At 42.5% G+C, this 57,671-nt stretch carries 43 protein-coding genes and 1 tRNA gene (3 of these 44 running past the window's edge); 22 read left to right on the top strand and 22 right to left on the bottom strand.

Annotated features, from left to right (window positions below; genetic code table 11):
* The 4 genes in view from GO009_RS12750 to GO009_RS12735 are tightly spaced (at most 19 nt apart) and all read left to right on the top strand, a layout consistent with a single transcriptional unit that may run on beyond the window.
* A protein-coding gene (locus GO009_RS12750) for a heavy metal translocating P-type ATPase (RefSeq protein ID WP_163626628.1) crosses the window boundary here: on the top strand, positions 1-1,226 show its final stretch. 1,273 nt of this gene lie to the left of the window's left edge; only the last 1,226 of its 2,499 coding nucleotides appear in the window; its start codon lies off the left edge, out of view; the stop codon is at positions 1,224-1,226.
* A gap of 7 nt (positions 1,227-1,233) precedes the next feature.
* The gene (locus GO009_RS12745; protein ID WP_163626627.1) at positions 1,234-1,941 is read left to right on the top strand and encodes a hypothetical protein; all 708 of its coding nucleotides are present in this window, start codon (positions 1,234-1,236) and stop codon (positions 1,939-1,941) included.
* A gap of 19 nt (positions 1,942-1,960) precedes the next feature.
* Positions 1,961-2,440, top strand: coding sequence for a DUF305 domain-containing protein (locus GO009_RS12740; protein WP_163626626.1), 480 nt, complete (start codon positions 1,961-1,963; stop codon positions 2,438-2,440).
* Between the two features lie 6 nt (positions 2,441-2,446).
* The gene (locus tag GO009_RS12735; RefSeq protein WP_163626625.1) at positions 2,447-4,198 is read left to right on the top strand and encodes an efflux RND transporter periplasmic adaptor subunit; all 1,752 of its coding nucleotides are present in this window, start codon (positions 2,447-2,449) and stop codon (positions 4,196-4,198) included.
* Positions 4,199-4,478: 280 nt separating this feature from the next.
* Here the strand turns inward: GO009_RS12735 and groL are convergent, their stop codons facing one another.
* From groL to miaB, 8 genes are all read right to left on the bottom strand, one after another.
* Positions 4,479-6,113, bottom strand: coding sequence for a chaperonin GroEL (groL, locus tag GO009_RS12730; protein ID WP_163626624.1), 1,635 nt, complete (start codon positions 6,111-6,113; stop codon positions 4,479-4,481).
* A gap of 101 nt (positions 6,114-6,214) precedes the next feature.
* The gene (groES, locus tag GO009_RS12725; RefSeq protein ID WP_163626623.1) at positions 6,215-6,493 is read right to left on the bottom strand and encodes a co-chaperone GroES; all 279 of its coding nucleotides are present in this window, start codon (positions 6,491-6,493) and stop codon (positions 6,215-6,217) included.
* A gap of 146 nt (positions 6,494-6,639) precedes the next feature.
* Positions 6,640-7,002: a preprotein translocase subunit SecG gene (secG, locus tag GO009_RS12720; RefSeq protein WP_163626622.1), complete on the bottom strand. Its 363-nt coding sequence runs from the start codon at positions 7,000-7,002 to the stop codon at positions 6,640-6,642.
* Positions 6,999-7,916, bottom strand: a complete 918-nt coding sequence (locus GO009_RS12715) for a hypothetical protein (RefSeq protein ID WP_163626621.1) — start codon at positions 7,914-7,916, stop codon at positions 6,999-7,001. The genes secG and GO009_RS12715 overlap by 4 nt, the downstream gene beginning before the upstream one ends.
* Positions 7,917-7,922: 6 nt before the next feature.
* Complete coding sequence (locus GO009_RS12710; protein WP_163626654.1) at positions 7,923-8,441, bottom strand: LptE family protein; 519 nt, start codon at positions 8,439-8,441, stop codon at positions 7,923-7,925.
* Between the two features lie 27 nt (positions 8,442-8,468).
* Positions 8,469-9,749 (bottom strand): sigma-54-dependent Fis family transcriptional regulator, encoded by a 1,281-nt coding sequence (locus GO009_RS12705; protein WP_163626620.1) that lies wholly within the window; start codon positions 9,747-9,749, stop codon positions 8,469-8,471.
* A 14-nt stretch (positions 9,750-9,763) separates the two neighbouring features.
* Positions 9,764-10,588: a KilA-N domain-containing protein gene (locus GO009_RS12700; RefSeq protein WP_163626619.1), complete on the bottom strand. Its 825-nt coding sequence runs from the start codon at positions 10,586-10,588 to the stop codon at positions 9,764-9,766.
* Between the two features lie 9 nt (positions 10,589-10,597).
* Positions 10,598-12,052, bottom strand: coding sequence for a tRNA (N6-isopentenyl adenosine(37)-C2)-methylthiotransferase MiaB (gene miaB, locus GO009_RS12695; protein ID WP_203532454.1), 1,455 nt, complete (start codon positions 12,050-12,052; stop codon positions 10,598-10,600).
* Between the two features lie 133 nt (positions 12,053-12,185).
* Between miaB and GO009_RS12690 the strand changes: the two genes are divergently transcribed.
* From GO009_RS12690 to GO009_RS12650, 9 genes are all read left to right on the top strand, one after another.
* A complete protein-coding gene (locus GO009_RS12690; protein ID WP_163626618.1) occupies positions 12,186-12,914 on the top strand; it encodes a hypothetical protein in 729 nt (242 codons plus the stop codon).
* Positions 12,915-12,980: 66 nt separating this feature from the next.
* Complete coding sequence (locus GO009_RS12685) at positions 12,981-14,228, top strand: LVIVD repeat-containing protein (protein WP_163626617.1); 1,248 nt, start codon at positions 12,981-12,983, stop codon at positions 14,226-14,228.
* 118 nt (positions 14,229-14,346) lie between these two features.
* Positions 14,347-16,833, top strand: a complete 2,487-nt coding sequence (gene topA, locus GO009_RS12680; RefSeq protein ID WP_163626616.1) for a type I DNA topoisomerase — start codon at positions 14,347-14,349, stop codon at positions 16,831-16,833.
* Between the two features lies 1 nt (position 16,834).
* Positions 16,835-17,992: a formimidoylglutamase gene (locus GO009_RS12675; RefSeq protein WP_163626615.1), complete on the top strand. Its 1,158-nt coding sequence runs from the start codon at positions 16,835-16,837 to the stop codon at positions 17,990-17,992.
* Positions 17,993-18,114: 122 nt separating this feature from the next.
* A complete protein-coding gene (gldK, locus tag GO009_RS12670; RefSeq protein WP_163626614.1) occupies positions 18,115-19,494 on the top strand; it encodes a gliding motility lipoprotein GldK in 1,380 nt (459 codons plus the stop codon).
* A 91-nt stretch (positions 19,495-19,585) separates the two neighbouring features.
* A complete protein-coding gene (gene gldL, locus GO009_RS12665; RefSeq protein WP_163626613.1) occupies positions 19,586-20,242 on the top strand; it encodes a gliding motility protein GldL in 657 nt (218 codons plus the stop codon).
* A 69-nt stretch (positions 20,243-20,311) separates the two neighbouring features.
* Positions 20,312-21,880: a gliding motility protein GldM gene (gldM, locus tag GO009_RS12660; RefSeq protein WP_163626612.1), complete on the top strand. Its 1,569-nt coding sequence runs from the start codon at positions 20,312-20,314 to the stop codon at positions 21,878-21,880.
* A 26-nt stretch (positions 21,881-21,906) separates the two neighbouring features.
* Positions 21,907-22,809 carry a gliding motility protein GldN gene (gene gldN / locus GO009_RS12655; protein ID WP_163626611.1) on the top strand — a complete coding sequence of 301 codons (903 nt, stop codon included), beginning with the start codon at positions 21,907-21,909 and terminating at the stop codon, positions 22,807-22,809.
* Between the two features lie 121 nt (positions 22,810-22,930).
* Complete coding sequence (locus tag GO009_RS12650; protein ID WP_163626610.1) at positions 22,931-23,986, top strand: FAD-binding oxidoreductase; 1,056 nt, start codon at positions 22,931-22,933, stop codon at positions 23,984-23,986.
* On the opposite strand, the gene GO009_RS12645 is transcribed toward GO009_RS12650, so the two are convergent.
* Complete coding sequence (locus GO009_RS12645; RefSeq protein ID WP_163626609.1) at positions 23,983-24,384, bottom strand: DUF983 domain-containing protein; 402 nt, start codon at positions 24,382-24,384, stop codon at positions 23,983-23,985. The two genes, GO009_RS12650 and GO009_RS12645, sit on opposite strands and share 4 nt — an antisense overlap.
* A gap of 66 nt (positions 24,385-24,450) precedes the next feature.
* On the opposite strand from GO009_RS12645, the gene GO009_RS12640 reads away from it, so the two are divergent.
* The 6 genes from GO009_RS12640 (at position 24,451) to GO009_RS12615 (ending at position 33,473) form a co-directional block, all read left to right on the top strand.
* Positions 24,451-26,364, top strand: coding sequence for an ABC-F family ATP-binding cassette domain-containing protein (locus GO009_RS12640; protein WP_163626608.1), 1,914 nt, complete (start codon positions 24,451-24,453; stop codon positions 26,362-26,364).
* Positions 26,365-26,499: 135 nt separating this feature from the next.
* Positions 26,500-27,387, top strand: a complete 888-nt coding sequence (locus GO009_RS12635; protein ID WP_163626607.1) for a hypothetical protein — start codon at positions 26,500-26,502, stop codon at positions 27,385-27,387.
* 148 nt (positions 27,388-27,535) lie between these two features.
* A complete protein-coding gene (locus GO009_RS12630) occupies positions 27,536-28,657 on the top strand; it encodes an efflux RND transporter periplasmic adaptor subunit (protein ID WP_163626606.1) in 1,122 nt (373 codons plus the stop codon).
* An 11-nt stretch (positions 28,658-28,668) separates the two neighbouring features.
* Entirely contained in the window at positions 28,669-31,962 is a 3,294-nt protein-coding gene (locus GO009_RS12625; RefSeq protein WP_163626605.1) for an efflux RND transporter permease subunit, read from the top strand.
* Complete coding sequence (locus GO009_RS12620) at positions 31,962-33,287, top strand: TolC family protein (RefSeq protein ID WP_163626604.1); 1,326 nt, start codon at positions 31,962-31,964, stop codon at positions 33,285-33,287. The genes GO009_RS12625 and GO009_RS12620 overlap by 1 nt, the downstream gene beginning before the upstream one ends.
* A 3-nt stretch (positions 33,288-33,290) precedes the next feature.
* A complete protein-coding gene (locus tag GO009_RS12615; protein ID WP_163626603.1) occupies positions 33,291-33,473 on the top strand; it encodes a CPXCG motif-containing cysteine-rich protein in 183 nt (60 codons plus the stop codon).
* A 41-nt stretch (positions 33,474-33,514) separates the two neighbouring features.
* Here GO009_RS12615 and GO009_RS12610 read toward each other — a convergent pair whose 3' ends face one another.
* The 8 genes from GO009_RS12610 to GO009_RS12575 all read right to left on the bottom strand — a co-directional run bounded on the left by GO009_RS12610 (position 33,515) and on the right by GO009_RS12575 (position 44,507).
* Positions 33,515-34,342: a family 16 glycosylhydrolase gene (locus tag GO009_RS12610; RefSeq protein ID WP_239057461.1), complete on the bottom strand. Its 828-nt coding sequence runs from the start codon at positions 34,340-34,342 to the stop codon at positions 33,515-33,517.
* Positions 34,343-34,433: 91 nt separating this feature from the next.
* The gene (locus GO009_RS12605; protein WP_239057460.1) at positions 34,434-35,651 is read right to left on the bottom strand and encodes an MFS transporter; all 1,218 of its coding nucleotides are present in this window, start codon (positions 35,649-35,651) and stop codon (positions 34,434-34,436) included.
* Between the two features lie 341 nt (positions 35,652-35,992).
* The gene (locus GO009_RS12600) at positions 35,993-36,793 is read right to left on the bottom strand and encodes a hypothetical protein (protein ID WP_163626601.1); all 801 of its coding nucleotides are present in this window, start codon (positions 36,791-36,793) and stop codon (positions 35,993-35,995) included.
* 23 nt (positions 36,794-36,816) lie between these two features.
* The gene (locus GO009_RS12595; RefSeq protein ID WP_163626600.1) at positions 36,817-38,532 is read right to left on the bottom strand and encodes a SusD/RagB family nutrient-binding outer membrane lipoprotein; all 1,716 of its coding nucleotides are present in this window, start codon (positions 38,530-38,532) and stop codon (positions 36,817-36,819) included.
* A 30-nt stretch (positions 38,533-38,562) separates the two neighbouring features.
* Positions 38,563-41,805 carry a SusC/RagA family TonB-linked outer membrane protein gene (locus tag GO009_RS12590; protein WP_163626599.1) on the bottom strand — a complete coding sequence of 1,081 codons (3,243 nt, stop codon included), beginning with the start codon at positions 41,803-41,805 and terminating at the stop codon, positions 38,563-38,565.
* Between the two features lie 372 nt (positions 41,806-42,177).
* Positions 42,178-42,657, bottom strand: a complete 480-nt coding sequence (locus tag GO009_RS12585) for an AraC family transcriptional regulator (protein WP_163626598.1) — start codon at positions 42,655-42,657, stop codon at positions 42,178-42,180.
* Between the two features lie 75 nt (positions 42,658-42,732).
* Complete coding sequence (locus GO009_RS12580) at positions 42,733-44,253, bottom strand: helix-turn-helix domain-containing protein (protein WP_163626597.1); 1,521 nt, start codon at positions 44,251-44,253, stop codon at positions 42,733-42,735.
* Between the two features lie 181 nt (positions 44,254-44,434).
* Positions 44,435-44,507: transfer RNA gene (locus GO009_RS12575), tRNA-Met, on the bottom strand.
* A gap of 220 nt (positions 44,508-44,727) precedes the next feature.
* On the opposite strand from GO009_RS12575, the gene GO009_RS12570 reads away from it, so the two are divergent.
* Positions 44,728-46,092, top strand: coding sequence for a sodium:alanine symporter family protein (locus tag GO009_RS12570; protein ID WP_163626596.1), 1,365 nt, complete (start codon positions 44,728-44,730; stop codon positions 46,090-46,092).
* A complete protein-coding gene (era, locus tag GO009_RS12565) occupies positions 46,082-46,963 on the top strand; it encodes a GTPase Era (RefSeq protein WP_163626652.1) in 882 nt (293 codons plus the stop codon). The genes GO009_RS12570 and era overlap by 11 nt, the downstream gene beginning before the upstream one ends.
* Here era and GO009_RS12560 read toward each other — a convergent pair.
* Positions 46,960-47,475, bottom strand: coding sequence for a GTP-binding protein (locus GO009_RS12560; RefSeq protein WP_163626595.1), 516 nt, complete (start codon positions 47,473-47,475; stop codon positions 46,960-46,962). The genes era and GO009_RS12560 overlap by 4 nt on opposite strands.
* Positions 47,476-47,551: 76 nt before the next feature.
* Between GO009_RS12560 and der the strand changes: the two genes are divergently transcribed.
* The gene (der, locus tag GO009_RS12555) at positions 47,552-48,853 is read left to right on the top strand and encodes a ribosome biogenesis GTPase Der (RefSeq protein WP_163626594.1); all 1,302 of its coding nucleotides are present in this window, start codon (positions 47,552-47,554) and stop codon (positions 48,851-48,853) included.
* Here the strand turns inward: der and pbpC are convergent, their stop codons facing one another.
* Positions 48,854-51,277, bottom strand: coding sequence for a penicillin-binding protein 1C (gene pbpC, locus GO009_RS12550; protein ID WP_239057459.1), 2,424 nt, complete (start codon positions 51,275-51,277; stop codon positions 48,854-48,856).
* A complete protein-coding gene (locus tag GO009_RS12545; protein WP_163626592.1) occupies positions 51,237-56,798 on the bottom strand; it encodes an alpha-2-macroglobulin in 5,562 nt (1,853 codons plus the stop codon). Before GO009_RS12545 ends, pbpC begins: the two co-directional genes overlap by 41 nt.
* A gap of 99 nt (positions 56,799-56,897) precedes the next feature.
* Positions 56,898-57,671, bottom strand: the 3' portion of a protein-coding gene (locus GO009_RS12540) for a YgcG family protein (RefSeq protein ID WP_163626591.1). 15 nt of this gene lie beyond the right edge of the window; 774 of the gene's 789 nt are visible here — the last part of the coding sequence; its start codon lies beyond the right edge, outside the window; it ends in the stop codon at positions 56,898-56,900.
* A protein-coding gene (locus tag GO009_RS12535; protein ID WP_163626590.1) for a TPM domain-containing protein crosses the window boundary here: on the bottom strand, positions 57,667-57,671 show its end. The gene runs 433 nt beyond the window's last position; the window shows 5 of its 438 coding nt (coding positions 434-438); its start codon lies off the right edge, out of view; the stop codon is at positions 57,667-57,669. The genes GO009_RS12540 and GO009_RS12535 overlap by 20 nt, the downstream gene beginning before the upstream one ends.

The raw sequence follows: 57,671 nt of genomic DNA, 5'->3' as shown, positions 1-57,671 counted from the left end.
AGAATTTAGCCGACAAAGTATCCGCCTATTTTGTGCCAGCAGTTGTCATTATTTCTATTTTGACATTCGCAGTTTGGGCGATATGGGGTCCACAGCCAACCTATGTTTACGCTTTGATCAATGCGATTGCCGTATTGATTATTGCTTGTCCATGTGCACTCGGGCTCGCCACACCCATGTCCGTAATGGTAGGGGTGGGAAAAGGTGCCCAAAATGGGGTGTTGATCAAAAATGCCGAAGCCTTGGAGAAAATGGCCGATGTGGACACCCTGATCATTGATAAAACAGGAACCATTACCGAAGGCAAGCCTACTTTTGATCATTTAGAGGTGTTTTCAGATGAATATTCAGAAGAAAAATTGCTGCAATATCTAGTGTCGGTAAATGCCAATAGCGAACACCCTTTGGCACAAGCCACGGTAAAATATGGTAAAGAGAAAGGTGTCAAAATTCTGAAAACAGAATCTTTCAATGCTGTGACGGGTATGGGTGTTGAAGGCAAGATCAAGGATTCTAAAATTCTTTTGGGGAACATCAAATTGATGGAAAAAGCCAATGTTGACATCTCTGATGATATGAGAGAGAAAGTCAAAAAAGCACAAGAGAAAGGTAAAACGGTTTCTTATTTGGCCATTGATGGTAAATGTCACGGTTTTGTGGCCATTGGTGATAAAATCAAGGATACAAGTGCCAAGGCCATCAAAGCAATTCAGGATAAGGGGATAAAGGTGATCATGCTTACGGGAGACAATGCCACCACCGCAAAAGCAGTAGCTGGCGAATTACATTTGGATGATTTTAAGGCCGAAACCTTGCCCGAGGATAAAATGAAGGAAGTGGAACAGCTTCAAAACAACGGCAAAGTGGTCGCCATGGCCGGGGATGGAATCAACGATGCCCCTGCATTGGCCAAAAGCGATTTGGGTATTGCCATGGGTACGGGCACCGATGTGGCCATTGAAAGTGCCATGATCACTTTAGTGAAAGGTGACCTGCACGGCATTGTAAAAGCAAGGAACCTTAGTGAGGCCGTGATGAAAAACATAAAACAGAACCTATTTTTTGCATTGATATACAACACCATTGGTGTGCCAGTGGCAGCAGGTGTGCTCTATCCCTTTTTCGGGATTTTGCTTTCGCCCATGATCGCGGCCCTGGCCATGAGCTTTAGCTCGGTGTCGGTTATAGCCAATGCATTACGATTACGAACTAAATCAATCGACTAAGAACGAAATGGTAAAACGAACAACAGCGGTTAAAATTAGAAAGGCCCATAGGTATTTGGGAATATTTTTGGGCATTCAATTCATCATGTGGACAGCCAGTGGATTATATTTTAGCTGGACCGATATTGATGAAATCCATGGAGATCATTATAGAAACATGGATTATGAGCCAGCGTCCTTTGATGGGCTCATCGGGTTGTCGCAAATTGATATACCCGCTAAAATAAGTTCGTTGAGCCTAAAGGAAATTGCAGGCAAACCTTACTATTGGATCAATAATGAATATTTGGTGGATGCCGAAAGCGGTAGCCTTAAAAAAGGGATTTCAGAACAAGAAGCTCTAGCTGTTGCTGGGCGTCAAATGTCATCGGATTTAAAAGTCAGAGGAGTTGAGGTAATCGACAAGACCGATAAGCATCACGAGTATCGGGAAAGGAAATTGCCCGCTTATGTGATTTCATATGATTCGCCCGAAAACATTAAGGCCTATGTCTCGGTGGCCGATGGATCGTTTCAAACTGTGAGGCACCGGAACTGGCGTTGGTTCGACTTTTTGTGGATGACCCACACCATGGATTACGAAAGTCGTGATGATTTTAATACCACTTTGCTTCGGGTATTTTCCCTTTTGGGGCTGATTACCGTGTTGAGCGGTTTCCTGTTATGGTACATCAGCTCGCCCACAGTTCGAAAACTAAAAAAAAGGAAACAATAAACACTAAAATTTTAAGATCATGGAAAACCCAAAGCACTCAAAAAAAGGAAATTACAAAACCTTCTTTATTATGTTAGCCTGCTCTTTCGTGACAATGTACATCACAATGTACCTCAACACCTATAAATTCGACCACGTATGGTTCAGTTTAACGCGATTCTATATGGTCTGTTTGGGAATAGCAACAATGGCAGTCATAATGTGGTTCTTTATGCGCAAAATGTACACCGACAAGAAAAAGAATATGGCCATATTGTTAGGAAGTTTGGTCTTGTTTTTTGGATCCCTATTCCTTGTACGCGACCAAAAATCTACGGTAGGCGACGTATTATGGATGAAGGCAATGATACCGCACCATTCCATCGCCATATTGACCAGTGAACGTGCAGACATCAAAGACCCCGAGGTAAAGGAGCTGGCAGAGGAAATCATTGAGGCTCAGCGTAGAGAGATTGTTGAAATGAAAAAAATGATCGAACGATTACAGAACAAAAAATAATTGCTTATGAATAAGAATATTATATATATCGCCATTGCAGTCCTGGTGGGAATGCTTGGTGGTTGGCTGATTTTTAGTGGCTCTTCGGAAGCGTCAATGCCCAGCAAAGATGCTTCGGATATGTCAAACGGCCACGACCATTCCACTAAAGACGAAAGCGAAATGTGGACCTGTTCCATGCACCCGCAGATCATGCAACCGGAACCAGGTTCCTGTCCTATATGCGGAATGGATTTGATTCCGGCAGATAATGCAGGGGAAGGCCTTATGGCCAACCAGATTAAAATGACGGAGAATGCCATGGTATTGGCCGGTGTGGAAACCGTAATGGTCGGTTCTGGGGCCGATAGCGGAGACCATGTTAAAGTTTCGGGAAAAGTGGCGATCAACCAAGAGTCGGATGCGGTGCAATCTGCCTATTTTGATGGCAGGATAGAACGAATTTATGTCAATTTTGAAGGCGAAGCGGTGCGAAAAGGCCAAAAGATGGCCACGATTTATGCCCCAGCCTTGGTTTCGGCCCAACAGGAATTGTTGACCGCTGCCAATTTGAAGGAATCCCAACCTCAGTTGTACAAAGCGGTCCGTAATAAATTAAAACTGTGGAAGTTGTCCGATGCCCAAATCAACGAAATCGAAAGCTCAGGTCAAGTACTGGAAAACTTTCCGGTATATGCCAATGTAGGTGGTGTGATTTCCGAGATCATGGTGGAAGAAGGGGATTACATCAAAACAGGTTCACCTTTGGTGAAAGTAGTCAATTTGAATTCCGTTTGGGCCATTTTTGATGCTTATGAAAACCAATTAAGGCTGTTTAAGGAAGGTCAGACACTGGAGGTTACCACCAAATCCTATCCCAACCAGACATTCCCGGCAAAAGTTTCCTTTGTAGCTCCTACACTGAACAAGGACACAAGAACATTGGAGGTACGTGCAGAACTTGACAACAAAAAGGGATTGCTAAAACCGGGTATGTTTGTACAGGCTGAGGTTGAAATTTCAGGTAGTCAAGATGAAGCATTGACAATACCCGAGAGTGCAGTTTTATGGACAGGAAAGCGTTCTTTGGTCTATGTGCAACCAAATACAAGCAATACCGTTTTTGAAATGCGGGAAGTGGAACTCGGAAATTTGATGAATGGCAGCTATGTCGTCAATGCTGGGTTAACGTCTGGTGATTTGGTCGTGGCCAAGGGAACTTTTACGGTAGATGCAGCGGCGCAGTTACAGGGTAAAAAATCCATGATGAATCAAGAGGGAGAGGAAATGCAAATGGGTCATGGTGGACATACTAAAATGGGAAGTACCATGAAAATGGAATTCTCTAAAGAAGCAGAAACAAAGTTCAGTGAACTTTTAGAGGTTTATCTTAATTTGAAAGATGCCTTGGTTGCATCAGATCAGGAGAAAACGCAAACATTGGCAAAAAGTGCCGTGGGTATGGCATCAAACATTTCTGGGCTACAGATGGACGATATGGGTAAAAGCCACATCTCACAATTGGAGAAACAATTAAACGAATTGGCCACCAAAACTAGCTTAGAAGGTCAGCGCGAAGTATTTGTCCCGTTTTCCGAGAACATGATTCAAATTGGTCAACAAATGCAAGGTTTAGATTCAAAACTCTATGTGCAACATTGCCCTATGGCCAATAACGACAAGGGTGCCAATTGGCTTAGTTTGGAGGAAGAAATCCGAAATCCCTACTATGGAGATGCCATGCTCACCTGCGGTAGCGTGGTAGGTACAATCGACTGATTTTTATTTTAGTTAATGTTTAGCCAAATAAAATCTACGGATTCAAATCTGAAATACATTTACTTCGGTTTTTAAATTATTGACCGATGAAACAAGCAAAGTCAAACGGAAAGTCATCTCCTGCAAAAGCTGTAAAGCCCGTTGCCAAGAAGACTGCCCAAGCTACTGGTAAGAAGAAGTAACTTGGTTTTAGGTTCTTACGAAGAACCGTTCAACTAGATAAAAAGAAAACGCCCCGATGCAAATCGGGGCGTTCCTATTTTTAATCCGAACGGGATGATTACATCATACCTGGCATTCCGCCACCGCCTCCCATTGGAGGCATTGCAGGGGCATCTTCCTTAATATCGGTCAATGCACACTCGGTGGTCAAAATCATTCCAGAAACGGATGCTGCGTTCTCCAAAGCAATACGGGTTACTTTTTTAGGATCAATGATACCAGCTTTAAGCATATCCACATATTGGTCGGACTTGGCATCGTAACCGAAGTCTTTTTTACCTTCAAGTACTTTGGCGATAACCACGGAACCTTCGCCACCGGCATTCTCTACGATGGTACGCAAAGGAGCTTCAATGGCTTTGGCCACAATTTGTACACCTGTAGTTTCATCCAAGGAGTCGGTTGCCAATTTCTCAAGCACTTTTTTAGCTCTTACCAAGGCAACACCACCACCGGCAACAATACCTTCTTCCACAGCGGCACGGGTTGCGTGCAAGGCATCATCCACACGGTCTTTTTTCTCTTTCATTTCCACTTCGGAAGCGGCGCCCACATAAAGTACGGCAACACCACCGGCCAATTTGGCCAAACGCTCCTGAAGTTTTTCTTTGTCGTAATCCGATGTTGTAGTCTCAATTTGAGCTTTAATCTGGTTTACTCTCGCTTTGATGTCATCTGCATTTCCACTACCGTTTACAATTGTAGTATTGTCTTTGTCAATGGTTACAGTTTCAGCAGTGCCCAACATATCCAAAGAGGCATTTTCCAAAGAGAAACCTCTTTCTTCAGAGATTACGGTACCACCTGTCAAGATAGCGATGTCTTCCAACATGGCTTTTCTTCTGTCACCAAAACCTGGAGCTTTTACAGCGGCAATCTTAAGGCCACCTCTCAATTTGTTCACTACCAATGTAGCAAGGGCTTGGCCTTCTACGTCTTCAGCAATGATTAAAAGTGGTCTACCGGACTGGGCAACTGGCTCAAGGATAGGAAGAATTTCCTGAAGGTTTGAGATTTTCTTGTCGAAAAGAAGAATATAAGGGTTCTCCAAATCGGCGATCATTTTATCGGTATCGGTCACGAAGTATGGAGAAAGGTATCCTCTGTCAAATTGCATACCTTCAACTACATCAACGTAAGTATCCGTACCTTTTGCTTCTTCAACAGTGATTACACCTTCTTTACCTACTTTAGTGAAAGCAGTGGCGATAAGGTCACCAATAGCTTCATCGTTGTTTGCGGAGATGGATGCTACTTGTTTAATTTTATCGGAGTTGTCACCTACCTCTTTGGTTTGTTTTTCCAAGTCGGCCACCAAAGCTTCAACGGCTTTGTCTATACCGCGTTTCAAATCCATAGGATTTGCACCTGCGGCAACATTTTTAAGCCCTTCCTTAACAATAGCCTGGGCCAATACGGTTGCGGTAGTGGTACCGTCACCCGCTTGGTCGTTGGTTTTGGAAGCTACTTCCTTTACCATTTGTGCGCCCATATCCTCAAGGGCGTCTTCCAATTCAATTTCTTTTGCAACGGATACACCATCTTTGGTTACTTGTGGTGCTCCAAAGGACTTGCTGATGATAACGTTTCTACCTTTTGGGCCCAAGGTTACTTTAACGGCTTCGGCCAATTTGTCAACGCCTCTTTTCAGTCCGTCACGTGCATCTATATCAAACTTAATGTCTTTTGCCATTTGTTTTTTCGTTTTGTCATTCCTGTGAAGACAGGAATCTTTTGGTTATACTTCTAAGTTTTTTCTGATGGATTCCCGCTTTTGCGGGAATGACATGTTGGTTACACTATTGCCAAAATATCGCTTTCGCGCATCATCAAATAGTCGGTACCATCGAACTTAAGCTCGGTGCCGGCATATTTTCCATAAAGAACGGTATCACCCTCTTTAACGGTAACTTTTTCGTCCTTGGTTCCAGGGCCAACGGCGACAACAGTTCCTTTTTGTGGTTTTTCCTTAGCGGTGTCCGGAATGATGATACCGGAGGCAGTTTTGGTCTCGGCCTGTAGAGGCTCAATCAAAACCCTGTCTGCCAATGGTTTGATATTTACTTTAGCCATATTTTTAATTTTTAGGTGTTTGTTTTAAAAATTCTTGATTCTAAAGGACAGAAATTGTGCCAATGCACAAAAACTGACATTATGGAAAACAAAAATGCCAGCTTGTCATTTCAAGCTGGCATTTTTCTATGCTTTGTCACTCTGTATTATCCAATAGTGTCTACTGGACTTGTGGTTTCGGCTGGTGGAAGTTGTTCTGGTACTTCCTCAGGAACCGTTTCTGGCATTTCCGTATCGTCGCCTTGAAGTAGTTTGGAATCTGCTTGGCTATAATTTCCTTTTAAGGAAACATTGGAAAGCAAAATCAAAACAATCAATAATGTGGCAAGGGTCCAAGTACTTTTATCCAAAAAGTCCCCCGTCTTCTTTACACCACCAACAACTTGGTTGCCGCTTCCTCCAAAGGATGAGGACAATCCACCTCCTTTAGGATTTTGGACCATAATGACCAAGACCAACAAAAGGCACACGATAATTATCAGTACCAAAAAAATTGAAAACGTGCTCATTTCTTATCTTTTTCTTGTTGCAGTTTCTTCACTGCCTGAATTTGATCTGCAAAGAAACCACTTTTTTCTGGATATTTCAAACTCAATATTTTAAACGCTTGAATGGCTTTTTTATACTTTTTCTGTTCAAGATAAACCTTGGCCAAGGTCTCTGTCATCAACTCGTTTTGGTTGATTTTGGTTGACTCTTTTATATTGACTTTTGGGTTGTTTTCCTTTGGAACTATTTTGGGGTTGTTCTCGATAAACTTATCCAGGAGTTCAAATTTCTTTTTACGCTCCAGTTCGTCCATCACATTTTTTTCCTGATGGTCTACATTGTTCTCCTTTTCTTCTGATGGTTCTTCCGAGGTTGAGGTCAATTGAAGCCATTCGGTAAAGGAGTGTTTTTCCTTTTTGGTGAACGGGATGGGTTTGCCCAAATTTAAATCAGTATTCGGTTCCTTTTTGGTTTCCTCAACTTTTTCAGCTTGCTTTTCAGGGGTTTTTGATTTGAAAAGTTCTGGATTCAGAATTTGCTCTGCGTCGTTTAAATTTTGGGGCAGGGCAGGTTCGTTGGATTCCGAAAGCATACTCGCCGCATTTGGATTGGGCCGTATTTCCTCCGAAACGGCTTCTTGGTCCTCCAGTTTTGATCCCCTGCCGGCAATGGCATCTGCAATATTGTTCTGGATGAATTCTTTTGAAGTGATATAATCAAAAAGTACATCCCTGTCCGCTGTGTGGGCGGCGGTTACTTTTAAAGCACTATTGTATTTGTAGCTATCCAGATTTTTAAGTCCCTTTAAATGCAAGGCACGAGCAGCCTGAAAATAAGGGTATTCCTCAATAATGCCTTCCAACTCCCTAGTTTGTTTGGGAGATAGGATGGCATTCGAATTTTGAAGAATATGTATAAAATCTGAAACGTTCATATACTATTACCAATTTCCCAAGGATGCATTAAAAATATCCTGGGTAAGTCGTTCAAAAATTTCTTCATGGGCCGCTGCTTGTACTGATGGTAACGGAGCTGCGGCATCAAAATCGTAAAAAAAGGAAAACCTCTTTTCAAAATCGGCATCTTCCTTAGTTGTGTTGTAAAACCGAACATTCACGCTCATGGTCAATCGGTTCTGTGCAGTACGCTGGTCGGCCGTGGCCGTCATGGGCACAACCTTATATTCCACGATTTCCCCTTCGTATAATAAATCGCCATTACTTCCGGTTAGGGATAGGCTGGTAAGATTATTGATCATGTCTTGCAGCGCCAAGGTAAAATCCCTGCCTAATCCCGGTACAATAACTGAACCGGGTGTTTGATCCGCGTAATTCTGGAAAAAATTTACTTGGAAACTTTCCGCAGTTCCAATATCGGCACCGGAGAAGTTATAGGCTCCGCAACTCTGTAAAAAAAGGACGAGTCCAAGCAATCCAACCTTTACACTATGTTTTTTCATCATTGTTTTCAGACTTTTTGATCTTGATTATAGATCGTACTGCTTTATTTTTCTGTAGAGCGTTCTTTCCGAAATACCAAGCTCGGCAGCTGCGGCCTTACGTTTTCCCTTGTTTCGCTCCAAGGATTTTTTGATCAGCTCGATTTCTTTTTCTTGTAAAGATAGGGTTTCTTCCTCTTCAATTTCTTCAGCAAAATGATACTTGTCCTCAGGAGGTTGTTGCGATGGGACGGGTGCCGTTGGTTCCAAAACGGGCTCGGGCAAATGCAATAGCTCAGCAGGGGTCTCTTCGTGTTCTATATCTTCTTCCTGCCCTTCATTGCCATATATTTTACGGATCAATCCCTCATTTTCTCGTTGTACTTTGTTGGAATCATCGTCCTTAAGAAGTTCCAGGGTCAATTTTTTAAGATCGTTCAGATCGCTCTTCATGTCAAAGAGGACTTTGTACAGGATTTCGCGTTCGTTACTAAAGTCCCCTTCTTTTTTGGCTTGTTCCACAACGGCTGGCAAATTGGAACCGCTCGAATCGGGCAAGTAACTTTTAAAGGTTGCGGCCGAAATGTTTCGGTCTTCTTCCAGTACGGAAATTTGTTCTGCAATGTTCCGTAATTGGCGAATGTTTCCGGGCCAACGATATTTTAAAAGAAGATTTATGGCATCATCTTCCAGTCGGATCGTGGGCATTTTATACTTCTGTCCAAAATCGGATGCAAATTTTCGGAACAATAAATGGATGTCTTCCCGTCTGTCACGAAGCGGTGGCAGATTGATTTCAACCGTACTCAATCTATAATAGAGGTCTTCCCTGAATTTTTCCTTCTTTATGGCCTCGAACATATTGATGTTGGTCGCTGCCACAATCCTAACATCGGTTTTTTGTACCTGTGAAGACCCCACTTTAAGAAACTCGCCATTTTCCAAGACCCGAAGCAATCGAACTTGGGTGGTCAATGGAAGTTCGCCAACCTCGTCTAAAAATATGGTGCCACCATCGGCTACCTCAAAATAACCACTACGGGTCTGGGTGGCTCCGGTAAAGGCACCTTTTTCATGCCCGAAGAGTTCACTGTCAATAGTTCCCTCGGGGATGGCACCGCAGTTAACCGCAATGTACTTGGCGTGCTTGCGATGGGAAAGCGAGTGAATGATCTTGGGAATGGATTCCTTTCCCACACCGCTTTCACCTGTTACCAATACCGAAATATCGGTCGGAGCTACTTGTATGGCCTTTTCTATGGCGCGGTTGAGTTTCACATCGTTCCCGATGATCTCGAACCGTTGTTTTATGCTTTGGACTGATTCCATAGGGTTAAGTGAACTTATCTTAATTTTTTGATAGTGGTATTTTCAGTTAAGGATTTCATTTGGGTAATTGCAACTTTATTGAGTTGGATCAGTCTTTCGCTCTGAGGAAGGTTTTGCTCAATAAGTAAAGCGTTAATACTTTCGATGTTGCTTAAAACGACCAATTGTTCCAAAGTGGCAAAATCTCGTATATTTCCTTTTTTGTTAGGGTTTTCTTGTCTCCATTCCTTTGCAGTTGTTCCAAAAAGAGCGGTATTGAGTAAATCGGCCTCAGTGGCATATACAAAATTGGCTTGCTTCTTGGTAATTTCTTTTGGAACCAGGTTTTCCTTTATTGCATCTGTGTGGATTTGATAATTGATTTTGGAAATGGCCCGCTGTAGGTCCCATTCTAATTTTAGGCGATTGTTTTCATCATCTTTCAAGCGTTGAAATTCTTTGATGACATAGAGCTTAAACTCTATGGAAATCCAAGAAGCAAATTCCAAAGCTATATCTTTATGGGCAAAGGTACCGCCATACCTTCCGGCCTTTGAAACAATGCCAATTGCATTCGTGTTTTCAATCCAACGTTTTGGGGTCATTACAAAACTGTTAAGCCCTGCTTGCTTTTTAAACCCGTCGAATTCGACGGGTTTAAAATTGGGGTTATAAATACTTTCCCAAAAGCCCAAAAGCTCAATCGTATTTCGATTCCTCATCCAGTTTTTAATAATGTCGTCGGTATGATGGGGGTCTTTGTGCCGGGCGATATCGGTTAGGGAAATAAAATCGTTATTGTTTTGCTCGTACAATACAATATCAATTCCCTTAACGTTTATTTTTTTGCTTTTCGGCATGTTTTTCACTTAGCTTAAACCTACTGCCTCACCGATAAGGGTAGCGGAGGTACATTCGTTGATTTTGACGTTGACAAAATCCCCTACTTTATAATTTTCCTTTGGAAAAACCACAACGGTATTCTGGGAGTTTCGTCCCATCCAGTGGGCGTCCGATTTTTTGGAAGTTCCCTCGATGAGCACTTCCTCGATCTTGCCCAAATGCTCTTGCGTGCGATAATGGCTATGCTTTTGCTGCAGTTCGATGATCTCCGTAAGACGTCTTTTTTTGATGGTCTCGGGAATATCGTCCTCCATTTTACGTTCGGCCAAAGTTCCGGGTCTTTCGGAATAAGCGAACATAAAACCAAAATCGTACTTCACGTATTCCATCAAACTCAAGGTGTCCTGATGGTCTTCTTCCGTTTCCGTAGGGAACCCGGTTATCATATCTTGACTGATGGCGCAATCAGGGATTATTTTTTTGATGTTATCAATCAATTCAAAATACTCCTCACGAGTGTGCAGACGGTTCATGGCTTTTAGAATACGGTTGCTTCCACTTTGCACGGGCAAGTGAATGTACTTGCAGATATTTCTGTATTTTGCCATGGTCTCGATCACGTCCAAAGTCATATCCTGTGGGTTGGATGTGGAAAAACGGATACGCATCTTTGGCTGTGCCTGTGCCACAAGTTCCAACAACCCTGCAAAGTTTACGGAAGTGGCTTTTTGCATGTCCGTAGCCTTGTCGAAATCCTTTTTCAATCCACCACCATACCAAAGGTAGCTGTCCACATTCTGGCCCAAAAGGGTAATTTCCTTGAATCCTCTTTCCCAAAGGTCGTTCACTTCCTCTAAAATGGATTGTGGGTCACGACTACGTTCCCTTCCTCTGGTAAAAGGCACTACACAGAACGTGCACATGTTGTCGCAGCCACGTGTAATGGAAACAAAAGCAGAGACACCGTTGGTGTTCAATCGAACGGGTGCCACATCGCCGTAGGTCTCATCTTTGGATAGGATGACGTTTACCGCATTCCTACCTTCGTCAATTTCTTGGATTAGATTGGGAAGGTCTTTGTAGGCATCGGGTCCCACAACCATATCCACGATTTTTTCCTCTTCCAAGAACTTGCTTTTCAAGCGTTCCGCCATGCAGCCCAAGACCCCGACTTTCATATTTGGTTTGGTTCTTTTTACGGCATTGAACTTCTCCAAACGCTTGCGAACGGTTTGTTCGGCTTTTTCCCGAATGGAACAGGTGTTTACCAGGACCAAATCGGCATCGTCCAAGTTTTGGGTAGTGTTGAAACCTTCCTTGGCCAAAATGGACGCCACAATCTCGCTATCGGAAAAGTTCATCTGGCAACCGTAGCTTTCAATATAAAGCTTTCGGCCGTTCTTTTCGTTGTTTTCCAGTGATAGGGTGCTTCCCTGTTGGCTTTCATCTATTATCTTTTCCACGCTTTTTTCCTCTATCATAAATGTTTCAATGGGGTGCAAAGATAATGCTTATTACAGTTTAGTGACAATTTGGCAGTATTTTTTAATAATATATTGCGATATCCCCTGTTAGTGTTACCTTCAAACTAGCAATAAAACCTATAACTAAACAATGAATTTCATCAACCTTTCCGAAAGAATCAAACAGAGTGCGCCCGTAGAGTTTGGAACTGTGTTCAATAATTCTGTGGAGCTTTTCAAAAAAGTATGGCTACAAGGTTTTTTGACCTTGATATTGACCTTTGTGAGCATTTTGCCTTTTTATTTATTGATTTACCTGCCCATGATCGCTATGGGCATAAGCGATCCCAATGCCTTTGATGAACAAGAGATGCCGCCTGCATTTGCGGGATTGATGTCGTTGTTCATGCCTATTTTTTCCGTGTGTGTTATGACGGTAAGTATTTGTTTGAACGCCGCGTTTTTACGGATTTGCAGAAAGTATGATCTCAATGAATCCGGAAAGGACGATTATTTCTACTATTTCAAAAAAGAATATTTGATCAAGGCGTTGATTCTCTCTTTGATAATGACGGGCTTGTCCTTATTGGGATTATTGACCTGTGGTTTGGGAATTATTTATTTGATGGTGCCCATGTCTTTGTTTCCTGCCTTTTTTGCTTTTGACAAAGAGCTCACCGCTTTGGAAATTGTGAAAGCGGGTTTTGCATTGGGCAATAAAAACTGGTTGATGATATTTCTTCTGGTCATCGTGGCTGGATTGGTGTCGCAACTCGGTGTGATCCTTTGCTTGGTGGGAGTTCTGTTTACGGCCATGTTCAGTAAAATACCTATCTACTTTATTTATAAAGATGCCATTGGAATTTCTATGGATGTGTGATTTTAATGGATTTTGGCGCAACTTTGTCCAATAATTTTCGTCTAAGTGTGTAAAATACATGCTGTTATGAAAAAGAAAATCCTCTTGTTGCCTTTTTTGACCATGCTACTGTTTTTGTCATGTACCAATGACGATTCCAGTGATGAATATGCCGAGTACCTCGTTGCCCGGCCCATGGTGATGAGCAAAACCGAATTTGCTGCCGGGGTTGACATTATTGCCCCACGACCCATCAACGAATCTGGAAAGGTATACGCCTACAAGGATTATATCTTCATCAACGACAAGTACAAAGGGGTGCACGTTATCAACAATAGCAATCCAAGCCAACCTGTAAAAGTTGCATTTATTCAGATTCCGGGAAATGTGGATGTTTCGGTAAAGGATAATTACTTGTTTGCCGACAGTCTAACGGATTTGGTGGTCATTGATATTTCCGATATCAAAAACATTGAACAGGTGAACCGATTGGAAAACGTATTGCAGAGCAACATTTTCTTTCCTTTTGAGGCAGACATTGTGGAAGGTGCAATTTATGATCACGAAACAGAGATTGTTGTGGGTTGGCAGACCATAACAGAGCGAAGGTTGGTCTCTGAAGTTGAAAAGGACAATGGGGGCGTTTTTAACGATACAGCTTTCGCCGAATCTACCAATGGAGAAACAGGCCAAGGAGGTTCATTGGCAAGGTTCAAAATTGTGGAGGATTATTTGTATGCCGTGGACAGCCATAATATAAATGTGTTCAATATATCCGATTTGGACAATCCCCAGGCTCTTGAAGATGTATATGCAGGTTTCGATATTGAGACGATTTTTTATAATGGCAATTACCTTTTCTTGGGCAGTATGCGGGGTATGTATATATATGATATTGCCAATCCTGCCGCACCGAGCAAAGTTTCCGAATTTGAACATGGCACGGCCTGCGACCCTGTTGTAGTGGATGGAGATTATGCCTATGTCACGCTACGCGGGGGAAATTGGTGTGGAGCCACGGAGAGTGGATTGTTCATTGTTGATATATCCAATATAGAAAGTCCGGAACTGGTCGTTTCATACCCAATGGATGGCCCTTATGGTCTGGGCATTAAGGAAGAAAAACTTTTTGTTTGTGATGGAGATTCGGGGCTTAAGGTGTTCGATAAAACAGATGTGAACGATATAAAAGAGTTAAACCATTTTAAAGATATTGTTACGTTTGATGTGATTCCCACGGAAAACCATTTGATTATGGTTGGGGACGAAATATTATATCAATATGAATACCTTAATGATGGTATCAGGCTCATCAGCCAAATAGGACTCAATTAAAAATCAAGAAAAGCCAGTTTTGATATCCCGTTTTAAGCGGGATATTTTTTTATTGGGACGAGGGTAAAACCTTAAAATCGAAAAATTGATATACTTTTGTTGTCACAAAACCAAGTGCATGCCAAAAAATTTAGTTATTGTAGAGTCCCCCGCTAAAGCTAAAACCATTGAAAAATTTCTGGGTAAGGAATTTCAAGTTGAGTCCAGTTTTGGGCACATTGCCGACCTTCCCTCAAAAGAACTCGGCGTAGATGTGGAGAACGATTTTAAGCCAAAATATACTGTAGATAAGGAGAAGAAGGCCTTGGTGAAAAAACTCAAGGACTTGGCAAAAAAAGCGGAAACCATTTGGCTGGCGAGTGATGAAGACCGAGAAGGGGAGGCCATATCTTGGCACTTGGCAGAAGAGTTGGGTTTGGATAAGAACAAGACCAAACGAATCGTATTTAACTCCATTACCAAATCGGCTATCCAAAAGGCGATTGAAAATCCGAGGGACATCAACTACAATTTGGTCAACGCGCAACAGGCACGTAGAGTGTTGGACCGTTTGGTGGGTTACGAACTGTCACCGGTACTGTGGAAAAAAATAAAACCAGGGCTTTCCGCAGGTAGGGTGCAATCCGTAGCGGTTCGCTTGATTGTGGAACGGGAACGTGAGATTGAAGAATTTACGCCAGAAGCATCTTTCAGGATAAAGGCGGAATTCAAAACCAATCAGGGTAACGTATTTGCAGCAAAGCTGAACAAAACATTCCCGACCAAAGAAGCTGCCGAGAAGTTCCTGAAAGAAAATATAGGCGCAGGCTTTTCGGTTTCCGATTTGGCCCAAAAGCCGGCAAAAAAATCTCCAGCTGCACCTTTTACGACATCGACCTTGCAGCAGGAAGCATCCAGAAAGCTCTATTTTTCGGTAAGCCGAACCATGCAAGTAGCGCAACGTTTGTACGAGGCAGGTCTAATTACCTATATGAGAACGGATAGCGTCAACCTGTCCAACGAAGCAATAGCAGCGGCAAAAGATGCCATTCTGGACAACTATGGAGAAAAGTACAGTCAAACCAGAAATTTTACAGGGAAATCCAAAGGGGCACAAGAGGCTCACGAGGCCATTCGCCCTACCGATATGAAATTGCAATCGCCCCAATTGGAGCGCGACCAAGCAAAATTATATGAGTTGATTTGGAAACGTACCCTTGCCTCGCAGATGAGCGATGCCCAGTTGGAACGTACCAATGTGAAAATAAAAGCGAGTACCCACAACGAGGAATTCTCAGCAAACGGGGAAGTGGTGAAGTTTGATGGTTTCCTTAAAGTATATCTGGAAGGAACCGATGATGAAGATGGCGAGGAGCAAGAAGGAATGCTGCCGGCCATGAATGTGGGAGAGCCGCTTCAAAATGTATTTATTTCCGCAACAGAAAGATTCACACGACCACCTTATAGATATTCCGAGGCCTCCTTGGTAAAGAAACTGGAAGAATTGGGCATTGGTAGACCATCCACCTACGCGCCTACCATATCAACCATTCAAAATAGGGGATATGTGGAAAAAGGTACGGTGGAAGGTTCCGAACGCAACTACGTGCAGTTGGTACTCGAAGAAGGCAAGGTTTCCGATAAACAATTGACCGAAATGGTCGGTTCGGAGAAAGGAAAAATTGTTCCAACGGATATTGGAATGATCGTAAATGACTTTTTGGTGACACACTTCACCCAAATTCTAGATTACAATTTTACAGCTCAGGTAGAAGAGGATTTTGATGAAATTGCTTCGGGCGATGAGGATTGGCAGGAAATGATGAAAAATTTCTACAAGGATTTCCACCCCAATGTGTTGGAGGTCGAGGAAAATGCCGAACGTGCTAGTGGTGAGCGTGTGTTGGGAACGGACCCCAAAACGGGCAGACAGGTATCCGTAAGATTGGGCCGTTTTGGTCCCATGGTGCAGATTGGTACTGTGGATGATGAAGAGAAACCACAATTTGCAAGTTTGCTGCCAGACCAGTCCATTGGCACCATTACTTTTGAAGAAGCCATGACGCTTTTTGAACTCCCAAGAAAGTTAGGTGTGTACGAAGGCGAGGAAGTAGAGGCCAATGTGGGTCGTTATGGACCTTATGTAAGGTTTGGTAAAAAATTCATTTCACTCGCCAAAGGCGAAAGCGCTTTTGATGTGGATATGGAGCGCGCCATAGAATTGATCAAAGAAAAGCAAAAGGCAGATGCACCGATTGCCACGTATGAAGGAAAGGATGTTACCAAAGGTAAAGGTAGGTTTGGGCCGTTCATAAAATGGAACGGTATGTTCATCAACGTGAACAAAAAATACGATTTTGATAATCTTTCCGAAGGGGATATCGCTGAATTGATCGAGGCCAAAAAGAAGAAGGAAGCCGAAAAACTGGTTCAAGAATGGCCCGAAGAAAAAATCAGGATAGAAAAAGCCCGTTGGGGAAGACACAATATTATAAAAGGTAGGGTAAAGGTGGAACTTTCCAAAGATGTGGATGCCACAAAAATTACTTTGGAAGAAGCACAGGCCCTATTGGAAAAGAAATCACCAAAGAAAAAAGCCAAGACAAAAGCAAAAGCTAAGAAATAGTATGGCCTTCGATTTTCTGGTTCCGGTCAAGGACAAGGTATTGGCACATTCCGAATTGTTGCCAGAACAAGCATTGGGAAAAAACGTCCACATGCATACCGAAAAGGATGGGCTTCCGGTATTCGCCCATGCCGATGTCGCCATTTTTGGCGTATTGGAATCCAGAAATGCCTTTGAGAAAAAACCGGAAAAACTGGATTTGGACGAAGTCCGTATCCAGCTCTACCGTTTAATGATGGGCAACTGGAACTCCACCATTATTGATATAGGGGATGTGGAGGAAGGCGATACCGTAGAGGATACCTATTTTGTGGTAAAGGAAATCGTGGCGGGATTGCTCGAGGAAAACATCATACCCATAGTATTGGGTCTTACCCAGGATATTACTTTCCCTACTTACCGCGCTTTTGATAAAATAAAGAATATGGTGAATCTGGTCTCCATTGATAGTCGGTTCGACTTTGGTGAGGACGATGAATTGATTTCATCACATTCCTATATGAGCAAGATCATTACCGATAAGCCCAACAATCTTTTTAATTTTTCAAACATTGGATACCAGAGTTATTTCAATGCCCAGGAAGAAAAGGATTTAATGGAACGCCTTTTTTTCGATGCCTATCGCTTAGGTGAGATTGCCGCCAATATAGAACTGGCGGAACCTGTTTTGCGAAGCAGCGATATTGTAAGCTTGGACCTGAGGGCTATCCGTGCCAGCGAAATGGGTATGACAAGTAACTTTTCCCCAAATGGTTTTACAGGTCGGGAGATATGTACCATTGCCCGTTACGCCGGTATTAGCGACAAAGTTTCCCTGTTTGGAATTTACGAAGGGGAAAACTCCCATCAGGCATTCCAGATGATTGCCCAGATTATATGGTATTTTATTGAGGGCCTAAGCTTCAGGATCAAAGAGTACCCAAGTTCAAAGAACGAAGACTTCACAAAGTTTACTGTACCCACGGACACGGAAGAGTTGATTTTTTTCAAAAGCCATGTCACAGAACGGTGGTGGGTAGAAGTACCAACAATTTTGGCAGAGCATACTAAAACAAATTCGGTGGCGTTATTACCTTGCACCGAAGAGGACTATTTGGATGCTTGCAACCAGAACATTCCCGAAAGGTGGTTCAAAGCCTACAGAAAAGGCTTGAACTAAATAAATTAAATTTTGATCATTAATTGTTTTTGCACAATAATTCATTCAAAAATCAGTTTTGAGAGTAATGAATCTGTGTAGTACAGTTATAAAATCTTGAATCGAACAATTTAACCTAAAGTATGAGAAAGCTATTCTTTTCATCTCTAGCACTTGTTTTTTTGCTTGCCAGTTGTGGCTCTAAATCAAGGTCAAAAGGTGAACTAGTTGGGGTAAAGGGAAAAAAATGGCATCCAGAAAAACCCTATGGAATGGAATTGATTCCCAGAGGCGCCTTTGTAATGGGGAAAGCCCATGAGGATCAAGCAAAAACATTGAATGCTCCCACAAGAACGGTTACCGTACGTTCCTTTTATATGGACGATACGGAAATCACCAATAGTGAGTACCGACAGTTTGTGGAGTGGGTCAAGGATTCCATAGTAAGAACCAGATTGGCCATTTTGGCCGACGAGTTGGGTATTGGGCCCGAAGATGAAGGTATCGGTGAGTACGGATTTAAGGATACCGATACGACTGAACTTTCCGTTTACGACAAATACATGCTCGATAATTATGCGGGTATGGGAGATAACTATTATGAAGGCAGGGCATTGAACAAAGATGTGGATTTGATATGGGATACATCGGAATACCCGGATGAGTACTATGCAGAGGTTATGGATTCCATGTATCTTCCAGAAGAAGAAAGCTATAATGGCCTTAGAAGCATAGATGTTACCAAAATCAAGTACAAGTACAACTGGATGGACATCGAAGCTGCGGCCAGGGCACGATCGGGTAATAGAAAGGACTTCATTAAACAAGAAGAATTGGAAATTTACCCAGATACCACTGTATGGATCCGAGATTTTGAATACAGCTACAATGAGCCGATGCACAACGATTATTTTTGGCATGATGCCTATAGCGACTACCCTGTAGTCGGGGTAAACTGGATGCAGGCCAAAGCCTTTTGTAATTGGAGAACAAAATTTAAGAACGATGATCAAAAAAGTCGTGGAAAACAGTTTGTGAACCAATTTAGGTTACCCACCGAAGCAGAGTGGGAATATGCCGCCAGGGGAGGAATCGAAGGCGGGACATATCCTTGGGGCGGTCCGTATGTGATCAGCGATACGGGATGTTTTATGGCCAACTTTAAGCCACAGCGAGGCGATTACGCAGCAGATGCCGCTTTATATACGGTAGAAGCAAAATCCTTTGAGCCTAACGAATACAATCTATACAATATGGCAGGCAATGTGTCGGAATGGACAAATTCCAGTTTTGATCCAGGTGCTTACCAATATTTATCCACCATGAACCCGAATATTGGTTCACAGGACAACAAACGTAAAGTGATTCGTGGAGGCTCTTGGAAAGATGTAGCTTACTTCCTTCAAGTAAGTACCAGAGATTATGAATATCAAGATTCTGCAAGAAGTTACATAGGATTTAGAACGGTCCAGGATTATATGGGAGAGGAAGATTCTGCCAACGGTAGCCGAAGCGGACTATAATAAAAACAAAAACACGAGAGAACATTATATAAACAAGTAAGAGTAGTAACCAAATACTTATTTTTTATATAACTTAATTAAAACTAGAATTATGGCGCAGTCAAAATCAACAAAAAAGCTGTTTAACATGGCCTACGGGCTAGGGGCATCGGTAGTAATTATTGGTGCATTGTTCAAGATCCTTCACTGGGAGTTCGGGCCCCTTACAGGTGGACTTCTTCTTGCGGTTGGACTTATTACCGAAGCATTGATCTTTGCTATCTCTGCATTTGAACCAGTTGACGACGAATACGACTGGTCTTTGGTATATCCAGAATTGTCCGGAGGTCAAGCGGATTCCAAAAGAAAGCAAGAGGCAAAAGATGCTCAAGAAGCAGAAGGATTGCTTTCCAAGAAATTGGATAACCTTCTAAAAGAAGCAAAAATCGATTCTGAACTTTTTACCAACTTGGGTGAAAGTATCAAGAGTTTTGAAGGTGCCGCTAAGAATATCACTCCAACAACAGATGCTATTCAGCACACTAAAAAGTACTCGGAGGAATTGTCTCACGCTGCAGCTCAAATGGAATCTTTGAACAGCCTGTACAAAGTACAATTGGAAAGTGCTAGCCGTCAAGCTTCCATCAACGAAGAAGTTGTACAGAACGCAGGTGCCTTGAAAGACCAAATGGAGTCTTTGGCCACTAACCTATCTTCTTTGAACGGAGTGTACGGAGGTATGCTTACGGCCATGGGCGGAAAAAACTAATTAGATGTTTTCAAAATCAACAGAAAACAAAAACCAAATCAAATTATTATTAAATCTAATTAGATAAACATGGCATCAGGAAAACAAACGCCACGTCAGAAGATGATCAACCTTATGTACTTGATCTTCATTGCGATGTTGGCACTTAATATGAGCAAGGAAGTACTTGCAGCTTTCGGACTGATGAACGAAAAGCTGGAAACTTCCAATACCAACATGGACTCCAATAACTCTAGTTTTATGGCCAGCTTGGAAACAAAGGCCAGTGAAAACGAAGAGGAGTACGGAGAATTGTACCAAAATGCTCAAGAGATCAAGCAACTTTCCGATAATTACTATAACTATTTGGAAGGATTGAAGAAAGAAATGACCGCAGATTTGGAAGACCCAAAGGACTACGTGGTTATGGACAAGTCTGATTATTTGGACCAAAAATTCTTTCAGGGCGACAATTTGGGACCAGAAGGAAAAGAGTTCATGAAGCAGATCAACGATTACCGCGAAGGTGTTATCAATGCTTTGCCAGATGAATATAAATCTTTGAAAGCCGGTGTTGAGACACGTTTTGCCACTGGAGATGAAGATGGTAAAGTTGAGAAGAGAGATGGCACGCGCCAAGATTGGATCAACTACCATTACGAAGGGTTCCCATTGGTGGCCTCTTTGACCAAAATGACCCAGTTGCAGGCCGATATCAAAACTACCGAGCAAGAGGTGTTGAAAACCCTTTTGGAAGGTGAATTGACCGAGGCGGTGTCCTTGACCAACTTTGCAAGTGCATTGTCCGCTCCTAAAACCGCTTACTACGCAGGTGAAAAGTACGATGGTAAGATCATTGTTAGTAAAACTGACAAAACTTCCACGCCTGTAAAAGCTGAATTGACTTTGGACGGAAGGCCATTGACAGAAGGTAAGGATTACGAATTGGAAGCTGGCGGAATCAAAATGTTGATCAGTGCCGGTACTCCAGGCGACCACACCATTAAAGGAACCATGACATACATGCAAGACGGTGAAGAGGTGCCAGTGGAAGTGAACAACACTTTTGCAACTATCTCCATGCCTAACGCAGCAGTAATTTCTGCAGATAAAATGAACGTGGTGTATCGTGGTGTTGCCAACCCAATGACCATCTCTATTCCTGGTATTCCAGATAATAAGGTTTCAGCTTCAGCTCCTGGTTTGAGCAGAAGAAGTGGCAGCAATTACATCATGAACCCAGGTACGGGTAGATCTGTAACCATTACAGCTTCTGGAACATTGCCCGATGGTAAGGGAATCCGTACTTCGTCAGAATTCCGTATCAAGGATATTCCAAGGCCAAGCGGTACCGTTCGTGGAGAATCAGGTAGCATTAAGATGCCAAGGAAAAACCTTGAGATATCTACTGTTAGTGCAATGTTGGAAGATTTTGACTTTGACTTGAACCTAGCCGTTAGTCAGTTTAAATTCAAAGTGCCGGGTCAGCCAACCGTAGTTGTAAATGGAAACAAATTGGATAGCAGGGCCAAATCTGTACTTGCAAGAGCAGGCAGGGGCGAGTCTGTCCAAATATTCGATATCCAAGCTTACATCACAAACAACAAGAGCTACAAGTTAAAGAAAGTATCTCCTGTTATGGTTGAGCTTACTAACTAAGAAGTATAAAAAGTATACAAGTGATCATGAATTGGAAAAACGCATTATTAATTGGATTGTTGGGCGTATTGCCAGTATCAATCATGGCACAGGCAAATATTTTAAATGCCAAGTTGCCAGAGGATATAGGTAAAAAAACCCAAGCTCAAATAGAGCAAGATGCCGATGAGCCTTTAGCGTACGGTTATGTGGATGATAGGGATATCCTATGGTCCAAGACCGTTTGGGAAATCATCGATCTTGACGAAAGAGTTAACTTTCCATTGTATTACCCAACCGATACCATAGGTATTGGGGCAGATAGAAGGTCGCTGTACCATGTTTTGATGAAAAACATTAAAAATGGAAACCTTACTGAGGTTTATGCAGACTCCTACTTTACCGAAAAAAGAAAGTTGGAAGACCTTTCGGCTACCTTGAGAAAAGTAGATACCACCGATCTTGGTTACGAGCAGGTAAATGCTGGTGAGCAGGTTTCCCCGGAGTTTATTAACAAAAGGGATATTACTGCTGCCGACATAGAGGAGTTTCGTATAAAGGGAATCTGGTATTTCGACAAGCGCCAGGGAGAACTTAAGTATCGTTTATTGGGAATTGCACCGGTTGCGCCCGATGTTAACTTTATCGATGATGAGTCCATCGATCCAGGACAGAACAAAGTAGAATTGTTTTGGGTATGGTACCCTGCGGCTAGGCAAATTTTGCACGATGCCAAGGTGTACAACCAACGAAACTCAGCAAGACCCATTTCCTTTGATATGTTGTTGAACGCTCGTCGTTTCAACGGAGTTATCTACAAAGAGGAAAACGTTCACGAAGATCGCGAAATAAGCGACTATATTTTTGATAATGCATTGTTCCAGCTCTTGGAATCCCAAAGAATAAAAGAGGGTATACGCGACAGAGAGCAAGATATGTGGGCATATTAAGTAAGTCCATAGAATATTTCCAATTCAATACAGTAAAACGCCGCACCTAGTGCGGCGTTTTTTTTGCATTAAACTCAAGTATGAATGATTGATTGATCGATCAGATACCTAATTTTGCAAGATGTTGGATTATATAGTAGTAGGTTTAGGGTTGGCCGGGATTTCGTTCTGCGAAGTTTTGGAAAAAGAGGGGAAAGCTTTTACAGTGATTACGGACGAATCACAAAGAGCTTCACAAGTGGCTGGTGGCCTGTACAATCCCGTAATCTTAAAACGGTTCACCATGGCATGGAAGGCTAAGCAACAGTTGGAAGGGGCCAAGCCATTTTATCAAAATTTGGAGAAAAAACTGGGTGTAAAATTGGATTTCGAGCTTCCCGTTCTGAGAAAGTTTGCCTCAATTGAAGAACAAAACCTATGGTTTGAAGCGGCTGATCGTCCAGATTTGGACTATTTTCTTTCAACCAAGATTATACCGAACAACAACCCGGCCATTGATGCACCGCATGGATTTGGCGAAGTAAAATATACAGGAAGAATAGATACGGGTACTTTAGTGCGTTCCTACAAAAGATATTTGGAAGAAAAAGGCAAACTCTTATCAGAATCTATGGATTTTGATTCACTTTCTATAGCAGAGGATCATGTCGCTTATAAGTCCATTGCCGCCAAGAACATTGTTTTTGCATGCGGTTACGGCCTCAAACAAAATCCATATTTCGGTTACCTCCCCTTAAATGGTACCAAAGGCGAGCTATTGATTATCCATGCGCCCAATTACAAAGAAGACAATGTAATCAAATCCTCGGTTTTTACCATTCCAATGGAAGATGACACGTATTTGGTGGGAGCCACATACAAATGGAAAGATAAGACCAACGAGCCTACGGAGGCATCCAAGAACGAACTTTTGGAAAAACTGAAGTCCTTTTTAAAATGCGATTTTGAGGTTGTTGACCATGTGGCGGGAATTCGACCCACCGTTATTGATCGCAGGCCTTTGGTGGGCAAGCATCCGAAGCATCAAAATTTGTATGTTTTGAACGGATTTGGTTCTAGGGGTGTGTTGATAGGGCCGTATGCATCAAGGCAATTGTTCGATTATATTGAAAAGAATACTGACTTGGATCCGGAAATGGATGTTGTGAGGTTTACCAAAAAATATTATTCCGGTTAACTCTTTACCGCTTCGTGTTTTTTAACCGAAGTGGGGTCATACTTCACAAAAAAGTTGATCCAAATATTTCTGGATAACCTGATGATTACCGGCATAAAAACAATCAAAGTACCCACAATAGCAATAAAGGTGGTCAATAAAGAAGTGCCAATAAATAAAAAGGAGATTACAAAGGCGGCAACTGCAAACGCAATGCCCACACCGTAGCTCACGTACATGGCACCGTAAAAAAAGGAGGGCTCAATCTTGTATTTTAAGCCACAATGCGAACACCTTTCGTTCATACTGAAAATTTTGGAAAGTGTGTACGGATTGGATTTCTCGTACATGCTCTCCTGGTGGCATCTTGGACAGTTTCCTGTTAAAATGCTGTACATTTTGGTTCCTTTTTTTAACATTTGCAGGGCTTTTGTACAAAAGTATGAATTCGCCAACTAATGTTTTGTAATCAAGGTCACATTTAAATGCTAAATATTCATAATCTTTCCGTAGCCTTTGGAGGAGAATATCTGTTCGAGGAAATATCGTTTCGTCTTAACGGCGGGGATAGAGTAGGTTTAATAGGAAAGAACGGTGCGGGTAAATCCACTATGCTTAAACTCCTTGCCAAGGAAATGCCCTTGGACGAAGGGGCCATAGCAACCGAAAAAAACATAAAAATCGGTTTTCTTAAACAGGATATTGATTTTGAAGAAGGGAGAACCGTTTTGGAGGAATCCTATCAGGCATTTTCAGAAATCAAAGAGCTTGAACTTAAACTGGATGAGATCAACACTGCTTTGGCGGAGCGAACCGATTATGAAAGCGACGGGTACCATCAGCTTATGGTAGATTTGAACGATGTAACGCATCGGTATGAAATCTTGGGAGGGTACAATTATCAAGGTGATACCGAAAAAGTACTTCTTGGGTTGGGTTTTAAGCGAGAAGACTTCAATAAACCAACCGATACTTTTTCCGGTGGATGGCGTATGCGTATTGAATTGGCCAAACTTTTGCTTCAAAATAACGATGTATTGCTGCTGGATGAGCCCACCAACCACTTGGACATTGAATCCATTATTTGGTTGGAGCAGTTTTTACGAAACTTTACCGGTGCCGTGGTAATTGTTTCCCACGATAAAATGTTTTTGGACAATGTAACCAATCGTACCATTGAGATTTCATTAGGAAGGATTTACGACTACAACAAGCCCTATTCGCAGTTTTTGGTGCACCGAAAGGAAATAAAGGAGCAGCAATTAAGTGCCCAAAAAAACCAAGAAAAACAGATACAACAAACCGAAAGGTTGATTGAAAAATTTAGGGCAAAATCCAGCAAGGCATCCATGGCACAGTCCCTTATCAAAAAACTGGATAAAATGGAGCGCATCGAGGTGGATGAAGAGGACAATAGTGTGATGAACCTTCGGTTTCCTGTTTCTGTAAACCCCGGTAAGGTAGTGGCAGAATTAAACGGTGTTTCCAAAAGCTACGGCCCCAAAGAAGTGCTTCAGGATATAGATCTAATGATTGATCGCGGCAGCAAAACCGCTTTTGTAGGTCAAAACGGCCAAGGAAAAACTACCCTTGCCAAGATTTTGGTCGGGGAATTGGATTACAAGGGCAATTTAAAGATTGGGCACAACGTACAGTTGGGGTACTTTGCGCAGAATCAAGCCGAATATCTGGATGGGAACAAGACCATTTTGGATACCATGATCGATGCTGCCAATGAAAAAAACCGTAGTAAGGTCCGGGATATTTTAGGTTCATTCCTGTTTAGGGGCGATGAAGTGGATAAATATGTAAAAGTGCTTTCCGGGGGCGAAAGAAACCGATTGGCCTTGGCCAAAATGCTCTTGCAACCATTCAATGTGCTTGTAATGGATGAGCCTACAAATCACTTGGACATTAAATCCAAAAATGTATTGAAGCGGGCCCTTCAAAGTTTTGAAGGAACGCTGATTTTGGTCTCTCACGACCGTGATTTTCTTCAAGGATTGACTGATAGGGTGTATGAGTTCAAGGATGGGGGCATAAAAGAATATTTAGGCGATATCGACTTTTATTTGGAACAACGTAAGATGGAGGATTTCCGAAGTGTTGAAAAAGGGGACCCAAAGAAAGAAGACAAACCACAGGAAAAAAACAAGGAGAGCGACTATCAGACCCAAAAGAAGCAAAAATCCCTCAAAAACAAACTTAGTGGGGTAGAGAAGAAGATTTCCCAACTAGAAAAACAGATTGCCGATATTGACCACGACTTGCTCATGGACTATGATGCCACCATTGCGAAGCCCAATTTTTTTGACAATTACGAAGGCAAAAAGAAGGATTTGGAGTCCTTAATGGAAGATTGGGAGAACTTGTCTGAAGAGTTAGAAGCTCTTGATTGACCAAACATTTCAGCTTTTACATCGAATTTTACCCAGTTCACAACAAATTGGAGTGTATTTGACGATTATATTTGTAAGTTATTTCTTCTTTATTGTATTTTGTAAGTAAATTCGTTGTGATCTAATAAGTAATTAATGATTCGAGTTGCTATTTTTTTCTTTTATCTGATGTTCTCTGTGGGCATATCTTTTGCCAATGGACAGATTTCCCCCAAAGAAAAATCTGCATTGGTAGATTTGTACAATAGCACCAATGGTGAAGATTGGAATGTTTCTTGGGATTTGACCGCACCCGTGGACACATGGAAGGGGGTAAAGGTCGATAATGGGCATGTAGTGGGCCTAACACTGTTTATGAACAATTTAAATGGCGTACTTCCAGAAAGCATAGGTGATTTAAAACATCTTTCCAATTTAAATCTGGCTTTCAATCAGATTACCGGAGTGCTCCCAAAAGCTATTGTGAAGTTGGAAAAACTAAAGGTTTTCCGTTTTGAGATGAACCGAATCAAGGGTGGTATCCCAACAGAAGTCGCCAATTTTAAGGAATTGGAGATATTCTCTATGTTCAACAACTTTTTAACCGGACCTATTCCAGAAACATTTGGGGAACTTAAAAAGTTAAAAGAGCTAAACCTATCCAGTAACAATCTCAAGGGAACAATACCCGAATCCATTGGAAACCTGTCAAACTTAGAGGCATTGGGTCTTTTTGAAAATAAATTGGAAGGTCAGATACCAAGGGAAATTGGGAATTTGGTCCAGTTAAAGGAATTGGTTTTGTCCAATAATCAATTGGGAGGTGAAATTCCCAAAGAGTTTGGCCAATTGGCAAACTTAAAAATATTACAACTTCAAAATAATAGGTTCAACTCTTTCAACGCCTTACATGGTATGGATACGAAACAGTTTTTGGTGTTTGATACCGACGATAAGTCATTGAACCCAAAATTTATGGATATTCAAAGAGACCGTACTCGAATGGCAGATACCAAATTCGAGGATGAAAACGAAAACGAGTAGTTAGTTATTACTTTAGTTTGTTTGGTTTGGGGATGCCGTTTGGGGTCCCCTTTTTGCATTTGACCCAGTTAAAAATGCATTTTATGAAATATTTAACCATTGTAAAAAAAGTAGGGGATAGATTTGTAGCTACTAAACCAACTAACGAATGCGAAAGCTTATAATATCAGCAGTTGTCGGGGGTATTATCATATTGGCCTCTTTATATTTTGCTGGCCTTATTGCTGGCAGTAAGGACAATAAAAGACCTCCATCCCAAAAGGTGGTAAAGACTGTTTTTGTGGACACGGTAAAAAATACGACCATCCCCATAATGGTACCGGCCAATGGAAACCTTATAGCCAAAAAACGTGTAGAGCTTTACTCCGAAGTACAAGGAGTATTTAGGTCAGGAAGCAAATTGTTCCGAACAGGACAGCAATATTCGGCTGGTCAAACGCTTATAAAAATAGATGCAAACGAGTATTACGCTACCGTGCAATCGGCCAAAAGCAATCTATATAACTTGCTTACGTCCATAATGCCCGATTTACGGTTGGATTACCCGGAGATTTATCCAAAATGGCAGCAATACCTCAATGAGTTCGATTTGGAGAAAACTACTCCCGAGCTACCCAAGATGGATTCAGAAAAAGAAAAATTCTTCATAACCGGAAGAGAGATCATTACTACATACTATAACGTAAAGAATTTGGAACAGCGACTGTCCAAATACACCATTTCTGCTCCTTTTACCGGAGTGTTGACCGAAGCCTTGGTCACAGAGGGAACATTGGTCAGGTCAGGACAAAAACTAGGAGAGTTTATTGATACCGGACTGTACGAACTCGAAGTTTCCGTTAGCAAGACCTACGGAGACTTTTTGCGTGTGGGTAGAAAAGTGGAATTGTCCAATCTTGAAAAAACACAGACATACATGGGCGAAGTAACCCGTGTGAACAGTCGAGTGGACCAAAACTCCCAGACCATAACGGTTTACATTGAAGTAAGTGGCGATAATTTAAAAGAAGGTCAGTATCTTGAAGCCAACCTAGAAGCAAAAGAAGAGCCAGATGCCATAGAAATCAGTCGGTCCTTGTTGTTGGAAAACAACCAGATTTTTGTGGTCAGGGACTCCATTTTAGACCTAATGGATGTAAAGCCTATCTTTTTTACGGACAAAACCGTAGTGCTTAAGAACGTTCCCGATGGAGAAGTTATAGTGGCAAAACCCATTACCGGTGCCTACGCAGGTATGTTGGTTAAAACGTTTGACGAAAGTAAATCCTAAATCCCCCAGCCGTGAGAAAACTCATCTCGTATTTTATTAAATACCACATGGCAGTGAATGTCTTTATTTTGGCATTTTTTGTTTTTGGGGTTGTGGGAATACTTTCCTTAAAATCATCTTTTTTTCCTCTTACCGAGGCACGTAACATTACAATTACCATTGCTTACCCAGGAGCTTCGCCACAAGAAGTCGAGGAAGGTATCGTCCTAAAAATTGAGGATAACCTAAAGGGGCTTGAAGGTGTGGAAAGGGTAACCTCTACATCAAGGGAAAACAGTGGTACAATCAATGTGGAGATTGAGAAAGAGAGGAATGTAGACTTTATGTTGTTAGAGGTTAAAAATGCTGTGGATAGGGTACCGACCTTTCCTACGGGCATGGAACCTTTGATTGTTGCCAAGCAAGAACCGGTTAGGCCCACCATTAGTTTTGCAGTAAGCGGAAAGGATATTCCCTTGGCCACCTTAAAACAAATTGGCCGCCAAATAGAAAACGATCTTAGGGCTATTGATGGAATCTCTCAAATTCAAATAGCCGGCTATCCCGATGAAGAAATCGAGATTGCGGTAGATGAGAACAGTCTCTTGGCCTATAATTTATCTTTTGCCGATGTAGCACAAGCCGTTTCCAATGCAAACATTTTGGTAACGGGAGGTAATATTAAAACCGCTACCGAAGAATATCTAATACGTGCCAACAACCGCTCCTATTACGGGGATGAGCTTTCCAATGTTGTAGTTCGGGGTGATGCAGCAGGCCGTACCATACGCTTAAAAGATGTAGCTACGATACGGGACAGGTTTTCAGAGACTCCCAATGCATCCTATTTTAATGGAGAATTGGCAGTTAATATAACCATCACCAGTACAAATACAGAGGATTTAATGGGCTCTGCAGAAAAAGTTAGGCAGTACATTAAAGAATTCAACGAAAAGTATACCAATGTACAGTTGAACGTTATAGATGACCGTTCCACTACTTTAACACAACGTACCCAACTTTTAACCGAGAATGCCATCGTAGGGATGATTTTGGTATTGGTGTTTTTATCCCTCTTTTTAAATACCCGATTGGCATTTTGGGTAGCCTTTGGACTTCCCATCGCATTTTTGGGAATGTTCGTTTTTGCCCCCATGTTCAATGTTACCATTAACGTTCTTTCCCTGTTCGGGATGATTATCGTTATCGGTATTTTGGTAGATGATGGGATTGTGATCGCAGAGAACATCTATCAACATTATGAAGACGGGAAATCTCCGGTACAAGCCGCTTTGGATGGCACCATGGAAGTGATACCGCCCATTATTTCAGCGATAATCACCACAATTTTGGCCTTTTCCATTTTCCTTTTCTTGGATAGCCGTATCGGTGAATTCTTTAGCGAAGTATCCGTGATTGTAATTCTCACCTTGGTGGTGTCCTTGGTAGAGGCATTGATTATTTTGCCAGCTCACTTGGCACACTCCAAAGCCCTTCGTCCTAAAAACACCGAACCCAAAACAGGTGTTGCAAAGGTTTTTGCAAAACTCAGGGTTATCAATAAAATGGGCGATAGGTTAATGAACTACATGAGGGATAACTGGTACAGCCCTGCACTTCGCTTTATGTTGAACTATAAGTTTTTGACCTTTGCCCTGTTCTTTATGGCTTTGGCATTAACTTTAGGTTCCATTGGGGGAGGAGTTATCCGTACTTCATTCTTTCCAAGAATTGCAAGTGATCAAGTGTCCATAGAGCTTACCATGCCCAATGGTACAAACGAAAAAGTAACGGATTCCATTATAAGCCTTATTCAGGAAAAAGCGCACATTGTAAATCAGGAACTTACTGATCAATATTTGCAAGGCATGGATAAGATGCTTTTTGTGAATATGATAAAGAACTTGGGACCAGGTTCTTCTTCTGCTGAATTAGAGATAAACCTACTACCCGGTGAAGAACGCCCCGATGATATCCGCGCCGATATGGTGACTACCAGGCTTCGAGAACTGGTAGGCCCTGTTATTGGCGTAGAGAGTTTAATATATGGTTCTGGAGGTAATTTTGGTGGAAACCCTGTTTCCGTGTCCCTTTTGGGCAACAATATTACCGAGCTAAAGGCAGCAAAAGAAGAGCTTAAACAAGCGATGGAAGAAAATGCGAACCTTAAGGATGTAACGGACAATGATCCGGCCGGAATCAAGGAAATACGTTTGGAACTTAAAGAAAATGCATACCTGCTCGGCCTGGACCTTAGAACTGTGATGAATCAGGTTAGAGGAGGCTTCTTTGGAGCACAGGCACAACGTTTTCAACGAGGTCAGGATGAAATTAGGGTTTGGGTCCGGTACGATAGAGAAAACAGATCATCCATTTCAGATTTGGATGAAATGCGGATTTTGGCACCCAGCGGAGACCGTATCCCCCTAAAAGAGATTGCAAGCTATACCATTGAAAGGGGAGATGTGGCCATCAACCACCTAGAAGGTAGAAGGGAAATACAGGTTTCTTCAGATTTGACCGACCCGGAAACTACAAGTGGAACCGATGCCATGCTGTGGATACGAAATGAGGTAATGCCAGAAATTCTGGCCAAATACCCATCAATAAGCCCATCTTACGAAGGGCAGAACAGAGAGGCCAATAAATTGATTGGATCTCTTGGTTTTGTTGGGCCAATTGTAATCTTCCTCATATTTATAACCATCGCTTTCACGTTTAGAAGTATAAGTCAACCATTGCTGTTGATTTTTATGGTTCCATTTAGCTTGACCGCTGTGGCTTGGGGACACTGGCTGCACGGATTCCCGATCAACATTCTTTCTATGTTGGGAATTATTGCACTAATTGGAATTATGGTAAACGATGGACTGGTACTAATTGGTAAGTTCAATATCAATCTTCGAAGTGGGATGAAATTTAACGAAGCCATTTATGAAGCAGGCCGCTCCCGCTTTAGGGCCATATTCCTTACCTCGGTTACTACAATTGCAGGTTTGGCACCATTGCTTTTAGAGAAAAGCCGTCAAGCCCAATTTTTAAAACCAATGGCAATCTCCATTGCCTACGGAATCGGTTTTGCCACTATTTTGACTTTGTTGCTGCTGCCCTTGCTGCTTTCCTTTGGAAACAATGTAAAGGTTGCGGCCAAAAAGTTGTGGACCGGGGAAGAGGTTACGTCCGAAGAAGTGGAACGGGCCATTCGTGAGCAGCATGAAGAGGAGGAAATGGAAGCAGATGGCGTTGCCTTAAATGGAACCGATAGTAAAAACGCTTCTCAGAATGGAGAAGAAACCTCAAAAGTTGTAGAAGAAGAGACCACATAATGAAAAGCATTTTTTATACCGTATCCCTGATTTTGTTGTTTTTTGGTCCAATGGCAAACGCCCAAGATCAAATACTCACCAAACAAGAAGCCATTGATTTGATTTTGGAAAACAATCTGGATATCAAAGTGGCCCGTAATACCAAATTGATAGATGACAACAATGCCGATATCCTTAACTCTGGTTATTTGCCATCGGTAACAGGAAATGCCAGCGGAAGTATAGATAAACAAAATTCCGAAGGGGTTTTGGGCAATGGAGATACCCGTACAGCAGAAGGGGCCGAAACCAGAAGGTATAGTGCTGCGGTTAATGTAAACTATACTTTGTTCGATGGATTGGGAAGGTATTATAATTACAAAAGTTTTCAGGAACGGTCCGAACAATCCGAGTTGGAGGTCAGGCAGACCATTGAAAACACAATTTTACAGTTGTTTACAGTATATTATGAAGCAGCCCGCCTTACCGAAAATACCGCAACATTGGAGCAGGCGTTGGAAATTTCGAAGGATAGATTAAAAAGGGCGCAATATCAATTTGAATATGGACAGAATACAGGATTGGATGTATTGAATGCTGAAGTGGATATCAACACAGATAGCATTAATCTATTGAACTCCAAGCAACAGCTCAGAAATACCATGAGGGATTTGAATTTGATATTGAACCGTGATCTATCTGCCCAATTTGGTACGGATACAACAGTAACTTTTGTTCCTGGACTTCAAATGGAAAATATGTACAATGAGGCACAAATGAACAACGTAAGGCTTCAAATTGTGGAAAAGGACATCAATATGGGCCTTAACGACATTCGGGTAGCCAAAAGCGGTTATTTGCCTACTATTGGATTGACAGGAACTTACGGTTGGAACGAGTCCAACAACAACAGTCCATTGGCTTTTGTTTTGCAAAATACCTCTACAGGGGTTACGGGAACTATAAACTTAACATGGAATTTGTTTGATGGCGGAACCACCATAACTGGGATAAAGAATGCCAAAATCGCCTATAAAAACCAAGAGATAGCGAAAAAGCAGATACAATTGGAGGTGGAAAGAGATATTCGCAATGCTTGGGACAGCTATACCAATGCGCTGTACGTACTGGAGGTTCAGGAGAAAAACCTACAGACCAACCAAAACAACTTTAAGCGTACCGATGAGCGCTACAAACTTGGGCAAATAACCTCAATAGAATTTAGGCAGGCCCAGTTGAACTTGTTAAATGCAGAACTGGCCAAAAGTCAGGCCAAATACAATGCAAAATTGGCGGAACTTCAAATGCTTCAAGTTAGCGGTCAGTTGCTCAATGTGGATTTTTAGAAGATGTACGAACATTTTTTCCAATGTCCATACTGTTGGGAAGAAATATCCTTTCTTTTGGATAGTTCGGTGCCGCATCAAACCTATGTAGAAGATTGTGAAGTGTGCTGCAACCCAATAGAAGCCACAGCGAAATTTAATAATCAGGAGCTTGTTTTTTTTGATATTAAGGAACTTGAGCAATAAAAAAGCCGAAGGTCTAACTCTCTTTACCAATTTTTAAGGCATTACTGGTATATTCTTACATAATCAATTTCAAAGGTATCTTCTGTAAAATCGCTTGGTACATCACCACCTAGATTCCCGCCTATGGCAGTGTTCAGAATCAAATAATGTTCGTGATTATAAGGTTTGTTATTGGTGTTGGGCAATTCAAAAACCAAGGTATCGTCAACATAGGTCTTAATACTTTCACTATCCCATTCCATAGTATAGATATGATATTCGGAGGATGCATTGGCAACAGTCGTTTCGCCTCCCGTATCCATATATTCCTCGGTATTTAGGTCACCCCAATGAAAATGGGATATGGTACTGCTCTTGTCCCAACCGGTTTGTTCCATAATATCTATTTCACCGCAAAGTGGCCAGCCCACGCTGCCGTATTGATTCCCGAAATAATTTCCAGTTTCGTTTACATTGGCACCCAACGTCCAAATAGCGGGCCAAGTACCTGCATTGCTTGGAAGTTTGGCTCGTACCTCTACCCGGCCGTAGGTGAAGGCAAATTTTGTATTCAATCTAGCGGAAGTATATTCTTTTGTACTTCCGTTGTACGAATATTGTTCTTTGATGGCCTTTATTTTTAAGGAACCATCGTTCACAAAGGAGTTTTCTGGCCTGTCCGTATAGTGTTGTAGTTCATCATTATGCCAGCTACCATTGTTCGGGGGAATAACCTGATGATGCCATTTTTGGTCATCTGGCCTACCTTCGTTATCAAATTCATCAGAAAAAACAAGTGTGGCAAATCTACTATCCTGTTTTTTGTGCTCGAAATTGGTATTTGGATTGATCATCCCGATAAAAATCAACAATAAGACCAGCGTTCTCAAAAGCTAAAATTTTAATGATTAGCTAAAGCTAGTAAACAATAAGGAATTATAAAGAGTTTTGTGTTAGGGAAAGAAAGCGATAGACCCCTTATTAAGAATGTACGGGTTCTTTTTTCTTCTTTTTCTGGTATAGGATTGCAATTCCGATACAGGCTCCAATGCAAGCTAAAATACCCCCGACTACACTGGCGTAGTTAACCCCCAGTCCAAATACCATGGGTAGCCCACCAAAATAGGCCCCTGAGGCATTTCCCATGTTGAATGCACTCTGGTTCATGGAAGAGCCTAATTTTTCTGCACCCTTTGCGGCTTTTATAATGGCAATTTGGATAGGAGCTGCGATGGTAAACGTAATGACCCCAACAAAAAAGCTTAAGACAAATATGGCAATACCATTGCTGGCAAAAAGCGCGTTGAGAATCAAGATGACCGTCATGGATAGCATGCTAATGACCACCGACTTCACCGGGTTGAATGTTTCCACCATTCTTGCTCCCAAAAAATTGCCAAAAAACATTCCCAGCCCAGCCACGATCATCACGTATCCTACGTTTGCTTCGGGCAGTTTTGTTACAGAGATCACTAAAGGGGCGATGTAGCTGTACCAAGCAAAAAAGCCACCAGTACCCACAGTGGTCAAAGCAATCAAGGCCCATAGTTTTTTGTTTTTTAAAGCAGGTGATGCGCTTTTGGCACCTGGGTCATCAACTTCTTCCAAGTCCTCTTTGGGCATCCAAAAATAAAGGCTGGATAAAGTGGCAATACCTGCAACGCCCACTAACATAAACGAATAGCTCCAATGTAATTCCTGTCCAATATAAGTACCCAAAGGCACCCCTAAAATATTGGCAATGGTCAATCCGGAAAACATAATGGCCATGGCTTGGGCCGCTTTGCCCGGTTTGGCCAAATATCCCGATACTACGGCACCAATACCAAAAAAGGCTCCATGCGGCATTCCGGATAAAAACCGAAAGAACATCATAACCCAATAGTTGCCGGAAAATGCGGATAAGGTATTGAAAACCGTAAACCATAACATCAAGAACAACAAAGTTTTTTTAGGGTTTAAGTTGTTTGTGATTCGAGCCATTACAGGGGCACCGATTACCACGCCCAAGGCGTAAATGGCGATAAAATGTCCTGCTTTAGGTATGGAAATTTCCATGGATTGAGCAATGTTGGGAAGAATTCCCATAATCACGAATTCCGTTAGGCCTATGCCAAAACCGCCTATGGCAAGAGATAAAAGTGCTTTTTTGTTGGTTGATCGAGAAGTGTTGTCCAAGCTTATTTTCTTAAAACGCAAAGGTAAGTCCTATTGCAGGAAGAAGTTGCAAGGATTTTTACTTAATTCTACTTTGGATTACCTGAAGAAGTAAAAACAGCCTTGAAGATTGGACTAATTCAAATACATTCAAAAAATGAAACAAATACTTTTGAAAAGATATTTTGGGTTCAAGGCTGTTATGAGGATTACTTTTTATATACGCTAAAATTACGTGGATGGATTATTTTTTGCGGAAATCCTCAACTACAAGTACCATTCCCGATTTAGTAGAACTTATTTGTTCCAAAAAAAGTCCCGACCTAAATGGATCGGGACTTTTTTTGAACAATACGAACTCAAGACGAGTTCAATGTAAAAAATCAATTGATACAGGGAGACGGGTTGGGTCCAAAAGGCCCCAGTACTTCGCCATCCGGTGTTTCAATAGTGTAAACATGTTCTTCTTCAAAAGCGCCACTGGTATAGGAAATTACCAATGAGCTTGTTCCTTCTGGTACATCCACATTGAAAGTTGCTGCATCACCTCCGGTAAAAGTATAATCCGTCGTAACGCCATCAATTTCAAAAGTAACAAAGGCACCGTCCCATCCATCGCCATAAAGGTCCTGCATATCAATTACCCAAGTCCCGGGAACTGTGGTTCCGGAAATTGGGGAACATTTGACCAGTACTATAAAATTAAAGGCCTGTAACTGTTCTGGCTGTCCGGTTACGGTGGCACTATAGTTTTCCGCAGTAGTTTCTGTACCATCAACTCCAGTGGATTTGCCTAAAAATCGGATAAAGTCACCCCCCGAAATATCATCAACGGTTATGCCCAGGGCACTTGCGATATCGGTATAGGGAATGGAAATGTCACTTGGAAATTCCGTTATTGTTGCCAGAGGTACTGTATCGGTGGAGACTCCGCCCGATTCCAAGGTTACGCTTAAATCCCACGAAGCTACATTGTCGCTAGGGTCGTCAACTGTACCAGAAAAGGTGGAATTGGCCAAATCGCCTTTCGCAACAATGGTTTCATCCAACAAAATCCTAACATAAGGAGCTGCTGAATCTTCCAGTTCAAAAACATTGATCGGATTTTTGTCGTTGTCCTCGCAAGCTACAATTCCCAAAATTAGGAGAATAAGACCTAATATGTATTTAAAATTACTTTTCATCTGTATTGTTTTTTAGTTTTAAATCAATCAACGAATCCGTCTGGGTTGGTGTCCCAAAACACAGGAGTGCTAGGAGCGCTTTTCTGTGTAATGTTCGTATTGCTGTCCGCTGCGGTTTGCGAATACCACATAGATCTTAGGAACGGCCCCGGGTCGTTGGTGGTAAAAGCAGGAGTGAGGTTGTCCGGTTGACCGGTTCTTCTGTAGGTGTTATAAGCCTCTATCCCGTTGCACCACAATGCTATAAAGTATTGCTCTACAATAATGCGAAGCTTGTCTGTATCATCTCCGGCATCATAATTGGCCAATATTTCCGCTACATGATCGTTGATGGCTGTTGAGGTGGGTTCGTATCCCGTGCCGCTTGCCAAAGATGCCCCAAAATCGACCACGGTGCCTATGGATTGTCTGATTCCTGTTTCGAGGTAGTCCCTGGCATTTCCAGTGGTGTTCAATGTCAATGCCGCTTCGGCCAACATAAAATAGGTGTAGGAAGACATTAGAATGGGTGAAATACCTGCTCCTACCAAACCTTCATTTACAGCTCCGGAACCGGATACATTTCTAAATGAATCATCATCAAAAGGTCCACCAACAGGGTATGTACCATGCAATGTTCTAAAGGCATCATCTGGTGGAATTCCGTCGTCATCCAAGTGGTTTCTTCCCCAATATCCGCTTAGACCATTGGTTGCGGGCACTAAGCAATAGGGTTGTGAAGGATCCCACCAAGCGGGCAAGGATATTTCCGTAACACATTCTTTGGTAACAACATCGGCACCCGAAAAATCTGACTGTTGTCGGTAAAAGTAGTACCGTATTCTTGGGTCTGGATCACTATACTGATTGGCCATCAAATCCATATAATAGTTACAGGTATAAAAGTCTGAACTTGGCCCTGCGCCATCGTAGTTGGCATCAAAATAAGGATGTCTACTATCTGGGGAGGCATTGTTGGTGCCCCATTGGAACAAGAAATCATCGGAAGGATCTAAAATTAACTGGTTTCCACTGATCAACTCGTTGATGCGCGAGGTGGAAACAGATGCCCCAAACCCATCGGCACTGGCCAAACGTGTTTGCAGGTATAGCTTCAATCGCATGGTATTGGCGACTTTTTTCCATTGACTTTCGTTGCCGTCGTAAAAAAGGTCATTGGAGGGTAAAGACGTCTCATCTTTATTCAGGTTGGCAATGGCATCGACTAAAAGTTGGTCTGCCGCTTGGTAAATGGAAGCTCCTGAATCCACAGTGGGGTTCAGAATACCTTCACCGCCAGATACTGCCTCTGAATAGGGTACATCTCCAAAGAAATCCACCATGGACATCATGATATAGGCTTCCAAAATTTGCCCAATGGCAAGATGGGTGTACTGGCCAGCGTCTTCTGCCAAGGGGTTCATGGTTCTGATATCGATCAAAGCCCTTGCGTAAACATTGTCCCAAACCCTATCAAAATCCGATGGATCATAACTTTCACGATACGTTGGGCCAAACCCGTGTTGCATTCTTACCGGTTCCATTCCAAATTGACTGAGGCCGTTTTCGGCGCGCCCCTCTTCACCGGAATGGATTTGCGCGGTCATGAGTTGTATTTGATTTAGAAAGAAATCGACGCTCGCCTGCGAAGGGTTTAATGCATTCGGACTCTCCACAACATCCAAGGATGTGGTCTCACAGCCCAACATAACTGTCAGTGCAGCGATTACGAGACTTAGTATATTTGATATTTTTTTCATAATATATTTTTTGATTCTAGTTAGCTGCTTTTAAAATGATGCTCTTACGGTAAGACCATACCTTCTGGTGGAAGGGCCTGTGAAGAAATCAATTCCTTGCCCGTTGCCCACACCGGTACTTGATGAGTTGGTATCGTAACGAACATTATCTGGGAAGTTTACCGCTTTGTACCATAGGTTAGATCCTGAAAGCGTCAAGGACAAACTGCCAAAAGGCGTTTTATCCAACATTTTCTTGGGAATGGAATACCCTAATGAAGCTTCCTGAAGGCGGATAGTGGTACCATCAAAAATATTTGCTTCATTGATACCACCGGCAAAAAAGGTGTTGAACCCAAATTCTGTGGACGAAATGGCAACATTATTGGGTGTGCCGTCAGCAAAAACTCCCGGTAGAATATAATTGGACTCCCTGTGGATCGGATTGTCCAGATCAACCACACCACGACCGATCAATCCTGCAGTGGTTACCGAATACACATCTCCACCGTGGCGATACTGTAAGTTGGCCGATAGGGTGAAGTTTTTGAAGGTAATGGTTGGAATCAATGCAGTGGTCCAATCTGGATTGGGGTCACCGATTTCGGTAATATTATTGTCTACCAAATAGCGACCATTTGGGCCTACAACTTTGTTGCCATTGTCATCTTTTAGAATAGTGCTCCCGAGCAAAACACCAAAGGGCCTACCTTCCACGGCGTAGTTGGCTGCTTCGCCAGCTACGGCAAAAGTCAATAGGATGTTGTTGGTACCTTCGGCCAAATCGGTAACAATGGTTTCGTTGGCAGTAAAGTTTCCAGCTAGGTTAAATCCTATTCCAGCTTCACTTTCTCTCAATAGATTAAGGTCGTAATCTACCTCTACACCTTTGGTCTCTACTTCACCAATGTTTACAAAAGTGGAACGGAAACCAGTGGAACTGTCCAAAGTACGGTTAGTGATAAGGTCGGTAGTTGATTTCTGGTACAAGCTCACATTAAAATTGAGGCTGTTGAACAATCGAGTGTCCAAACCTATTTCCAGTTCTTGAACTCTCTCTGGTGATAAATCCCTGTTCCCCAAAACATCCGAAACTGTGTTTCCTGATACTACATTGCCATTGAAATCCACAAAGGTCCTTGCGCCCAAGGAAAGTACATCCCGTGTATTAAATGGGGTTGGGAAACCTGCGGAGGAACCATAGCCCACTCTGAGTTTGGCATAGTTCAGCACGTTTCCTTGCAGTGCAGGGAATGCGGTTGTTGGAATAAAGGATAAACTGGCTCCTGGATAGAACAAGGAGTTGTTTTCCCTTTCCAATGTTGAGGACCAATCGTTTCTTCCTACTACATTTAGGTAGAGCAAATCCTTGTATGAGAGGGTTGCATCTAAATAAACTCCAACTAGGTTTTCTTCAAAATTTTGGTTCAAATTAATTCCAGAGAAGGAGTTAACAGATGATGGGGTGGTAAAGTTGTAGTGTTCGAGCACTCCAAATACCAATTGTCCTTGACTTTCAATACCATCTTGTGCATAGGTGTCCCTACGGCTATTGGCACCCAAAGTTGCTGTAAGGCCTAAATCTTCGGAAAGACTTTTTTCTGCACTTAAAATCAAATCATGGTTCCAAATGGAGTTCCTTACAGATGTTGTCCTTAAAATACCCAAGGTCGGTCCATCTACTCCACCTTTGTTTTGTCCATAGGAGTTTAACTCGGTGTAGGTATCCAAACCAACACGATAGGTGAGGTTCATCCAATCGTTAATAGCGTAGCTCATGGAAACATTTCCTGTAAAACGGTCGGTTTCCTGAGAGGTTTTTGAGTTGGCCACGGTCCAATAGGGGTTTTGGATATCGTTTCCTGAACGATAGTATAAACTCCTGCCATCTGCTGCTTGGAACGGAATGTTGGTTAAATCGACACTCCTTGGAGTATAAAGCACATCCCCAAAAATGGCAGAACCGTTAAAAGCGGCCCCACTACCTGTACTTACTGCATTTGGAGGTGATTTATATCCTGTCCTTGCAAAATTGAACACACCCGAAACAGTGAAGTTGTTGGATAAAGTAGCATTACCTCCCAAACTGAAGTTGTTGCGCAATAATCTGTTCCCGGGAGTAACCCCAATATCTTCTGTGCGGCCATAATTGGCATTAAAGTTTACTTTTTCCGAACCACCGCGAATATTAACGGATGTACTGTACACATAACCGGTCCTGAAGAATTCCTCGACGCCATTATAGGGTTTATAAGGATATTCGTCATCCAAAAGATCCTCGTAACCAGCAATCAGAGTCGGGTCTGCAATATAGTTGAACGGGTGTCGCGTCAAAGCAACTCCGTTTGGACCAGTTCTTATGTACTGTGCTGCCGCGGCTATGCCATCATCGTCCGTACGATCAAAACGAGGTCCCCAGTTACTGAAGAAAAACCCGAAACCTTGGTGAAACCCGCTTCCGTAATTATCTTGGAATTTTGGGAGTACTGCATTAGACATAAATACCGACTGGGTAACGGAAACTTCGGTTTTTGAGGGAGTGTCACCTGTGGCGGCACCTTTGGTGGTAATTAAAATTACACCATTTCTGCCTCGGTTACCGTACAATACGGTTGCACTCAATCCTTTTAATACACTTACACTTTCTATATTGTTTGGATCTAGGTCCAAAAATCGACTGGATTCGGTATTTCCATCCAAAAAGTTGGTCTGTGTGTTGGTGCCAGAATCAAAAGGGATACCATCCACAATAAATAACGGTTGGTTGGATTGTGTTGCTGAGGAATATCCACGGATAATAATGTTGGTGCCTGAACCGGACATTCCGTTGTTGGATGTAATGTTGACCCCGGCAACTTTTCCGTTCAATACACGGGCAACGTCGGCTTCTGGTCTGGATTCCACTTTGTCGGATTCCACAGTGGTTACGGAGTATCCTAGGGATCGTTTCTCTCGAACAATACCTTGAGCGGTTACCACTACTTCTTCAAGTTGGGATGCATCTTCGGCCATTTGTACGTTAATGGTACTCCCTGCACCAATACTTCTTTCTTGCGTTCTTTGTCCCAAATAGGAAAATACAAGAATATCACCTTCGCTGGCTTCAATGGCATAATTGCCATCAAAATCGGATTGTGTACCCCGAACGGTTCCCTTAACAACAATATTAACACCGGGCAAGGGTACCCCTTCTTGGTCGGTGACCGTTCCGGTAACCGTTTTTTCTTGGGCATGGGCAAATGCTATTGATAGACACATGACCAGCAGTGCTCCAAACAGTTTCTTTACTTTCATACGAATAAAGTTTTGTTAGTAATTTCAAATGAGTTAGGGCAACTGAGAAAGGTGGACGGCGCTAGGAAAATGATAGCTAATTCAAATAATACTTCTGGGAAGTGAACAAAACTCAATGGATTTTGTTTTTTTAAGAAGCAGAGCCTCTCACCGCCCTACCTTTACAATTGCATAACAAATCAACTTATAAGTGTGTGGGAGAGGGTACTTTTTAAACGGCTAGAACCTCAAAAAAACTGATGCCCATGGGGAAGTACCGTTTTTAACACATCAAAATGGATTTGATAACAATTTGATAATGGGATGTGAAAAAAACCTCTTGGATATCCAAGAGGTTTTTGCGAATAGCCCTGAACGATTTAATGGGTTCTGCTATGCCATCTGCATGTTGTTTTGATTGAAATCTACCGTGGCAACAGATCTGTAATCGTTGGGACTTAGCCCCGTTACTTTTTTAAAGGCATTGTAAAAGCTGTTCTTGCTGTTAAAACCTACTTCGTACATAACGGCCTTTACACTTAAAGTAGAATCCGAAACCAGAAGATGTTTTGCCTCTTTTATTCTGTATTCGTTCAAAAAGGAATAAAAGTTTTTAGAGAAGTACGTGTTGATTACTTGGGACACCTTGTACCTATTGTCTTGAATGTGTTCCGAAAGTTCGTCAAGACAAATGGTGTTGTTCCGATAAATTTTGTCCTCCTCAAAGGCCTTTTTAATTTTCCCTCGAATAGCAAGGGCTTCTTCTTCCGTAAGTCCGGACTTCTTGTACTTTTCATGACTGTTTAATGGGCCGGAGGTCAGCTCCTCCTGCCCAATGTACTTAAAAACGAGTTGTTTTAGTAGTCGTTTCATAATGATTGATGATTTTTGATTGATGACCACTAGTTAGCAATAAAACCCCTGTTTTTAGGTGTTCCCGATAAGAGTTTACCCCTGTTTTAGGTGATTGAGGTATTCGCTGGGAGTGAGATGGGTGTCTTTTTTAAAAGCTTTGTTGAAGGATACCTTATTGTTGTAACCCACCTCGTAGGCGATGTCTATAATGTTGAGTTCATTTTCTTTTTCAAGGAGTTCTTTGGCTTCTTGTATACGGTAAGAATTTACAAACTCCCTAAAGCTCATATTAAAATGTTCGTTGATGAGTTGCGAGGCATTGTGTCGAGTAGTGTCGAGTTTTTCGGCCACCATATCAAGATTGATGTCATTTTTGCGATATAGCTTATCTTTTAGAAATAGGTCAGTCAGGTTCTTTTTGAGCTCTTGTGAAAGACTGTCCGTTAGACCGGATTTTACATATTTTGGGAACAGCCGATTGGTATAGGCATATAAACCGCTAAACACATCGGGTTGTACATTAGCGGCATATCCTACATACAAGACCATGGTGCTCATCAAAACAATAGGTGCATGATAGAATACACCACTATTTACCCCTATATTAATGTATATACCATAGATTATATAAACCATTACATAGCTTACATGTATAAAATAGATATTTTTTTGCCAAGTTCTGGTTTTTTTGCTCAGTCCCATTTTGTTGTTGGCTAAAATCAGATGTACAAAAAATGCATAAACCCCTAATGAAGTTGCTTTGAGAACGACCATCAACAATAATTTGGTAGAATCCCCTGGGTTTAACCCTTCTTGCAACCTTTGCAGCATTTGGTTCACTTTTTCTGATCCTGAAAAACCATAAACTGTAAAAATTAGATATACAGTTAAAACCAATGTGGGCAAAAAATGCCATAGGTCGTTTTTTTTAAGATCCGTTGACTTTGAAACGCGCTTAAAATATAGGAAAAGTAAGGGGCCATATAAAAAGGAAGACCAAGTTGACATGAGGTAGGTGTGTGGAAACTCGAACACATAATTGGTCTGGTTGATGCATATATTTAAAATGAAAAGTGAATGGATAAAGACAAAAATGGCAATCAGAATTCTCGCCTGTTTGTCAATTTTTTTGTTGATCAATAAAATAAAGGTGACATAAAAGCCAATTAGGGAAACAAAAAAGTAAAAAATTGACCAACCTGTGAATTTTGGTAATACGGTTCCTGATAGTTTGATGAAATCCTCATTGTTCCTGATGTGGTCAAAATCCTCGTGCAATAAAAAAGTGGGCTGAAAATCTATTTTGAAATAATCGTATATATATCCAATTGATTCTTCTGGTTTCTTCAATGCTGCCTGACTAAGCGCTAACTTTTTTAAGATGTGAATTTTTTGTTCCTTATCGGTTACATCAAGATTTTTTTTATAGAGGGGTACTGCTTCCTTAAACCGGTGAATATTAAAATAGTAATCTGCCCAATCGAGGGAGTCTTTAAAGGTTTCTGCTGTGGGTGCAGGAAAACCACCATAACCGCTGTTAACGGTAAGGCCATAGGCAAACGTGAGGTTTAGCCATAGAAACAGTAAGACAATATAGTTGGTAGATTGTCTCATTTTGATTGATGATGAATTAGTATTAACAATTTATGAAAATACTGTGTTAAAAACGTTAACAAACTATTAAAGTAGGTAAGCCCCGATAAAAATTTACCCTTGAAACACCTGTAAGGATGTAGGTTTTGGAAGAATTGCATAAAAAAAGCCGAGGAAAATTTTCCTCGGCTTTTTTTTCTAGTAGCGGGGACTGGACTCGAACCAGCGACCTTCGGGTTATGAGCCCGACGAGCTACCTACTGCTCTACCCCGCGATATATGTTGTCTGTTTCTTTTAGAAACTTAATTTTCAATAAAAATACTCAGTTTGTGTAGGTACCCTGCCCTGAGCTTTGTCGAAGGGTGCTGCTCTACCCCGCGATGTGGACGGCAAATATACAACCCTTTTTTCATCATTTCCAAACTTAAACCTAATATTCCTTTTTACTTAACGTCTATCCCGCTCAAAATCCATAAATTGGCCGTTTTTACCTTATGGACGCAATCAACGATTTTATATCCTCACTTTTGCCATATACCGAGTGGCCCATGTTCATTCTGCTTATTGGTGGCGGGCTCTTTCTGGCTTTTTACTCCAAATTTGCACCCTTCCGCCATTTTGGTCATGCCATAGCCGTGGTCTCGGGAAAGTACGATGACAAAAATGCAAAAGGGGATGTAAGTTCGTTTCAAGCATTATCGGCAGCAGTAGCGGCAACGGTAGGATTGGGAAACATATCCGGAGTGGCCATTGCCATTCATGATGGGGGACCGGGCGTTGTATTCTGGATTTGGATGACCGCACTTTTGGGCATGGGCATCAAATTCTATTCAGGGAGCTTGGCCATTATGTACCGTGGAACAGATTCCGATGGTCACATGCAAGGAGGGCCTATGTTTTATATCACACAAGGAATGGGGAATTGGGCAAAGCCCATGGCCATCTTTTTTAGTATTTGTGGGCTGTTTGGGTTTTTGGGGGTATTTACCGCCAATCAATTTACCGAAGCATTTATGGGCGTTGTGCAACCACATGAAACTCTTTTTGCTACAAGCGAATACAATTGGAAGTTGGGAATAGGCTTTTTTCTGGCCATCATCACATCCATCGTAATTTTTGGCGGACTGAACAAAATTGCCAAAGTAGCGTCTGCCATTGTGCCTTTTATGGTGGGAATTTATCTGTTGGCGGTCATTTTTGTGATGGCTAGCCATGCAGGGGAAGTTTGGCCTGCCCTTAAAATGATTTTGGTCGAAGCATGGAATTTCGATACCGCCGTTACGGGCGGATTCTGGGGCCTCGTAATCGTGGGGGTCCGTAGGGCCATGTTCTCCAACGAAGCCGGTCTCGGTAGTGCACCTATGTACCACGGGCAGTCCCGAAATGATGAGCCTGCAAAGGAAGGACTTGTGGCGATGCTCGGGCCATTTATCGATACCATTTTAGTATGTACCTTTACCGCAGTGGTTATTATTTTGAGCGGGGCCTATCTTGAGGATGGCAGTGGTATTGTGATGACGATGTCCGCTTTTGAGACCACATTGTACGGTATTGGAGATGTGCTATTGATGGTCATTGTAGCAGCTTTTGCATTATCGACCTTGTTCACATATTCGTATTATGGTGTGAAAAGTTTGTCGTTTTTGACGAATGCCAAAATCGGAAAGTGGTACAATGTATTTTTTATCATCATGATTGTTTTTGCGGCAATCGCCTCATTGAAATTGGTAAAAAACCTGATTGACCTATCATACGCATTAATGGTCATTCCCAATATGATTGCTGTGTTGTATCTTTCACCAAAGGTAAACGCAGCATCCAAGCAATATTTTGAAAAAAGAAAGAAAGGTGGCGCATAAAGCAGGATTTGTAAATATTATCGGGAACCCAAATGTGGGCAAGTCCACATTGATGAATGCCTTTGTGGGCGAGAAACTTTCCATTATCACCTCCAAGGCGCAGACGACCCGCCACCGTATTTTGGGAATTGTCAATGGGGATGATTTCCAAATGATTCTCTCCGACACCCCAGGAATAATAAAGCCAGCCTACGAACTGCAAAGCTCCATGATGGATTTTGTGAAATCCGCCTTCGAGGATGCCGATGTGCTGTTGTACATGGTCGAAATAGGAGAAAAGGCACTTAAGGACGAATCGTTCTTCAAAAAAATACAGAATAGTAAGATACCCGTATTATTGCTTCTCAACAAAATAGATACTTCCGATCAGGAGAAGCTGGAAGAGCAAATGCAATATTGGCAAGAGCAATTGCCCAATGCAGAAATTCACCCCATATCCGCTTTGGAAAACTTTAATGTAACCGAAGTGTTCAACCGTATTTTGGAACTTTTGCCGGAAGCACCACCTTTTTATCCAAAAGACCAAATTACGGATAAGCCCGAACGCTTTTTTGTGAACGAGACCATCCGTGAAAAAATATTGCTCAACTATAAAAAGGAAATCCCTTATTCAGTTGAGGTAGAGACCGAGGAATTTTTAGAAGATGAGGATATCATCCGAATCCGTTCGGTGATTATGGTGGAGCGTGATACCCAAAAAGGAATCATTATCGGGCATAAGGGCGCCGCTATTAAAAAGGTGGGGGTAGAGGCCCGTAAAGACCTCGAAAAATTCTTTGCCAAGCAGGTTCACATCGAACTCTATGTAAAAGTGAACAAGAACTGGCGCAGCAATTCCCAGCAGCTCAGGCGTTTCGGGTACAACGGCTAAGGTTCGTCGTTAATTCTTTCAAAAGGAGCAATGGTGTCCCTGACAAATTGTTTCAACTGGTCCATTTGTGGTTTCCCTTTGGCTCTTCCCAAACGGCCAAAGGCATAAAGTGAGAACCAAATCACTACTAAAAAGAACATACCCACCAACCAAAGGGTAATATCCTTGCCCAAGGAATAATTGGAATAGGCAAAAATTCCCATGATTATAAAAATGGTGCCCACACCAAAATGGAGGAACATAAAAAAGGTCCAAAGCGTGGGATTGGGGCCAAAGACGCCACGAATATTGCTGACACCCTCCTCGAAAGACGAAAGTTCCAAATGAAGTTGCGGTGTCCAAAAGGTAGTTTCCGCTTTTTTGAACTTGACAAAAATATGCTCATCCAGCCTTTTGATTAAAAACGGATTTGCGGTGGCATCATCAAAAATGGACTCCAATTGTTCTAAATTTGTCTTCAGGGAGACACGAAAACGGGGCCGTAAAACTATCTCGTTGGTCAAGTCGCTCATAATCATTTGAAAATGATGAAAAAAGGTATCATTTTTTCTTCATAATAAATGGTATTTTTGCCAAAAATTAAACCTAATGGGAGCTATTGTAGCCATTGTAGGAAGACCCAATGTTGGGAAGTCCACTTTTTTCAACCGACTTATTCAACGCCGTGAGGCTATTGTGGATGCCGTAAGCGGTGTAACTCGCGACCGTCATTACGGTAAAAGTGACTGGAACGGTAAGGAGTTTTCCGTTATTGATACTGGTGGTTACGTTTTGGGTAGCGACGATGTTTTCGAAAAGGAAATCGATAAACAAGTAGAGTTGGCCATCGATGAGGCCGATGCCATCATTTTTATGGTGGACGTGGAGTCCGGCGTAACCGGAATGGATGAAGATGTGGCCAAGCTCTTGCGTAGGGTCGATAAGCCCACTTTTTTGGCCGTAAACAAAGTCGATAACTCCAAGCGTATGGCCGATGCCGTAGAGTTCTATTCTTTGGGATTGGGTGAATATTATACGCTTTCAAGTATCAACGGTAGTGGTACCGGGGAATTATTGGATGCCCTTGTTAAGGTGCTGCCCGATGAAAAGGAAGAAGAAAGCGAACTCCCTCGTTTTGCGGTAGTGGGAAGACCCAATGCGGGGAAATCATCCTTTATCAATGCGTTGATAGGGGAGGACAGGTACATTGTAACCGATATTGCGGGTACTACCCGCGATAGTATCGATACCAAATACAATCGTTTTGGATTTGAGTTTAATTTGGTGGACACGGCCGGTATCCGAAGAAAATCCAAAGTAAAGGAAGACTTGGAGTTTTATTCCGTCATGCGTTCCGTTCGTGCCATAGAACATTGCGATGTATGTATTTTGATGTTGGATGCCACCCGAGGTTTTGATGGACAAGTACAAAATATATTTTGGCTCGCACAGCGCAACAACAAGGGAATTGTGATTTTGGTGAACAAATGGGATTTAGTCGAAAAAGAAACCAATTCGGTAAAAGAATATACTGCCAAAATAAAAGAAGTTATTTCCCCTTTTGAAGATGTACCCATTCTTTTTGTTTCTGTTCTGAACAAACAACGTATCTACAAGGCCATCGAAACCGCAGTGGATGTTTACAAAAACCGTTCGAAACGTATTCCAACCCGAAAGTTGAACGATATTATGCTTCCCATTATTGAAAAAACACCACCTCCATCTACCAAAGGGAAATACGTAAAAATCAAATTCTGCACGCAATTGCCTACACCATATCCGCAATTTGCCTTTTTCTGCAACTTGCCCCAATATGTGAAGGACCCCTACAAAAGATTTTTGGAGAACAAAATCAGGGAGAATTTCGATTTTACCGGAGTTCCAATGACCATTTTTATGCGGAAGAAATAATTATTCGCCCGAAGCTGAGCGTACTTTCACCAATTGCTGAATTCGATTGCCTTGATTGTCCACGGCCGTGAGCATATATTCTCCGGCTTCAATGGGTAGAATCAGTTCATGGAAATTTTCCGTCTTGCCGATGAATAATTCATCCAAATACCAATAAATGATAGCGTTGGATTGTTGATGGGCCAGTTTGAGAATGATTTCCATACTTTTTTCGCCCAAATCCTTTGGGAGTAGTACGGTTTCATTTCTTTTTGGGTAAATGAACTCCATCAAATTGTTTTCCAAAGCAGAACAACCTTCCAAATAAGGGGGCAAAGGTTTATAGTTGGGATTCGAAGAAGCGTAATAATATTCCAAAATAGGAGGGAGTACCAACCAATTCTTGGCGACCATATCTTCCAGAGGGTAACATTCGGAGTTTACTCTATACTGTTCCGAAGTATCTAAAAAAACCTGCTGATGATAGGGGCAGGCTCCACTTCGGGTACCGTGGGTCGGCACGAATTCCTTTTTTATATCCTCACAATAAATGGAAGCCCGAAATCCACTTTGTGCACAAACTTCAATCTCAACAAGGTCATCAAAAGGTTCTTGGAACCAACCGCTTTGTGGCAATGCATCCAATACATCAAATAGTAAGGGAGCGGCTGCAGTGATTCCCGTAAGTCCGGGCCTGCCTTCGCCATCGGCATTGCCTGCCCAAACCCCGATGGCATATTTTGGCGTAACTCCAACGGCCCAAGCATCCTTAAAACCAAAACTAGTGCCAGTTTTCCATGCAATGGGCTGGGAGGAATCAAAAAACTGCCAATTTTCATCGCCTTCTGGTCGGTTGACCTCGTACATGGATTGAAACGTACTGTAAATTGAACCTGCGCCAAAAACCAAAGGGTCAAATTGTTCGTTGCCAAAGTCCTTGGTTTCGTTTTGTAAATAGGTAGCCTCCCTAAATTCTTGACTTCTGTACGTGCTGGAATGGGCCAAAAAATAATTCAGACTGGAGGCCATGGAGGCATAGGTAGAGGTCACTTCCCAAAGGGAACTTTCGGCACCACCCAGAATCAAGGATAGCCCATAATACGATGAAGGCTTATTCAAAGACTCCATCTTCATTTTGTGGAGCTTGTTGTAAAACTTTTGAAGCCCATATTCCCGTAACAATCGGACGGCGGGCACATTAAGCGAACGTGATAAGGCTTTGCTTGCAGGTACGGCGCCCACATGTTTTAAATCAAAATTTTGGGGATGGTACCCATTGATTACCGTTGGAACATCTTCCACTAAGCTATGGGGCAGCAATTGGCCCTCATCCAAAAGCGATGCAAACAAAAAAGGCTTTAACGTACTGCCCGTACTTCTCTTTTTAGTGATGATGTCCACATAATTGGCGTGTGTCTCATCCGAAGGGGAATTTCCTACATACCCTAGCACTTTTCGGGTTTCCACATCGAGTACCAGAATGGCCAGATTATGGATTTCGTTGCTTTGCAATTGCCGATAATGACGTTCTGCCAAGAGATTCAACCGTTGTTGCAAGGGTCGTTGAAGCGAAGTGGTCACACGCTGACCCGGAAGCTCGTTACGGATACGTTCGGTAAGATGAGGGGCTACATCGGGTAATGGGAAAGGCTTTTGTGGCAATGGTTCGGCAATGGCCAATTCATAGGTTGTTTCATCAATGATTTCTTTTTTCCATAACTTCTTCAATAACCGGTTTCGCTTGTCCAAAAAGGCCTGTTCGTTTCGTCCCGGGAAAATAAGTGCCGGGGCATTGGGCAAAACAGCCAAGGCAGCCGATTGTCCCCAGCTCAGTTCATGTGCAGGAATGCCGAAGTATCGCCAAGCCGCGGTTTCCAACCCGACCACATTGCCGCCGTAGGGCGTGTGGGAGGCGTAGAGCTTTAAAATTTCTTCCTTCGAGTGTCGCAACTCCAAACGAGTGGACATAAAAACCTCGATGAGTTTTTCCCAATAGGTCCGGCTTTGGTTTTTTCTGCTTAACCGTATTACTTGCTGTGTGATGGTACTGCCACCTCTTCGGGTTTCTTTGGTGATATTGTGCCCGATAGCCTTTATAATGGAAATGGGATTGAAACCAGGATGCTGATAAAAATATTCATCCTCAAAAAGTAGAATACTCTGTTTGAAGCGTTCGGGAACGGAATCAATCTGGGGAAATCGCCATTGACCATCATCGGCAATCCGTGCTCCGATGAGCGAACCTTCGGAACTGTCCACAACCGTTGATGTTGGGTCATCGAACAGATTTGTGGGCAGGCAAAACAACCATAAAATCAAAACAATGGATAAAAGGATAACCTTGATTCGGTGTTTTAAAATGTTTTTTTTTAGGGCCGACAAAAAAAACTTCATCCACACCAAACTACTGAACAACTTTGACCCAATTACCCTTGTTTCTAGCATAATAAGTGTTATCGTACATCGCTTCAGCTTGGGTGCCGGGCAAATAGTAATCACCCAAGAACGATGCATTCAATTTGATGGTAAAGGTTTTGGATTTTCTCGCGTCCAAATCAAAATACAGATGGGTACGGTCGTCCCGAGTATCCACATAATCTGCCTTTGAAGCATTAGCGTTGCTGCCTCCAGCAAATGAAGTGTCCACAATTTCCCATCCGCTGGGCACAATGTGCGTCAGGGCCACATTGTCGATATAGTCATCGGAACTGTTGAAAATGGTCACTTTTGCTTCGAATTCTGTTCCCTGTCTTAGTTCATTTATATTGACGGAATTGCCCAATGGGTCTTGGTAGTTCACGGACAACCTTAGGTTTTGCTGTTGTGCCAATTCCTCGCCAACTGGTAATTTGCCTGTTTGGGTAAGGGTAGCGTAAATGATATTTCCTTGGTTGTTTTTCAGTTCGATTTCCTCTTTAAAGGAAGTCACGGAAAGTTCCCGCTGTGCTATGGCCCTATCGGTTTTGACATTAATACTTTTTCCATTATTGGTAAAGGTGAGGTCAATGGACCTTCCCCCATTCTTCATCACCATTTTGGACAAAGCCAAGAGAGCAAAAGCTGTTTCTTGGGTACTGTACCATTGCTGTGATGATAAGTTTTTGGCCAAGGAAACAGCCAGTTCCCTTTGTTGGGTGTCGTCCAATATAACCAGGGTTTCCAACGCCATGGCACGGTTGCGGAATACGGAACCATAGGTTCTATAGTTGTAATTATTGGGTGTAAAGTTGATGTTCGCCTTTTGGGCAATAGCCTCAGCGATTTCTTTTTTACCGACCAGGGCGTAAGCTGCTGCCAATCTCCATTTGGCCTCGTTGCCGAGGTTTGTTGTTTCCCGTAAACGGTTCATTGCAGCCAGTTCGGGTTGCTGTGCCAAGGCCAATGTGTACAATCGATATGCTTGTGAAACATCATCGTTGTAATAGGTGCTTTGGTTACTCCATTGACGCGCCGCATTCTTTTGGTATCTCAACCAATTGCTCAAGAAGGTCAACGGTAATTGACACCCCTGCTGTTTGGCTTCCAACATAAAATGCCCGGCGTAGGATGTTCCCCAATCATCGGCATTGCCGTAACCTGGCCAGTAGCTTAATCCGCCATTGGGAATTTGGAAATCGCTAAGTCGGTCAATGGCAGCTTTTACATTTTTCTCAATCTCCTTCTTTTTATCAAAAGTGATGTCCAATACATCTGCCAAGAACAATTGAGGGAATGCTGCGGAAGTGGTTTGCTCCACGCATCCGTGTGGGTAGCGCAACAGATAATCCATTCGTTTGGAGAAATCCATCGGTGGAAGCGTAGAGAATTCTATAAATGCTTCATTAGTGCCCGACGTGCCAAAAGTTTCCATCGTGATGGTCTGAGCACCATTGGGGTCGAGTGTGTACAATTCACTTTTGGTGGTTACAGGATTTGGATTTTCCACATCGATTTCGGTCTCGTTGGATGCGCTTTCCCCGGCGCCCGTAGCGGTAACTTTTATGGTCTGGAAAGATGATGTTGGATTGACTTTAAAATCAAAATTGACGATTTGCTCCCCAACTGCATTAAAGGTGATGTTTTTGGAAGTGCCGTTGATGGGCTCCAATGCTTTTCCTGCATCAATATTGACCTTTACATTTTTTACTTTAGGTTCCATCGCAAATACCGTAACGGGGATAGTCACGGTCTCGCCAGGAGATAATTTTCGTGGAATGGAGGTAAGCACCATCAAAGGCTTGCGAACTGGGGTTGTTTTTTCAGCATTGCCGTAAGCACTGTTCGGATTCCCTGCAACGACCATGGTTCGGACAGAACCTACATAATTCGGCATATCGATGGTATGTGATGCTTTTTCACCTGCTTTCAAGGTAAACGGACCCAAATAGGTAACGACGGGTTTAAAGCGTTGTGCCTTTCGGTTTTTGGCGCCAGCTCCAATGCCGCCACCGCCAATAGCGTAAATATTATCGACACTCACGGAGTAAGCTCCCATCACATCATCAAAAATGTCAAAGGTCTTTACGCCCAAAGCTTGTCTTGCATAGAACGCACTATGAATATCGGGAGTGGTAAAACGTGTCAGGTCCAAAAGGCCTTCGTCCACCACGGCCAATGAGTAGGTCATCGGTTTTTTACTGGTTTCAGAAACGGTGACCTTAAACGGTTTTTCAGGCTCCAAAACATCGGGCATACTGATTTGTGGCTCCAAGAATGTCGCGGGATTTTCCACCAAGAGCGGAACAACGCCGTACAATCGGATGGGCAAGTCGTTTTTAACCTGACTGTGCGGTTGCAACAAGGAAATGTTCACGTAGGCATTCGGTGCCATTTCTGCCGTAATCGGAATGGTCGCCCTGGTTTCTTTGGCAGAGGTCTCAATCCATTGTTGGAAGAGTACTTCGGTGCCATTTTCGATACTGACCAAAGCACGGCCGCCTTTATCTGAAGGAAAAGTTACAAACGCTTTTTCCCCAAGAGTATATTTTTCCTTGTCGGTGGAGAAAATCAGAATTTTGGAGCTTTCGGCATCCTCGGATGCGGGCCTTCTCCACCAATTGCGATAAAAATAGGCGGTACGACCTGTTGCGTGACCCGAAACTTCATCAATCACACGGATGAGGTAACGTCCGCCTTGCTCATCGGGAACATTGATGTTGAAATTGGCCTTGCCCTCGCTTCCCGTAGTTACATTCATTTCTTTGAACGGTCGGTGCACGGTGGCATTTTCATATCGTGATAAGTTATCGTAACCACGGTTCCACCACCAGCGCCATTCAATTTTGAACACTTGCACTTTTAATTTTCGGTTGCCCGATGGATTTCCTTGTGCATCCACGGTAACCACATCAAACGTATTGTTGTCATCCGTTAAGAAAGAACCGTACTGTTTAGCTTCCGGTGAACGAAGGCCGACAAAGTTGGAAAATGGGGCCAAATTTTTGGAGAATACATCTATTGAAAAGTCGCCGCCTCCTTCAAACACTTTTGTTGTAAAAATTGCTTGCAGCATTCCCGGTGCGTTGCCGTTCACGTCGATTTTTTTGTTGATGTCGAGTACTCCATTAGCATCCAAGTTTGATGATATCCATTGCAATTCAGTTTGGTTGAAGGTGCGTACAGGGTCTTGGAAAACATAACCTTTGTACTTAGGAAATGCTGTGGAGGTCTCGCTCAACGTAGCATTTATATCGATTTTTAAGTTACGTGCTGGAGCGCCATGCAGCCATTTTACTTCGGCTTTTCCCCTGTTGATGGAATTGGCTTCCAGTACTTCATCATCAAAAGTAAAATCCACTTTTAATCGATTCGGTTTTACAGTGGCTACCTTTAAAGTTTTAGTGAACTGTGCCCCTCCCACAATCACTTTGGCCGACCAATTTCCTGTTGGTGCCGCAGCATCTGTTGGGATAGGGAAATAATAGAAGTTCTTTTCCTTTTTGGCGTACAGACCATCGGCAACGGGAATACTGCCTTCTTTTAAAACATGACGTTGCACCAGTTTACCACGTGCATCACTGACTTCCAAAGCCACGGGGTGCCCTTTAGGCAAGGGGTTGGCAGTGTCATCCAAAACAAAGGTCAAATGAATGATATCGCCGGGTCTGTGTACTCCTCTTTCGGTATACAAATAACCTTGCAATCCTTTTTGGAGCTGCTCACCGGAGACATCAAATTTACTCAGGGACAATGCATTTCCATCCGCTAGTTTTGCATAGGCAAAATTGTTGCTGTGCTCGGCCACTGCAAAGGCAATGCCCTTGTCGCTATCATAAACCGATAATCCTTTGGCGTCCGTGGTGGTCTCGCCGACAAGTTGTTGTTGGTAATTATAGAGTTTTATTTTCGCGCCTGCCACGGGTTGGGTTGTAAGCAAGTTGGTCACCGCAAAATGATGGGAGCGGTTGCTTCCTTTTTTAACGATAAGACCCAAATCGCTTCCCAATAAATTGGTCGCTGCTATTCTTTCGTAGTTGTAGTATGCAGAGTGGCAAGGGTTGTCCCGTTCTTCCCAATTGTAGTCATAGTTTCTGTAATTATAGATTTCGTTGTTCCAATAGCGCTCTTCTTCGGAGGCTTCATCGGAGCTTTGCTCCAAAGCATAATCGGTGGTTGGTTCTTCGGTTTCAGCGTTATCCCCACAATCGTAAGTGGTATGTTCTTTCTTAAAACTGAACTCCACTCGATACAACGAACCGGGATTTATTTTTATCAATTCTGACAAATCGAGTCCGTGGGCCTGCCAGTAGCTGGAATTTTGGTTGCCGTCTTTTGAGAGCGGAATCACTTTGTAGGCTACCCTGCGTCCAACGGGTCTAAAATCGGGGCTGTAACTTTCGGTCAAATCATAGTTTTGGAGATACTGGAGCATATTGTCCTGATACACTTGAATTACACGAACTTCTACGGCAGCAAGGTTGACGGTTTCAAAATAAATGGGCGTGGATGACGCATTGGGGAGAATGGTTCCTTTGGAAATCAATCGAACCGCCGGTTTGAGCTGCTCAAAAGAGACCAGTTCGGAAAAGTCATTTTTCAACGTGAAACCATATTCACTTTTTATTCCTTGAAAGGCATTGATGCGCACCTCACCTAAAATGCGATTGGACGGGTACACGCTTAAAACGTTGCCGTTGATTTCATATCGAACGCTTTCCGCATTTTCAATGGTGACCAAACCATTTAGGTTTTGATCTTGTTTTAAAGGCTCCGAAAAATTCAGGGTAAGTACGGCATTTGGGGCGGATGTTGTTTTGGCATCAACAATTACAAACTTGTTCTTGCCTGGAATGGGGTAAGTTTCCGAGCCTTCGTTCTCAATATGGTAAGAATCACCGGTCCAGTTGATGGTTAGCTCACTATCATCTGTTTTTCTGGAAATACTATCAATTTTAAAGCTGAAGTATTGTGCATTGTCCGAAGTATTGTCCCATTTCACGGGGATAGTTTTATCTCCCTGCTTTACGGAAAGTACCGTTTCTATTTTGGATGCTTCCAAAACATCCGAAGCATCCAAGGTGCCCGTGAGGTATTGCCAATCTTTGCTGTAGGATTGTAAATCTCCTAGATTGATTTTGAAATTTGGCGCAATGGTCTTAAAACTAAAAGTGTACGTCTTAAACTCACTTTTTATATCCTCGAAGAGTTTGTTGAGCTTCAGACTGATGGTGTATTCAGTGTTGGGCTCCAAATATTCTGAAGGTTGAAAGGTGAGTTCCCTTCCGTTTTCAATGACCAATGCCCCGTCCACCTTTGGTGAAATGTCCAAATATTCCAGTGGTAACTCTTGAGTCAGTTCAAACTGCTCCAATTGTTGGACCAATGCAATGGTAATCGGTGTGGAAATACTTTGGTTGCCATTGGTGTGATAACTGATATAGTCCTTGAACTTGAATAGGTTGTCGGTTTCGGAAGTACCATCCTTTTTTTTACAGGATGCAACAAGAATTAGTAGGGAAATTAGAAATGCTATGAATGACCGGGACATGTAAAAAGAATGTTTTGAATTGAAAATTTAACTATTAGCAAGATAGTTAAAATTGAGTATCAGAACCATATTACTTGATGGATAGTTGATTTAGGTGGATTACCAACCCCCAGAAGCACCACCGCCTCCAAAACCACCGCCACCGAAGCCACCACTGAATCCACCTCCACCACCGAGGCTTCCGCTGCCAAAACCGCCGGAGGAGCCAGAACTACGTCCCATGTTGCTCAATATGATCATGTCCCAAATATCCAGTCCACGTCCTCTACGGCCTCCATGTCCGCCACCACCTTTGTTTTTACGGCTCCATAAAATAATGATGATGACAATAAAGATAATGATGGGAAAAAGGGCGTCAACAGGGAATTTTTTACCGCTCCCAAACGAGCGGTCCTCTTTAAACTCGCCTGTCAATACCTTAAAAATGGCGTCGGAACCTTTATCCAAACCACTGTAGTAATCCCCTTTTTTAAATTCTGGGATAATCACCGTTTCTATAATACGCCTCGACATTAAATCGGTTAGCCTGCCCTCTACGCCATAGCCCGTGTTGATAGCGATTCTGCGGTCGTCCCGGGCCAAGAGTATAAGCACGCCATTATCTTTGTCCGCTTGTCCAATGCCCCATTTTTGGCCCCATTGTGCTCCCAAAAAATTGATTTCCTCACCTTCAGTGGAACTAATTATAGCTACTACAATTTGTGTGGACGTGCTATCAGAATACCGAACAAGCTTTTGTTCCAATGCATTGCTCTGCGAAGGCGGTAACAAGTTTACATAATCGTAAACGCTCGTTTCTTGCTGTGGTTTTTCGGGTATGGAAAATTGTCCCCAAGCTAGGGAGACGCATAAAAAAAAGAGTGAAAAACTAGC

The sequence above is a fragment of the Allomuricauda sp. TY007 genome, from assembly GCF_010468565.1.
In the GTDB taxonomy this organism is placed as follows: Bacteria; Bacteroidota; Bacteroidia; order Flavobacteriales; family Flavobacteriaceae; genus Flagellimonas.
Note: the sequence above shows the minus strand (reverse complement) of the source record. Positions and strands in the feature narration are given on the sequence as shown.

Excerpts from the sequence above, each read along its gene's own strand:
- GO009_RS12595 (WP_163626600.1), bottom strand. The coding sequence starts at position 38,532 with ATGAAAAAAATATCAAATATACTAAGTCTCGTAATCGCTGCACTGACA.
- GO009_RS12650 (WP_163626610.1), top strand. The coding sequence starts at position 22,931 with ATGTTGGATTATATAGTAGTAGGTTTAGGGTTGGCCGGGATTTCGTTC.
- groL (WP_163626624.1), bottom strand. The coding sequence starts at position 6,113 with ATGGCAAAAGACATTAAGTTTGATATAGATGCACGTGACGGACTGAAA.
- GO009_RS12545 (WP_163626592.1), bottom strand. The coding sequence starts at position 56,798 with ATGTCCCGGTCATTCATAGCATTTCTAATTTCCCTACTAATTCTTGTT.
- gldM (WP_163626612.1), top strand. The coding sequence starts at position 20,312 with ATGGCATCAGGAAAACAAACGCCACGTCAGAAGATGATCAACCTTATG.
- GO009_RS12630 (WP_163626606.1), top strand. The coding sequence starts at position 27,536 with ATGCGAAAGCTTATAATATCAGCAGTTGTCGGGGGTATTATCATATTG.
- secG (WP_163626622.1), bottom strand. The coding sequence starts at position 7,002 with ATGAGCACGTTTTCAATTTTTTTGGTACTGATAATTATCGTGTGCCTT.
- GO009_RS12580 (WP_163626597.1), bottom strand. The coding sequence starts at position 44,253 with ATGAGACAATCTACCAACTATATTGTCTTACTGTTTCTATGGCTAAAC.
- GO009_RS12690 (WP_163626618.1), top strand. The coding sequence starts at position 12,186 with ATGAATTTCATCAACCTTTCCGAAAGAATCAAACAGAGTGCGCCCGTA.
- GO009_RS12620 (WP_163626604.1), top strand. The coding sequence starts at position 31,962 with ATGAAAAGCATTTTTTATACCGTATCCCTGATTTTGTTGTTTTTTGGT.
- GO009_RS12635 (WP_163626607.1), top strand. The coding sequence starts at position 26,500 with ATGATTCGAGTTGCTATTTTTTTCTTTTATCTGATGTTCTCTGTGGGC.
- gldK (WP_163626614.1), top strand. The coding sequence starts at position 18,115 with ATGAGAAAGCTATTCTTTTCATCTCTAGCACTTGTTTTTTTGCTTGCC.
- der (WP_163626594.1), top strand. The coding sequence starts at position 47,552 with ATGGGAGCTATTGTAGCCATTGTAGGAAGACCCAATGTTGGGAAGTCC.
- GO009_RS12700 (WP_163626619.1), bottom strand. The coding sequence starts at position 10,588 with ATGCCGAAAAGCAAAAAAATAAACGTTAAGGGAATTGATATTGTATTG.
- groES (WP_163626623.1), bottom strand. The coding sequence starts at position 6,493 with ATGGCTAAAGTAAATATCAAACCATTGGCAGACAGGGTTTTGATTGAG.
- gldL (WP_163626613.1), top strand. The coding sequence starts at position 19,586 with ATGGCGCAGTCAAAATCAACAAAAAAGCTGTTTAACATGGCCTACGGG.
- miaB (WP_203532454.1), bottom strand. The coding sequence starts at position 12,052 with ATGATAGAGGAAAAAAGCGTGGAAAAGATAATAGATGAAAGCCAACAG.
- pbpC (WP_239057459.1), bottom strand. The coding sequence starts at position 51,277 with ATGCTAGAAACAAGGGTAATTGGGTCAAAGTTGTTCAGTAGTTTGGTG.
- GO009_RS12560 (WP_163626595.1), bottom strand. The coding sequence starts at position 47,475 with ATGAGCGACTTGACCAACGAGATAGTTTTACGGCCCCGTTTTCGTGTC.
- GO009_RS12615 (WP_163626603.1), top strand. The coding sequence starts at position 33,291 with ATGTACGAACATTTTTTCCAATGTCCATACTGTTGGGAAGAAATATCC.
- GO009_RS12710 (WP_163626654.1), bottom strand. The coding sequence starts at position 8,441 with ATGAAAAAACATAGTGTAAAGGTTGGATTGCTTGGACTCGTCCTTTTT.
- GO009_RS12675 (WP_163626615.1), top strand. The coding sequence starts at position 16,835 with ATGGCCTTCGATTTTCTGGTTCCGGTCAAGGACAAGGTATTGGCACAT.
- GO009_RS12570 (WP_163626596.1), top strand. The coding sequence starts at position 44,728 with ATGGACGCAATCAACGATTTTATATCCTCACTTTTGCCATATACCGAG.
- GO009_RS12715 (WP_163626621.1), bottom strand. The coding sequence starts at position 7,916 with ATGAACGTTTCAGATTTTATACATATTCTTCAAAATTCGAATGCCATC.
- GO009_RS12585 (WP_163626598.1), bottom strand. The coding sequence starts at position 42,657 with ATGAAACGACTACTAAAACAACTCGTTTTTAAGTACATTGGGCAGGAG.
- GO009_RS12600 (WP_163626601.1), bottom strand. The coding sequence starts at position 36,793 with ATGAAAAGTAATTTTAAATACATATTAGGTCTTATTCTCCTAATTTTG.
- GO009_RS12745 (WP_163626627.1), top strand. The coding sequence starts at position 1,234 with ATGGTAAAACGAACAACAGCGGTTAAAATTAGAAAGGCCCATAGGTAT.
- GO009_RS12740 (WP_163626626.1), top strand. The coding sequence starts at position 1,961 with ATGGAAAACCCAAAGCACTCAAAAAAAGGAAATTACAAAACCTTCTTT.
- GO009_RS12645 (WP_163626609.1), bottom strand. The coding sequence starts at position 24,384 with ATGTTAAAAAAAGGAACCAAAATGTACAGCATTTTAACAGGAAACTGT.
- gldN (WP_163626611.1), top strand. The coding sequence starts at position 21,907 with ATGAATTGGAAAAACGCATTATTAATTGGATTGTTGGGCGTATTGCCA.
- GO009_RS12640 (WP_163626608.1), top strand. The coding sequence starts at position 24,451 with ATGCTAAATATTCATAATCTTTCCGTAGCCTTTGGAGGAGAATATCTG.
- GO009_RS12685 (WP_163626617.1), top strand. The coding sequence starts at position 12,981 with ATGAAAAAGAAAATCCTCTTGTTGCCTTTTTTGACCATGCTACTGTTT.
- GO009_RS12590 (WP_163626599.1), bottom strand. The coding sequence starts at position 41,805 with ATGAAAGTAAAGAAACTGTTTGGAGCACTGCTGGTCATGTGTCTATCA.
- GO009_RS12735 (WP_163626625.1), top strand. The coding sequence starts at position 2,447 with ATGAATAAGAATATTATATATATCGCCATTGCAGTCCTGGTGGGAATG.
- GO009_RS12705 (WP_163626620.1), bottom strand. The coding sequence starts at position 9,749 with ATGGAATCAGTCCAAAGCATAAAACAACGGTTCGAGATCATCGGGAAC.
- topA (WP_163626616.1), top strand. The coding sequence starts at position 14,347 with ATGCCAAAAAATTTAGTTATTGTAGAGTCCCCCGCTAAAGCTAAAACC.